Raw genomic sequence first — 57,671 nt, 5'->3', positions numbered from 1 at the left:
AGAAACAAATGTCCTGTTACTCCAACCTGAGACTAAATTAATAGCACCTCCTCTTGGGTTATTTAAATTAGGTGTTCCATTATTCCCATCACACCATACCCAGCCATTAGGTAAATCACCATCACTATAAAATGGCACAATTGTTCCTGGTGGGATAATTAGGTCTGAGAGTGCTGATACAATTGATTTAAGATCAACATTTACACCATTTTGGTCTACATTAATGCCATTACCGGCTTTAACACGAAATCTATAGCTTGGAGGATCACATTGCAGTCCATCGCCGAAATAAATACCCACTCCTTTTTCTTCCGTTACCATAATACCAGTAGTGGTATCTGGAGTTACATGTATACCCTTCCAATCAACGTGAATACCAGAGGCACCCTTAGCATTTAATCCATCACCTTTTTCTACTCCCCAACCAAGTCTTACGGATATCCCGGTAGGATCAACGTTAATTGTGTTATCTTTGGCTTTTACAGCGACACCATTACTATCAACGTTAATACCGTTACCTGCTTTAACTTTTACACCTTCGTCAACGATTTCAATACCATCACGATTATTCACTTCAAGTTTATCGTTATTAAGCCATAATCCCCTGCCGCTATTTACCGCTAATCCATTAGCATCAGTCAGTAAGCTTTTATCCTTAAGTTTTACACTTAATCCATCTTTATCTGCCTTTAAGCTGCCAGTAGGGTGAGTTTTTACTTTCAGCCCAGAGCTATTATCCAGTTCTAGCGCTGAATTTGGATTATCTGTTTGATCCGGTGCTTTTCCCATTGCCCGGCGACCGATATCAGCAATATCAATTAGATCAGAATAGTCAGTTTGTAGGGGAATACTTCCCGCTTTAAAACGATTCTTTAATTCATCTGATGAAGGCCCTATTGATTCAGGATGGGTATTTTCTGTATTAGATTGCGCAGTAGGCAGGTTATGTTCTTTTTCCATTTTAGTGACCTTATATATAATATTGAATTATTCTGTTTTAAATATCCTGTAAATATTTCCTGATCATAGGAGAGTAATCGGAGGATATTTTATTTAGATTGAATATTAGCTTAAATTTTCGGTACATATAATAACTGATTATCTTCTATTACCTTTTCGTTCCATTCGGTTCCTGATCCCCCAATGACTTCTATTCGTTGCTGTTCGGTGGCGATTCTCATATTACCTGTACCGGTTGCTGCTGAAGGTAAACGCCCTAGCGTTAGCGTTTCTAAAATATTATAGGCTTCATCACCTAGAGGCGCGCCATTATTTTGCCAACGCTTATAAGTATTAGCAAAATTCTTGAATTGCTCTGGTGATAGCCAGTGGAAAATCATGGAAAGATGGGCTGGAAATTCAGCTAGGATCTCCGTTTTTACCCACGCCTCCAGTTTATAAGGATCGACCTTATCATTCTCAATAAGCTGACGATTAATCACTACACTGACTATAAATGAAAAACGATCAGCCAACGCGTATTTTTCATTGGAAAAATACCAATGATAGCGCCATGCGTCTTCTGATTTCGGGAAGTTATATTGTTGACTTGATATTTTTTTAAGTAATATTCGGCCCTTAATGCGATCAAATTCTACGACTTGTGCTTTAAGTTCATAATTGGCGGGAGAATCACTATGAGCTAATATTGCTGTCGGCGGTCCATCGGGGGTAATAACATATTTCAGCGTGACTTCATCCTTTACTTCGATCATAGCAGGGAAGGGGCTTTGGGGGCTGGAGGTGATCCAACGTTCGTCTTCTGTTCCCGTTTGATATGTCTCACTGGCATAAACCAGTTGATAATCCATATCTTCCATCCATACAGGGCTATTACACCAGCGTAAATTACCTTGTTCAAACGCGGTTTTCACGCGGTCTAGATTACGCTCTAGATCAGTACTATTACGGGTGTTAAGAGAGAAGGCGTCTCCGGTAATATCGGTGATCATTTGGCCCCGTAATGTGAATTTTCTGTCGCCCTCAATAGTAATCAGATTAATGACCTGCCCGTGCAATAATTGGTCCGCTGCTCCTTTCTGGGTAATGATTAATTGATGATTTTTAGCATTGGGGTCACTTTTTATTTCCAGATTATCGGGCTTTTGCTCACTGTCGAATTTTTTGTCAGGTTTTACCGGTAATAGTTGACGATGTTCAATCAGATAGAAAGGCAAATTAGCCAAGTTGGGGTTGTCTTTAAAACACTCTCCACCTAAGCCAATACGGGCGGCAATCCGTTTTTGCAGCGCTGACACTTTATCAATACGAATATTATTACGCTGGTAGGTCAATTCAGGTTGTTGAGCCAAATAACCGCGCTGAGTAGAGAGAAAATCCAATGAATCCAGAGTGAGTGGTCTGGCCGCGCGATGAGTGCCAAAATATTCCAATAAGTCATTCAGGATTGATAATTCTTTTGCATAATTTTGCGGATGGATACCGTCATTATTATTAATTTGGGAATCATTGTTTAATTTTTCCATCAAATCAGATTTTATATTTTGATGGACTTGATTATTAACTGTATTGGCTTTAAAAGGCCATTGGGTGCCATATACTGCATTTCCCCGTTGTTTAAAGGCTAACAGTTTCGGCAAAATAGCGAGTTCGGCGCAGCCATTAGCCAGCATCTGTTCAAAAGGCAACATAAATTGGTGCAAGTGTATTTGTTGTTGAGTCTCGGCGTAGGTTTGTAATCCATAGCAAGCGGGTAATTTATTGCTGATCGGATAATAGTCCAGGACTTTACGATGTTTGCCCCAGTTTAATAATTCAGGCTGTGTCTGAATTAATGGTGCAAGAGTAATTTTGTTCTCTATGTCTTGTTTAGATACGGCAACTTTTACGCCGCCTTTGGCGGTAATAATGAGCGGGCTTGCTGGCGAGGAAATTAAGCTTAAGGGATCACTGCCCCATAGCCTGGGATAATATCTTTGAGCGATGGTCCAGGACCAATTATCGTCCGCCAGCGGAGAAATGTTTTCATCGTGTTTGCCTAATGCCAATCGGGTAATACTTTGTACTCCGGGAATAGCCAATAAACGATTAGCCAGATGGCTGAGCTTTAATTCTGTCGCCGTGGTGTAATCTTTGGCCGCAGGGAGTTCAGGTATCCAGCCGTGATGTAAATAAGGTCCCGCGAATATTTCTTCATTGCTGTAGCCTAATTCTTTCATGGCTTGAGTGGTATAACGTAATGGTGTTGTCAGTACCGTCTGTGCGGTTGTCATATAGACTTTGGCGAAGATGTCAGCAATATCTCTCACATCATCATCCAGTTCAATAGCAAGCTGCAACAGGAAATCCGTGGGTTGTAGCCAGATAATTTTACTGACGGATTCCCCCAGATTACGGTTGTTTTTTAAGAAAGTCGCCAGACTTTGCTGCGCCAGTACCTTATCGGCCTCAGTTTCCCGGCCAGGGAGTAGATAAAGCCAGTAATTGCCTCTCAGCGTTAACTGTTGGCTGTCTGGCGTCTGAATGAAACTGTATTCACGTTTCTGTTTGTTATACCAGTACTGATAACGTTCATTTTCAGGTTCACGAACTAGTTGTACATCGTTAAAGAAAAAATAACCTGTGCTTTTGTCGTTAATGTTATCGCTGCTATGTAAATCCAGTAAGGTGCGGCGATAATCTTCCGCAGTAATTGGGCCACAGGTCAGCATTTGTTGCGGGCCGAATTCCTGTGGAAAAATGCCATCGTCCGGTGTCTGTTCTTGTTTTTCGGGGGTCAGCAGATCACGCAGGGGGAGCGAATGGCGGTAGGCGAGATCAGAGGCACCGTAACAACCGGCTTCTAATAAAGTGATACCGGGATCATTTTCTGCTGTATTGCTCCAGCGTTGCCCAGACTGTTGCTCAACTACCGTCTTGGCTTGAGTGAGTAAGGTTTCAAAGGCGATATCGTCTTTAATGATGGGAAACAGGGCATCCTGATTATCCATGGTCTGCTCCTTTATTAGCGGAACTCTTTTCTGACCAAACCAAAATCAGTACTTCATTATCAGCGGCTTCTACACTGTCACCGATTGCTTCTGCGGTTTGGGGTGATTTTTTCAACGTTAAGTTAGTGACTCGTTCAACTAAAGGCGACTGTTGAATGGTGGCTAATAACGGGTAGTAATCAATGCGGTTGCCGGTTGTGACGCCGATAGCGCTATCTTCTGCCCACGGCATATATTTTCGGCTGAGTTCCTGCTGTAACTGATGGCGGCCATAGTCGGGATTAATCCCTGCGACAAATACCAGTTGATAGCTGATCAGCACATCAACGTAGGTGGGATTGTCGATTTTGAGGGTGGTCCAGGGACTGCTGAGTTGGCTTATCCAGTCGGCCATTTCCGCCAGTCGGGCCGGATTCAGGATTGGGCGTAGCGCATCGTCGTTATCTTTGTAACGGCTGTTAGGGATCACAATCAGTTGTTGCGTTTCAGGAGCCGGGATTTTGGTTAATTCATTGGCGGAAGGGTATTTGACATCAAATATGCTGATAAAATTCTCTTTCAGTAGCGTAACGATATTATCCCAACTTAAAGCACGGTTACGATGGGACAACCGGGGCGGAATTCGCGTAAGAAAAGCGGATTCTGTTTCTTTCGGACGACCATTCCAGGATGCCCAAGGTTGCGTCACACGGCGAATGGCGACGGACGCGCTGACGGTTTGCTTGATGCTATCGGCGGCTAATCCATCGATAAAGTGATCATTTTCAACAGTTTCTGGGTTGATTAATGTAGCGGTGGTGGCGTTATACAGTATGCCTTGCATTTTGGGGTAATTCTCAGGGGCGGTTTGTTGAGAGATCTCTGCTTTCAACCAGTATCGTCCTGACGGCATTAAGGTTGCCTGATTTGATGCGTCTTGTGGCAATAACGTACTCCATATCCCCCGGTCAAACAGGTTGTGAGTTTGATCGTGAACCAGTTGATTTAATGGCTGCCAGCTGTTTTGTTGATTCAGATAAGACCAAAATAGCGTAAGTTCTTGAACACCGACTAATTGCCAGTATAGGGATAAGGTTTGTCCCGGTGACACGTTAGTGAAGCCCAAATAGAGTGCGTCATTGGCGAATGAAGGCGTTTCAGCGTTCGCGTTTCCCCAACCAAAAGGAGTGAGAGGATAAACGGTATATTGCTCCGTTTTGACTTTAGCGCTGAATGCGATTTGCAACGCACTGATTTGTGGGGTGTAGGGTAAATTTTTACCAGTCGGATCTTGCCAGTATTGGGTGTGCATAAAATCTTGGTCAACCAATTCTATGCGCACTGATGCCGGCCAGTCATTAGGTGATGGGCTGTCAGTCACAGCGTAGTCCATTGCCGGTAAGGTAAAACTCAGGCTTTGCCCTTGAGGTACATCGGTTCCGCCAAATAATGACTGGGTTGCATTGAGCGCCTTTCTTCCCTGTGGAGTGACTAAATAACCCTGTACTTTAAACACGCCATTGTTGCCGGGTTTGGGATCATACTTTTCATACCATGTTGAAAAGTTCACTTTGGGCAAGCCAACCCATTGCGGAATCAGGGTAAGCGTCGCGTTTTCAGAACCATACCATTCAGGGGCAACCAGATTAAAGCCGGAACCCAACGAGGGAAATTGACCAAAGGGGAAACTGGTTTTATCTGTTTGTTCAGTTCCGCCATCGGAGGTATAGCGCACACTGCGGTTGCCGTTAATCTTGATTGCAATACCGGTAATTTTGGGCAACGTAGGTTGCTGAGTAGTGCCTAATTTTAATACCGGGACGTCGAATGTGATGCCATCAAGGTTATCTGGCGGGCTGATAGGATCAGCCGTGGATGATAATCCCAGTTCAATATTCTTTTTGTCGATAAGTTTTACCGACAACGATAACCAGTGATCTTCTGCACTGATTTTAGCGGTGAGGTGTTCAGCTTGACCTTCCCAATCGTTTTCCAGCGTCAAGGTGATATGACGTTCTCCTGTGGACATAGCAAATAGAGATGAGGTAATCAGATAACCGGATAGAACCGCCACATCATTGGCTGTCTGGCTAAAAAGTTGAATGCCGTTTTCGGGTAATGCCATGTTATCCGAAAGGCTAAAGGGGATTGCCGATTGCCAGCCATTGTTGCCATCTTTTCGGTGCCAACGCAGGTCGGTCAGTGCCCCTTGATTCGCCAATAAATCCGCGTCTGACGCATACTGTAACGAATTACCGGCGCCATCTTGCCCGGCATCAAACAGCGTGCCTTGTGCGACCAGAAATTCTGCGTTATCCGTATTCAGGGTAACGCTGATGGCAACGCTATCCGCTTGGGCGTTTTTGGGGTTTAGTCCCAGTAATTCTCGATAATAAAGATCACGGTGTCGTGCCGGGAAAGTGTTTAATAAGCGTTTGGTTGTTTCTAACAGTTTTAAAAAAGCCAATATAAACGCCTGATGTGGCGGTAAAAGGCCATTGGCTTGATTAACATTTTGGTAAATATCGGCTAATTGCTGAGGATTATTTTTCTGAATAAAGTAAAAATTGTCCCAAAACTGTTTTTTATCTTGATCGAAAGGGATGATTGCGGCGTATTTTTTAAGCCAGTTTAAAATATCCAGCGTACTTCTTTCATCAAGTTTAAAAGCAGTATTTGGCACGATAGCGGAGAGTTTATTATCTAACTCGGCCTGTCCCATATTGACACCACCTATTATTTGAATGTATTCCTGATCAATTGTCAGAATTTAAAAATAAGGTTGAAGGGAGGATTTATCCGGCACTGACGAAATATTGGCTGGCAATAAAGCGACCTTTTCCCATACTTGGCGTTGTCACATCCGGGCCACTCGATGGATTATTCGCCGGTTGTGTCGGGGTGAAGCGGGCGGTAAATTGCTGCCCGACCACGATCACCGTGGCGGTGCTGCGACAAAAGTTTGCCTGCTGGCTGGCATCCAATTGAGCAATGGTGATCATCCCCATACCGGGTATCGGGTGGCTAGGGGTAATATATTGCGCCTGAAACTGGACCTTTTTTTCGTCACCCACAATGGCGATCTTTTTGCCTTGGATCTGGGCGTGCCCGCTGCCTCTAATGGTTGCCGGTCCCAGCAGGGTGACTTGCCGGTTGCCGAATAGCGGTTCAAATAGCAGATTGTCACCATCCACCACCAGTTGTTTACTCATAGGTTCACCCACACTTGGCCTTCGCTGACTTCAAGGATGCCATCAATTTGTTGGTTGATTTCGCTGCCTCTCAGGGAGTAAGTCACTTGAACATGGAGGGTGTTTGGCAAGTCCGTTCTCTGATTGACCTGAATCACTGTGATTTCCGCGCGCGGTTCATAACGCAGTACGCGTTCTTCAATGCGAGTTTGGATTTCTGCTATCAATGCATCATTGATATTGGCAAACAGATAATCATTCAGGCCACAACCGTAATCTTCACGCATAATTCTTTCGCCGGGTTCAGTGAGAAACAGAATTTTCATGCTTTGGCGAACATTTTCCGCACCGGCTGCCATTTGGACCCCGGTGGGTATTTCTGACTGTATATTCTCTTGGATAAAAAACTGTGGCGGAAAAGCCCAACCCCGGCCATAAATATCGGCTAATATGTTGTCTGTCATTTTGCTGTCCTATTATTGTGTTAAGTTAATTTTCGCACCTTTAATATCGACGCCGGACTTTCCAGTGGCTGACAGGGATTTTTCAGCCTGTAGGTTAATTTCTTGGGCTTTGATGACGAGATTCTTCGTTGAATCTAGCGTGATATCTTTATCCTGTTGCAGTGATAATGCATGTTTTCCGCTATTAAGGGCGGCAATTTTATCTTGATGATTAAGCACTAATGCTTGTTGAATATCCCCTTGTTTAATAACCAGCATTTTTATCGGATTTTTTTCACTGGGTGCTATTGGCGCTTTATTTTTCGGGTTGTGCATAGCGCCTAATATCACAGGGAAGCGGGGATCGCATTCGAAGAAACCGATAATCACCTCATCCCCCGGTTCCGGGTAGAAACAGAACCCGCTTTCATGACTGGCATAAGGTTTACCCAGTCGGGCAAAAATCACGCTGTTGGTTAAACTTAACGCCGGTATCCTGACCGGAATTCGGTCCAGCGACTGCTTGTCCTGTTGGTATTTTTCCACAATCCCCACATGCAGCTCTCTAACCTGCGGGACCGCCGGTTCTGTCTCCGGCAACAAGCCCAGCGTTAGCCGGGTGCGCCAGCCTTGCCGCTGATTGATGGTTTGACTAACGCCGGTGATAACGCCTTTACCATCCATTCCCTGACCAAAGCCGCTTAACGCCAGAACATCCCCCGGTTGATAGCGGCTACTCCCTGCAACTTCAACATTGCCGGAGACATTATGACTACGTAGGTTATTCATCATGCCTTGAGCAAGGTATTTGGCTTGTTCATTATCTTGCGGATAGCTAAAAACCCATTGCCACGTCTGATCGGATAAAGTTGCCAGACTGTCTAACGCGAGTTGACCGCTGCCAAGTCGGCTGCTTTTTGCCTGAGTGGCCTGAGACAGTTTTTGTTGTGCGATATCCCAGGATTGTATGCTCACCATTTTGGGGCTGTGTCGGTTATCCCATTGCAGATCCGCCTCAAACAGCACAATGTCTTGATCGCTGGCACGTTGTTTAATTGTGTGCACGGTTGATTGATTAAGTGATTCTGGCGTTACCAGCGTGACCGTTTCGTTACCGGGTAATAACCAGATATTGGTCGCGGCCAGTCGGTTTTTTAAGAATTTCCAGTCATGGCAGCGAAACTGGACCATTTGCTCATGCTCAGTTTTAAGCTGAGGTGCCTGTTTTATCGTGACGGGTATTCCTGCCTGACTGAATAGTTTTCTGATAATGGCTTCATCACTTTGTTGACTGAATAGCTGTGAATGGAAATTATCAGTGAGTTTTTGCAGTGGATGTTTCGCCGTTAGGGTAACCAGACTGTCCTGACCTTTGAACTTAAGCGCTTGCCGAACAATGATCCCCTTAAACAACACGGTTTTTTGCAGTTGCACGATCAGTGCTTGATTAGGCCGACAGCTTGCCAGTTCAGCTTGCGCTTTAGCGGTAAAAATCGCGTTGGCGTCACCGGCTACGCTAAGGGTGATATTGGCTGTGGGGATACCGTTGATTTGATGGTTTACGGTCAGACTAATGACAGAAAACTGGCTGAGTGTTTTTCCCGCTATTTTAATCTCTATCGCCGGTATCTTCATGCGCCCCCCTGTGCTTGTAGCGTTTGTCCCGGGGTGAAATCATCAAGATTATCCAAATCGTTTTGCCAGGCGAGGGAGAGATAATCAATACCGCCGGCCAGAGAAGCCCCGGCGCCTAAGGCGATTAACGGCAGAGAGAGCATATCGGTCACGCTGACTGCGGTGATCGGCGGTGATTTTAATTGTTGCTCAGTGGCTTGAATGACAAAGCTTTCGTCCGCGACTAAGGATAAGGTGGCGTTAGCCCGCAATGGAGTCGCATCACGATCAAATAGGGTGTAATTAATGGCAAGACCGCTGGCTCGGCAGGCGAAATAACCTTTGTTTTCCCAACGCATTTTGCCCCATTTGATTTTGAGGAAGTGGGGAACGCTGGTGCTGGCATCCACTGTACACAGGGCTTTCAGCGTCGCTAATTGGGTTTCCACCGGGATATTGTTGCCCGGCATGGTCGCGTCAAATAGCAGAACTAACGTCAAACCAGCGGGTTGCGATAGCACATAGCGGCTGCTTTGGCTGGCATTGTTAATGCTTTCATCCTGTTGGTAGCGGGTTTGATAATCGAGCTGAATCCCATCGGGGTTATACATCGCCTGTAAGCTGCCTACGGAGATTTTCCCTTCCCGGTCTTTAAAAGCAGTAAGGGTGAGTTTGGACAGGCTGCGCTCAATTAAGCTCATAATAGCCTCCTGTTTCACGCAACGCCTCTAACACTTCCCGTTTGACGATCTCGATCAGACGGGCATTATCCAGCGTCTCCTGAGCTAATGTCTGTGGTGTGATGGGATTAAGTGTGACGGGATTACGTTCGGAATCAGTCACTTTGGCCTGAATAATCAGCTCTTTAATTTCGACGGTCATACTTTTACTCCTAACCAGCGCATATCCTGATAACGCAACTCCAGTGAGTTCACCAGAACGGTGTTGCTATTGGCGTCAAAGTCGCCGGTGGACCAGCGCACCGGTAGCGCGTTGCTTAATGTCCAACTTGCCACGGGTAACGAATGTTCATTCAGTAACATAATCACGACATCGGCATAGACCGCTTTTTCGCCACGCAGGACGCGATCAAACACCAGCGTCAGCGGCGTCACCGTCATCACGCCACGCTCCAACACCAGACTGCCATGTTGGATTTTTTCGGCCAGCCAGGTATTTCTGGCGTTTTCCCCGCCTTGGCTGTGTTGGCTAGTTTGTAACTCACGGCTCAGGCCCGATATCCGTTGAAAGGCGATATCGAGTGGACTGGGAATATTGTTAAAAAGAAAACTGGCGATAAAACGATGTGACACTGCCGGGGTGTAGAGGTTGTTCATGTTTTGCCTCTGTTTAACTTTTGCTTCTGTTTAACTTAGCGGGTGGTACCGGTACGGGTATCGAATGTCAGGCTGAGCTCAATAAATTCTGCTGGAATTAAGACCGCGAGGCTGATTTTCACGATCATTTTTCCGGCCTGTATATCCGCTTCACTCATTGATTCGCCCACACCCAATAACACCTTGAACGCTTGATCTTCTTGGGTTCCTCGTAGCCCGCCGTTTAACCATAACTGGCGCAGCCAGTTATAAGCTTGTCCTTTAAACTTCATCCAGGTGATGGCGTTATTGGGTTCAAAGACGAAGGCCCGGCCTAGTTGAGTCATATGAGCTTCGATATAAGAAACCAGACGGCGGATCTGGATATAACGCCAGAGGGAACCGGGGGTATTGTCCAAGGTTCGGCATCCCCAGATCCTAATGCCTTTACCGGGAAAGCTACGGACCAGATTCAGCGAGGCGCCATCTGGGTTAAACAGGGCATTCGCTTCAATATAAGCACGGACCGGGCTGATCACTTTGGCTAACGCAATGTTGGCCGGAGCAGTCCATACGCCTTGTTGGTTATCGTTACGCTGGATGACGGCAGCTACTGCGGCGGTCGGTGAAAGTACGATAGGGTTTTGCGTTTTATCCTGATAGGCGCTTTTTAGCAGCGGCCAGTATACGGCACCCCATTGTTGATCAGCGGAAGAAAACCGTTTTAAACACTCAGCGGCTAATGTGGGATTGTCTGGGGCATCCAATAATCCCATGATACCGCGTCGGCTCTTGCAAAGGTTGAGCACCGATTGCCAAAATTGTAACCAAAGATCTCTTTGGGTATAGGAAATATTTATCTGATTAAAGCGGATAGCATCCGGGGTGATAATCAGGGTAATGTCGTTCTCCTCGGCAATCGTTTGAGTCAGCCACGCTTGTTGCAGTGCGGTGATCAATGACGAAAAATCGCTTAATAGCTTCTCAGTACCCAATGACAGCACATAGGCTTGTTGGCCGCCATTTTCAAAGAAGTGGCGCACGGAATAGTACATTAATCCCGTCTGTTTAAATGACAGGGTAAAATCGGCCAAGCTATTGAGTTTGATAGCGGTTTTATTGACTGGTGATGAGGTATAACCAATAAAAACCGGTATACCGATAAACGTGTCATTCTGTTTTGGGGATATCATGTTTTCTGTGACGGTGACGCTCGGCTGTGTTATTTCCATTATCGTCTCCTTAACGACTGAATAGACGCGGTGTTTAACCGCGTCTCAGTACGATTACTGTGCTACATTTTGTGAAAACTGAAGGATAATAAATTCAGCCGGACGTACTGCGGCCATGCCCACTTTGACAATCATTTTCCCTTGTTTAATGTCGTCGTCAGACATGGTGATACCTTTACCAATTTGAACAAAATAGGCTTCTTGTGGTTTATTTCCGGCTAATGCCCCTTGTTGCCATAAGGAATAGAGATAGTTGTCAATGGCTGACTTCACCCGTTCCCAGGTGGGCTGGCTGTTGGGTTCAAAGACAACGGATTGCATAGCTTGTTTGATATCCCGCTCTGCGCTATTAAAGAGACGCCGTACCGGAATGTAGCGCCAGTTGTCATCATTTTGTAGAGTCCGTGCGCCCCATACCACAAATCCCCGATGGTTGAAGTAGCGAATGGCATTGATGCCCTGCTGATTCATGGTGCCTTGTTGATCGTCATTGAGTCGTTCAGTGACATCACTAATTCCGCTTAGCACGACATTCGCCGGTGCTTTCCAGACGCCACGGCTGCCATCAGTGGCACAATACACGCCCGCCATCACTGCGCTGGCAGGAATAGTGTTGCCGTTGGCGGCTATTTTGTCCTGTATTGCTTTAACCGCTTGTTGATAGACAGTGAGATTTTTCTGTTTGAGTTGCGCCAGATTTTTGATTGCATCGGGTTTTGTTGCTGCATCTTCATAACCTGAAACTGCAATCAGACTATCTTCCACTGAAATAAGTTGTGAGACTTTCACCGCCGGATAGTAAGTCGCGGTTTGCGATTGCACATTAACGCCCGGTATGCTGGTTTTAGTTTGGCTGTCAGCAATCAGAAAATAGCCGGTATTCAATAATGTGGGTGTTAAGCTGCTATATATTGCACTCTGGTAGGAAGAATCCTGTTCAGGGCAGACGATTAAGGTAATCTCCAGAGCTTGCTCAATTAACTCAGGGATTAATGCCAAAGTGGCAGTTTCTTGGGGATTAGCAACCGGCAGGATATAACAAGGTCCACCGCCATTTTGAAAATAAAGTTTTACCGCATCACTACTTGTTGTGTAGGTACCGACAGTTACAGCGTAAGTGTAACCGGAGCTTGTATCACCCGCGTTAACAGCGATATCGGTAGTGGCAACAACCGCTGTATCGTTTTCAACGTTCCCGGAAGGAGGAGAGGGAGGCGGTGGTGTTGGTTTAGTTGATGTGATGGCGATTGACGTAATACAACCGACATTAAATAGATTCGTAAAATCCAGCCAGCTACTCACACGTATCGCTTTTAGGGTTGCACGGGTTTCTTTAGGCTGGAAGCGGCCAATAAAAACCGGGATTGCGGTGTTCCCGTGGCTGATAGAGAGCGATAATGACGCATCTTCTTCAATATAGACGCCGGGATAGGTCGGTGTTGTTGGCATGCTGCCTCCCATTATTGCGCGATATTCTGCGTGAACTGCAAGATAATGAATTCGGCTGGACGGACAGCGGCCATACCGATTTTGACGATCATTTTGCCCTGCTTGATATCGTCATCGGTCATGGTGACGCCTTTACCGATTTGCACAAAGTAAGCCTGTTCAGCTTTGTCGCCGGTCAATCCGCCTTGCTGCCAGAGGGAATGGAGATAGTTATCAATGGCCCGGCGTACAGCTTGCCAGGTGGGTTGGCTGTTAGGCTCAAACACCGCGAAACTCATGGCATTTTTAATGTCCCGTTCCGCGCTGTTAAACAGGCGGCGAACCGGGATATAACGCCAGTTATCGCTGTCCTCAAGGGTTCTGGCTCCCCAGACCAACGTACCGCTCTTAGGAAAGGTGCGGATCATATTCAGTGCCTTACCCTGGTTATATTTTCCTTGTAGGTCGTCAGTCATCGGATATTTAGGTTGTAATCCTCCCTGAACAGGAACGTTGGCGGGAGCTTGCCAGACGCCCCGGCTATTATCGACACTGGCAAAAATACCGGCCATGACGGCACTGGGTGGAATATCAACCAAAGCTCTCTTTTCGCCCCATTCAGCGGTCAGCCAGGGGTAGTAAACCGCGCCATATTGGGTTGCTGGATAAGATTTAAGAATATCGTCTGGTGGTAGGCTTGAGGTTATTTGGGTTGTGGGGCCATCAAAAATGGCAAATAATCCTTTGCCTAATTGACAAAGTGTCCCGACGGCGGTTGTGATCTCTTCTCCGGCGGCAACCAATAGCGTGACATCATCAAGTACCGGAACTTGCTGTTCCAAATCTTGAGTTTTGACGAGATAAGCATATCCTCCGCCGTTAATAAAATAGGCACGCAGTGCGATATCAAGTTTATCGGTAGGATTAAATTGTCCACCTTTGAGTGTCAAATATTCCAGCCAGCTACTGACGCGAATATAGGGCTTACCTGATATTAATGAATGATTATTTGCGACGGCAAAAACAGGCACTGCCGTTGCACCCGCACGAACAGAGAGTGCGGGTGAAGCGTCCTCTTCAATATAAACGCCGGGATAAGTTGGGGTTACTGGCATATTGCCTCCAGGTTATTGTGGATCTATTAAGGTGCTTGAATGGTGACCCGATCCGCGACCAGTGCGATTTCTTGAATAGCGATATCATTGCTGGTGGCGTCAAAAGAGGGGGAAGTGAATGACGTTGGGAAGGCGTTTGTCACATTCCAGGTCATCAGAATTTCGGTGCCGGCTTCGTTGGTCAGGCTAATTGCGATATCTTTTTTCTCAACTTGATTAAGTTGAATAGAATTAATCCAGTCAAAAAGCTTAGTGTCGCCAGAGAAGACGCCTTTACGCAGGGTAATATTGATCGATTGACGTTGGCCGGGCATTTTATAGTAATTACCGGTACCATCTTTATATTCGATGACATCATGAGAGATATCGAGTCCGGAAACGTTGTTAAAAGGGATTTTCTCATCACCAATAGAGACAACAAACCGATAAGCAGGAATGGGATAGTCAACAGCAATTTGTTCTGGAGTTATAGCCATGATTTTTTCCTTGATTGTTTACATTTGAAATATAAGAAAAACGTCTATTACGTTGTTTTCCTTAGTATCTAACGATTGGGTATAGCTACCGCAATAACCTGATTTATAGAGGTTATTTTTTATATAGAATGATTTGGAACCTATTCAACTTCATGACAAAAAGGCCAAATAAAATAGCCTCAATGAGCCAGGTAGTTATTTGACGATTATTTAAATCATTTTTCGTGAAACAAAATGATTATAGATACGGAATTTCCAAGCGCGATTATCAATTAATAATAATAATGATTATTAATTGATATAGTAGATTTTGATAATTTTATGCATCAGCATATCTTGATTGATTTCTATAAATAGGGAAATAAAAACGCCCGTAACTTTAATCTGGATTAATACTTCAAATCCATGCTATCGCTTATTGCCAGATGGTTGTGTTTTGTTTTTCAAGTTATACCCGTTATCTTTCAAGTTGCCTCTTTGTTGGCTGCACTCGCTCACCCCGGTCACATCGTTAGCTATGCTCCCGGGGATTCACTCCCTTGCCGTCGCGATGCATCTTGAAATCCATAGGGTATATCACTATTTCATTTTGGTACAATTGACGCCATGTAACAAAGATGTCTGGAGGCAATTGTATTTGATTTATTCATTCAGAGTTTCCCTGCTATCATCAGCGCTGCGTGGATTGTTTTAAACGGCAGCAACAGTGATAAAGGAGCATCCAATAATGGAACAGCACTATATCCCGCATACCAGTTAGCGACACGCTCATTTTTAGCATCAATCAGCAACGCAATCCCACCTGCCTGAGCTGCAACTAGCAGGCTGCGTCGCCCTGCCGCAAGTAATAACTGCCCACCAAGTCCTTGCCCCTGTGCTGAAACATCTACAGCCAGACGCCCTAATCGAAAAACAGGCACTTCATGCCGTGCCAGACCGCGTTTAATCACTTCGGGTGTACGTTCATAGGCTACAGATGCAGGACTAAGACAATAGTAGCCAAGGATCTTTTGATTATAGTCACTTACTGCAAGGTAAGTTTTTGCACCACCTTTCTCATGATTCTGCCTTGCATGGCGATATAAAAACTGATTCAACAAATCATCGCCACAATCGAAGGCTGCACGATCATGATGCTTGCTGATGGGTTCTTCGTGCCAAGATAGTAACGTCATGGCAGTTCCGGCAAAGCAAAGGCAACAGCCATGAGCTTATTGTTGGGAGCCGGTGGATTATCCAAAAGGTCCAGGACATATAAACTGTCTTTCTCTGTCAGTTCAAGTCGTTCGTGCTCATCGATAATCTTCCGCGCTGCCGAGACGACGTTGCGGATCACAAATTCGGTCAGATTGGTGTGTTGTATGGCTGCTGCACGCATCAACAGTGATTTTTCTTCAGAGGCAATACGCAACGACATACGGTCATTGGTTTCTACTGGGATTTGAGGCATGATTGAAGTTCTCCATTTTGTACGCATTAAAATAGTACACTAGATGTGGGTATATAACAATCAGTACACTTTCAAAGTGTACATGATGAATGTCACATCTGGCAGACTATAACAACCGTTTTTTGAGTGAATTGATAACTTTAATACTATTACCTTCTTTGCCTGGTGAAACGATAGCGTCCTCCGATAATACTTTGACGCTTATCTTGCCGTTATCATTAGCCAGCAGCGCATAGCTATAGCCGGCTCTGATAGCGGGTCTTCCGGGTTTGATTTCATCATAGTTAAAAACGCTGACATTTTCTGCGGTATTATCAATCACAACCGCCTGTTTTCCCATATAGGTAATAACGCTCTGATCATACTCTGCAAAAATATTCACCAAATCGTTATTCTGTTGGTTGATCGCAATCGGTCTGCTATCCGATAAAAGGGCTTTATGACTCTGACCGGTAGTAACAACGCCATCGTTGCCGGTTTTCCATTCATCATCACCCGGTTTCTGGCCTGTATGATAGGCAAAGAAATGATTATCCTTCACGGCATAGACCATAGTACAACCGCTTAGCGTCCCGGATGTGACAATAACCGGATACCCAGGCCGAATATCTCGCAAGGCAATTTTTATTCCCACTGTTCCCGATGCGCCATTAACCACATTAATACCGGTAATATTGCGGCCTAATCTATTTTTTCCCCAATGTCTTCCTATTGTTCCAGAACCCGATTCTGATGAGGTCACCTGGTCACCACTAAATCCCATAATAACATCATGAAAAGGGTCCTCCAGATCAATGTCATTATTCCCCAAAGGTCTCGCCTGAGCAAGCTGCTGATTGCTGTCATAACGATGCGCTATCACCGGTATGTCGATTTGGGCATTATTGCTACCCACTAATAATCCTTTTTTCTTCAGCGGGGAAATATGCCCTTTATTAAGTTCTTTATCCGCGGTAGAGTGTTTGAACATTGATAAATTCTCTAAATAATTAAATTTTTTACGTTTAAGATTTATCTGAAAATAATTATTCAGATGATCTGATACTACGAGTATAAATATTTAAATAATGCATCTGTTTTAGATTGAGAAACAAACTCTCATAGATGTTTCTCTAATGCAATAGTTTTAGACTACAACATAATGTTATCCGTTTTTATTTTTTTATTTAACTATATGTATTTAATAATAAAGTTGAATAATAGATATTTAATTGAGATTTATTTTCAGATTTGTCTGGTTTTTACTATTAATATATTGATGTAATAATTATCTGATTAATCAGAAAAATAATAAAATAGATTGATTTGAAAATTAATTATTGTGGGAAACAACGGGGGCTATGTTATCAAATACAGCTCCCGGTTTTTCCATGTAAGTTATTAGAATCTAGAATGCTTGTTTCAAGTTTACTATTTTCTATTTTTACGACTTTAGAATATTGGGGGGGCTATCTGTTAATTTTATAATGATAAATATATTAGGAATAAATAATATATATACCTAATAGATTTCGAGTTGCAGCGCGGCGGCAAGTGAACGAATCCCCAGGAGCATAGATAACGATGTGACTGGGGTGAGTGAAAGTAGCCAACAAAGCAGCAGCTTGAAAGATGAAGGGTATAAATTAATTATCATTGATATTCTTCCTATTATACCCAGAAACTTTCATCTCTTTAGAGATAAAGGTGTCGGCTTCAATTGAAGGCTTACTGAATGACCACCGATTAGATTTAGGTTTTATATTTATGATATTAGGGGCTGCGGCTATTTTCTGATAGTGAAGTTGCCATTGTTTTTCCCCTGGGTTAAATTTTAAGAATGCAAAACCATAGGTATTTTCCATAACTTTGCCATCAGCCTCGTGGTATCCATAATCGCGGAATTCCATTGCTGCAATCATACCCATTCCGTGATCAATATTCTGGTTATTATATTCAGCGTCTTCTTGACCACCTTGTACGTGCCGAACCCGGAGAATATCTTTATGCATTTTATCGACAACAAATGAACATCCACTGAAGCCTGGAGTAAAGACATACTGTGGATGGCGACTGAGATTGGGTTGTGCCGGGATATCAACATATCCTCCTTGTGGTGCCCAATAAGCTAAAATGGACATGTCTTTATCCGGTATTTCATTTTGCCAAGTATCGACAATTTTTAATGCGTTGAATGGCAGGGTTTCATCTGATGGTTTAATTTGTAGTGCCTTGAACACCAGATCTCCGCCTCCTTCTTTGTTATTTAAAATATCTTTTACTCCTTCCGACATTTTTATCTTTTGCGGATTAATTAAATCAGTAATAATCGGTTGTGAAGTCACGGCGCTTTCACTTAATATATCAGACATTGCTATGGGGCTGGTGTTATATTGTTTTTGCTCCGGGAGGGATGTAATAAAAGGTTGTGCACCTTTTATATTTCGTTCATCTCCTGTTCTTAATTTTTTCTCTAATTGTAAATCTAATCCTAATCCCAATGAACAGCTATTTATAGTATTATATTCGTTAGAATATATCGAGCGTTTTCCCGTTCTATTTCCTGAATGTTTAACTTCTTCACTGTATTTGTTGTTTGGCATATTATTACCTGTTAGTTTTTGGTTGGCGATTTACATGGGAATAAAATTAAACTCCAATTAATTTGTCAGAATTTTCTTCAACAATCAGAATACCTATGCCGTTTATCTTCACAACAGCTACCTGACTATTTTTCCACTCTGAGAGAATATTCTTTATTTTAGGTAAATAATCTGCATGGGTAACACCAGAAGCTTCAAGAATCACACTTCTGTTTTCCTGACTTTCATTATTGACTGTAGCGAATTCAGTAATCAGATTGACTTTAGCCAGTGCAAGACGAATATCTTCTGTGCCGCCTAAATTGGCGCATAATTTATTTGCCAGAGCTTGATTGATTTGTGAATTATCCAGATTGGGTTTTTGATCTACGGAAGTCGAGATTTGGCTAATCGGTGTCATATTGTCCTTAATATTTTGCAGTTTCATGGGTACGGTAATTGAATACATTAAGGAGAGGCGAGGGCGATTACCGAGCGCTTGCCAAAAGTTACCCAGACTGTTTAAGTTTTCCTGTTGTGGAATAATTCGGGTATAGGCACCGGGAATGCCGGTTAATTGACGGTTGTTAATTAATGTATTTAAAACTCGCGTCATTACTTGCGTGGCTTGGTTATTGGGCTGACTGTTTGGGTTGGAGCTGTCACTTGAGGGGTTATTAGCCTCCCAGTAAGTGATTAAATAATTACAATTGATATTGACCCATCCCGGTAATAATATGTTGGTTGCCGGGTTATAACGTCTTGGTTCGGCGGAACGTAATTGCAGATCTTCATGTATATCGTAAAGAAATACGCTTATTGTGGGTTCCGATTGAATGGCATTAATTTCGGGGAGATCAAAGCGGATATCAATCTTATTGCCGTTACTGTTTAAATATCGGGATAAAATAGTATTTAATGCGTTATTTACTTCAATAATCGCATTGTCAGAAGCAATTAGGATTGTCATGTTTATTCCAATTTTGTTAAATGTTTAGAAAACCAATCGGCCTGTTTTATTTAATTCAAGTGTGACGGCTCGATTTACATGTTTATTTTCGATTTGTTCACAGTGATCATTTTTTGCTAACATTGATGCTAATAAAGCAATATTTCTGATATTAGCACCGGTTAAATCAGCCCGTTTAGCCAAATGTTCAAGATCAAGTTCATCAGACAATGTAAATTGTTCCGGCCAAATGGCCTGCCACATTTTTTTACGTAATGTTTCATCAGGATAAGTAAAACGCGTAATAAAGGTGAAGCGACGATTAAACGCACTGTCTAAATGACTACGATTATTGGTGGCTAAAATCACCAATCCCGGATAATTTTCTAGTCGTTGCAATAAATAAGAAACTTCAATATTAGCGTGTCTGTCTTGGGCGTCTTTGGTTTCGCTGCGTTTGCCAAATAGGGCATCCGCTTCATCGAAAAATAGCACTCCGGAATCTGCTTCGGCTAAATCGAAAATGCGAGAGATATTTTTTTCCGTTTCACCAATATATTTATTCACCACGGTAGAGAGATCGACTTTAATCAGATCAACACTAAGATGCCCGGCAATCACTTCTGCGGCCATGGTTTTGCCGGTACCGGATTCTCCGTAAAATAGTGCGCTAATGCCGGTGCCATAACCCATTTTTTCCTGAAAGCCGGTAGCCAGAATTTGGTCACGATAATGAATAGCAGCAATAATTTCTTTTAATTGTTGCGCTAATGCGCCTGAAATGACTAAATCATTAAAGCTACGTTTGGGGGTTATTCGTTGAGCTAATTTGCCGAAATTTTGTTGAGCGCGGAAACTCAATGCTTTACGCAGATCGATTTCTGTTAATTGGCCTGCCGGTTGCCGTAAGATTTGGTATTGGTTCGCTTCTTGAAGAATTAGCGGTAATGTTTCGGCGGTAAATGAAAAACGTTGGCATAGCTGAGTAATATTGATTTCCTGAGCGATATTATCCGGTAAGCTTGCTTCCAACATGGTTTTCTTATCTGCCAGAGTAAGTGCGGGCATATCAATTTGCACCATTGGCAGATGTTTAATCCATATTAATGCGTCACTCGGTTCTACCAGACAAATTACCCTTAATGTTGGTTGGTTCAATAATGTAGATAACTCGTTGTGCCATATTCTCTTTTCCTCTGTCAGTAAAGAGAAGTTGCGGATTAATAAGCAGGCATCGTGTAACCTGACTTCCCGGACTGCATCCATCAGCAAGTTAGATATTGCTGCGGTGTTCTCTTCGTCCGGCAGACGAGCTAAATCCAGGGTTAAGGTATTAGTATCATGAGACGCCATAATATGACTGACAGCTAATTCTCTGGCGCTATCCGGTTTTCCTCTGAGTATGACCAGCGGGTGTATTTCATCGATTTCATTGAATAATATCTTTTCAAGTGAATGACAAAGAGTTTGTGGATACCAAAGATGTGAGGCCGGAGCATGCCAATAAGCACAGGTTGTCAACGGCGGTAAAATAACTTGTTGGCCTGATAAGCAATGCCAGACAGCGCTATGAGTTAGAAATTGGGTTTGTAGCCAAATAGACTCTTCGTGATTATTGAGCCGCAATAGTTGGTTATTGATTAACGGTGTTTGTGGTAAAAAGCTGTTTTGTAGTAATTGTCGGTCACTTTGGCATTGGCTAAATAATTCAATAGCTAAAGCAAAACTCGGCCACTGTTTTTTACTGTTACCGTGCAGAGCAGAAAATAATGCATGATAACGGTTATCGAAATGGGGTAATAGACCTAATAATAAAACATCTCGTTCAAATTCAGTGAGTTCAAAACGTTCGACTAATCGTGATAATGCATTGGGATTTCCTTCGATTTCAGGGACATTAATAATATCATCCTGTTTGGTTATCCAATGAGGAGTACCTTGTGGCTTTACCAAATGCTGCTCTAATTCATCTTCGGTAAGTAGAAAGCTTTCTGGTAAATAATTGTATTTTTCTCTGTTTTGGTAATAGTAATGCTGTAACCGCAGATCAATACGTTCCAGATGGGGATAAATCCAGCGTAATTCTGTCACCATATGGTGGTTATTTTTAAGTAAAGAGTTCATATAAACCTGTTAAATGTTTTGCCAGTCGATTAATAAAGCGCGATCCAGCCAGGGAAATTTTGCGATATTTAATGGCCACGGCCATTCAGTCAGCAATGCATCAAAGGGTTGTTGCTGAATGATGATTTTAATTTCCTGATCATTGATCCGTAATTCCCCCGGCCGTTGTAAGAACAGTTGGAGGACGTCATTACGGCTTAATTTTTTCCAGCCGGGAAGTTGAGTAATAACGGTATCCAGCCATTGCGCGGAGGAGACAAGCTCCTCCTGATGCAGTGGTTTATTTACTCTTGCGGATAATCTGCGGTTGATGGCATTCAATAAAGTGGGTTGCTTGATCGCCAAAAGTCGTTGTATACCGTGTTCAGATAGGCAGCTTTTTGCCAATAGCAATATCCATTGGTTCTCTATCTGTGCTAATTGATGAATAAGTCTATTAATCTCTTTATTATTGCTTATTGCCTCCAGTGTATTTAATTGGGGATCTTGTTGATATAAAGAGTGAATGAAATTCTCTGCATTAATGAAATTATTATCGCCAGATAAAGATAGCTTATTGATAAAATGACTGGATATTGATTTATTCAGTAGAATTTCTTCTTTATGATCGTTTATCTGATATTGGCTGAGTGCTTTATTTAGCTCCTCCTTAAGGCGAGCAGGAAACAATGAATTAAAATCATGGGAATTTATTTCACCAAGATTTAGCGCTAATGCCTCTAAAGAGATATCCTGATGAATGTTATATTCATCAAAGTATGAATTAAGTATTTTATGTATATTGGTCTGATTAAGCACGGAGCCATGCAATACTTTTTTAGCTACCTGTTGATTATTAGCCTCAATAGTAATGGTAATCCGATTTAACAGATTTGGCTCCGAAGTCATATTGATATTTCCTTGGTAATGAGTAAATAATAGGTAATTTAAAATTGTATTTGCGAAATAGAATTAAAGTTTCATAATAAAGGCTAATATGTAATAAGGAACTGTTATTTCATTTTTGTGATTATGTTCACCTATACTTCTCAAATTAATTTCATGATTGTGTTTTTCGGGACTATTTTCTCCTATCTCTCCATTGGAATTCAGAATTCCGCTTGAATAATAAATATATCGTTTATCGTTATGTTGTGCAGTGGGTACAGCCCAATCTCTCCAATCGGTAGTTATGTTGCCGTATTGACTAGCGTAATCTATATCCATAACTATTCCACTAAAGTGGTTATGGTTAGGTATTTGATTAATAGATAATGAGCACCCACTTGTGTAACCTTGAATATTTAATGAGGCTATTTCAGAATAGAAATTAAATGATTTTTCATTTTTATAACCTGAGACTGTGTTATTACTTTTTCCATTAATACCAGAGAAATTCCCACCTAGAATAAACCGATCAATTAAATTTGGTGTACCACTATTACCATCACACAGTGCCCATCCTGTAGGAACACTACTACCAGAGAACATCACAATCATTCCTTTGGGAAGTACTTTATTGAGATCAATGCTGACCCCACTTTTGTCTACCTTAATGCCATCACCAGCTTTGACTGATACTGTTTGGTTACCTACAATAATGCCATCACCCTGACCAACGGTTATTCCACCAGATTTGTCAACCAGTCCATCATTAAGTTCTACAGAGAAAATATTATTTTTTAGTCTTAATGAAGAATAACGGGAATCTTTAGTTTCCCCAATATTTAAACTGACACCGCTATCGTCTACTTTAATACCATTACCGGCTTTAACTTTTACACCTTCGTTAACTATTTCAATGCCGTGATGATTATCGACTTCAAGTCTATCGTTATTAATTCTCAATCCTCTGCCGTTATTGACTGCTAATCCGCTATTATCAGCTAATAAGCTTTTATTTCTGATTTTTACACTCACGCCATTTTTATCCGCCTGTAAGCCGCCGCTAGAGTTAACTTTTACCGCTAATCCACTACCATTATTCAGCACTAAGGCTGAATTTGGATTATCCGTCTGACCGGGAGCTTTACCAACAGCTCTGCGACCAATGTCAGCAATATTAATCAGGTCGGCATAATCGGTTTGTAATGGAATACTGCCTTCCTTAAAGCGTCTTTTTAAATCATCTGCTGATGGGCTATTTGATTTGGTATTTTCCACATTGGATAGATTAGGCTTTTTTTCCATTTTCATCACCTTATATATGATATTAGATTATTCTGATTTAAATATTTTGTAGATGTTTCTGTATAATTAAACAGGAAAAGATATTTAATATTAAAATAAATTTTTTGTGATGCTATATTAATTTGTTTTTATATGGGGTAAATTAATTTCTATTTTTTCTGTTATTTTTATTAATCATTGCATTTAGTTTTGCTATTCCTCCAGTATAAGGCACATATAATAATTGATCACTTTTTATGACTTCCTCGTTCCATTGATCTCCAGACTTACCAATTACCTCAATACGTTGCTGTTTAGTGGCAATTCGCATATTACCAATACCGGTTGCATCAGAAGGTAGGCGTCCCAAGGTTAAGGTTTCTAAAATATGGTATGCTTCGTCTCCTAAAGGGGCGTCATTGTTTTGCCAGCGTTTATAGCTGCTGGCAAAATCTTTAAAATGTTCCGGCGATAGCCAGTGAATAATCATTGAAATATGTGCAGGAAATTCAGCTAATATTTCTGTTTTCACCCAAGATTCCAATTTGTAAGGGTCAACTTTATCATTCTCAATTAACTGACGATTCACTATTACGCTGACCACAAATGAAAAGCGGTCGGCCAAAGCATATTTTTCACTGGAGAAGTACCAGCGATAGCGCCATGCTTCGGCCTCTTTTGGAAAGTTTTTATTCGGTGAGTCTTGGTTGCGTTTAATTAATATCTTGCCTTGAATACGATCAAATTTAACCACCCGTGCTTTGAGTTCATATTCAGGTGGTTCAGCGAGCACTGTACGAGGTGATATTTTTAGGGCTGGCTCAGAGGGGGTAATCACATATTTCAGGGTGATTTCGTCATTTTCTTCAATCATGGCCGGGAAGGGGCTTTGAGCATTGGAAGTAATCCAACGTTCATTTTCGGTAGTATTTTGATATGTGGCATCGGCATAAACCAATTGATAATCCATATCTTCCAACCACACCGGGCTATTTTGCCAACGCAGATTACCATCATTAAATTTCAGTCTTATTCTGTCTAGATTGCGTTCCAAATCGCTACTGTTACGGGTGTTAAGAGAGAATGAATCTCCTGACACTTCGGTGATCATTTGGCTCCGTAATATAAACTCTCTATCACCTTCAATAATAATCAGATTAATTACCTGACCTTGTAATAACCGACCCGCAATACCTTGCTGGGTGATGATGAGTTGATGATTGTTAGAGCCTGAATTCTCTTCAATTATCTTTAGATCGTCAGGTTTATGTTTATCATCGAATTTCGCATCGGGTTTTATCGGTAAAAGCTGACGATGCTCAATTAAATAGAAAGGCAGATGAGCCAGATCGGGTGTGTCGCTGAAACATTCTCCTCCCAAACCTAACCGGGCAGCGATTCGTTTCTGGAGTGCCGACACTTTATCAATCCGAATATTATTACGTTGATAGATGAGTTCCGGTTGTTGAGCCAGATAACCTTGCTGAGTAGACAGAAAGTCTTGGAAACCCAATAGTGAGTTTGATGTGAGTGGTCTGGCGGCAAGTTGAGCACCAAAATAGCCCAACAGATGATTCAGAATTGTCGCCTCTTTTATATAGTTTGATTTCTGAATTTGGTCATTAATATAGATTTGTGAATCGTGGCTTAGTTTGGCGGTTAATTTAGGAATGATCTGTTGATGAACACTATGGCTGACTGTACCCGTTTTAAAAGGCCACTGCACACCATGTACTGTTTCTCCCCGTTGTTTAAAGGCCAGTAATTTCGGTAATAGGGCCAGTTCAGCGCAGCCGTTAGCCAACATTTGTTCAAATGGTAGCATAAATTGGTGTAACTGCATTTGCTGTGGCGTAGGTTTACTGGTCTGCAATCCATAGCAAGCCGGTAATTTATTGCTTACCGGGTAATAATCCAGGACTTTACGATATTTCCCCCAGTGCAGTAATTCTGGCTGTGTATTAATCAGGGGTTCTGTAATAAGCTGTTTCTCTACATCTTGTTTAGCAACAGCAATTTTAACGCCCCCTTTGGCAATAATGGTAAGCGGGCTGTTTGCTGAGGTAATTAATGCCAGTGGATCGTTACCCCATAATCTGGGGTAATATCCCTGAGTGATTTTCCAGGACCAATTATCGTCCGACAATTGAGTAATAGTTTTGTCGTGATGAGCTAATGCCAGCCGGGTTACACGCTGAATACCTTTAATCGCTAATAATCGGTTAACCAGATGGCTGAGATTTAATACCGTAGCGCCGGTGTAATTTTTGGCTTGAGGTAATGTCGGTATCCAACCGTGATGTAAATAAGGGCCGGAAAATATCTCTTCATGATGGTAACCCTGATCTTTCATGACTTGAGTGGTATAACGTTCGGGTTTTGCCAGCACCATCTGTTCCGCCGTCATATAAACTTGGGCGAAAATATCGGCAAAATCGATGACGTTCTCTTCAAGTTCAATATCAATCTGTAAGGGGAGATCAGTAGGTTGCAGCCAGATAATATGACTGACGGATTCTCCTAGATTTCGATTGTCTTTGAGGAAAGTTTTCAGCCTCTTCTTAGCCAGTGTTTTATTAGTTTCAGTTTCCCGGTTAGGGAGTAAATAAAGCCAGTAATTTCCTCTCAGAGCTAATTGGCTATCTGATCCGGAGTTTTTAAAGCGATATTCACGTTTCTGTTTGTTATACCAATATTCATAGCGTTCGTTTTCAGGTTCACAAATCAGTTGGACATCATTAAAGAAAAAATAACCTTCATTGGTGTCATTAATTGTGTCACTGCTGTGCAGGTCTAGCAAAGCCCGGCGATAATCTTCCGCAGTGATGGGGCCACAGGTCAGTGTTTGTTGTGGACCGAATTCTTGAGGAAAAATGCCGTCGCCGAGTGTTTGGTCCTCTGGTCTTGGCGTAAGCAGATCTCTCAATGGTAATGTGTGGCGGTAGGCCAGATCGGAGGCGCCATAACAACAGGCTTCCAATAAGGTGATGCCGGGATCACTTTCACTGGTATTGCTCCAGCATTGGCCGGATTGTTGTTCAATAACCGTTTTGGCCTGAGTGAGTAAGGCATCGAAGGTAATATCGTCTTTGACGATGGGAAACAGGGCATCCTGATGACTCATTGGTTAACTCCTTGGTTTGAGGGACGCTGCTCTGGCCAGACTAAAATCAGCACTTCATTATCGGCGGCCTCGATACTTTTACCCACGGCGCCTGTGATTCGGTTAGCGATGGTTATGCTTAAGTCGGTGACGCGTTCTACCAGAGGCGATTGTTGGATCGTGGCTAACAACTGGTAGTAATCAATGCGATTACCGACTGTCACGCTGATAGCGCCATTTTCGCCCCACGGCATATATTTTCGGCTTAATTCTTGTTGTAGCTGATGATATCCGTAGTCGGGGTTAATACCTGCGATAAAGGTCACTTGGTAGTTCACATTAACGTCAATGTAAGTGGGATTGCTGATCTCAATGATTGCCCAAGGGCTGCTGAGTTGTTTGATCCATTCGACCATCTCTGCCAGCCGAGCGGGGTTTAACGTTGGACGCAGCGCATCATCGTTATCTTTGTAACGGCTGTCAGGGATCACAATCAGTTGCTGTTTTTCCGGTGCCGGAATTTTGGTTAATTCACTGGCAGAAGGGTATTTGACATCAAACAGGCTGATAAATTGCTCTTTTAATAAGGTGACAATGTTGCCCCAACTCAGCGCCCGATTACGGTGAGACAACCGAGCCGGGAGCCGTGTCAGGAAGGCTGGTTCGGTTTCTGGCGGGCGACCGTTCCAGGATACCCAGGGTTGAGTTATTTCATTGATTGCAACGGATGAGTTCACCGGCTGTTTAATGCTGCCGGCAGCTAATCCATTTAGCAAGTGATCCGACTCAATGGTTTCCGCGTTAATGAGAGTAGCGGTTATAGCGTTATACAACAGTCCTTTAATTCTTGGATAATTAGGCGGTTTTTCACCAGATACCGTTGGTACCATCTCAGCTTTTAGCCAGTATTTATCTGTTGGCATTAGAGAGGTTTGATTTGAAGCGTTTTGTGGTAACAACGTTCGCAAAGTTCCCCGATCAAATAGGTTGCGAGTTTGGTCGTGAACCCGTTGAGTTAATGACTGCCATGTATTGTCTTTATTAAGATAAAACCAGGATATGGAGAATTGCTCAAAGCCGTCTAACTGCCAGTACAGAGATAAAGTTTGCCCCGGTAATACATCGGTAAAGCCTAAATAGAATGTATTATTGGCGAGTGACGATATATTTGCTTCTCCCCAATTTATGGCGGTAGATTGAACTTTGACATCATGGGATGTTTCGCTAAAAAGTTTAATACCGTTTTCAGGTAATTTAATATTATCCGAGTGGCTTAATATTATTGCCGATTTCCAGTCGGTGTTATCTTTCCGATGCCAACGCAGATCGGTCAATTTTCCTTGATTCGCTAATAGATCGGTATCTGATGCATATTGTAACGGATTTCCGGCGCTATTCTGTCCGGCATCAAACAGGGTCCCTTTTGGGATAAGATATTCTGCATTATCTGTATTTAAGGTAATGCTTAAAGCAACGCTATCCGCTTGAGCGCTTTTTGGTTTTAGACCTAATAATTCCCGGTAATAAAGATTACGGTGCCGGGCCGGAAAGGTATTTAATAATCGATTAGTTGTTTCTAATAACGTTAAAAAAGCCAAAATAAAAGCTTGATGGGCAGGTAATAGGCCATCGGCTTTATTAGCGTTTTGGTAAATATCCGCTAATTGTTGAGGATGATTTTCCTGAATAAAATAGAAATTGTCCCAGAACTGATTTTTGTCTTGATCGAAAGGGATGTTTTCAGCGTAGGCTTTAAGCCAGTTTAAAATATCCAGCGTACTTCTTTCATCAAGTTTAAACGCCGTATCCGGCACAATAGCAGAGAGTTTATTATCTAACTCGGCCTGTCCCATATTTATACCACCTGTTTTTAAAGGTTAAGATTAAAGGCGTTATTTATCCGGCAGTGACCGCATATTGACTGGCGATAAAACGGCCTTTGCCCATGCTGGGTGCTGTCACATCCGGGCCACTCGATGGATTATTGGCTGGCTGTGTCGGGGTGAAACGGGCGATAAATTGTTGCCCGACGACAATCACCGTGACTGGGCTACGGCAGAAGTTTACCTGCTGGCTAGCATCCCATTGAGCAATGGTGACCATCCCCATGCCGGGTACCGGGTGGCTCGGAGTAATATATTGCGCTTGAAGTTGCACCTTTTTTTCATCACCTACGATGACGATCTTTTTGCCCTGAATTTGGGCGTGTCCGCTGCCCCGGATGGTTGCTGGCCCCAGAATGGTGACTTGCCGGTTGCCAAATAACGGCTCGAACAGCAAAGTGTCGCCATCCACCACCAGTTGTTTGCTCATAGGCTCACCTGTACCCGGCCTTCATTAACTTCAAGGGCGCCTTCAATTTGCTGGTTGATTTCGCTGCCTCTCAGGATATAAGTGACCTGAATATGCAGGGTATTGGGCACGTCCGTTCTCTGGTTCACTTGGATCTCGCCGATATCGGCGCGGGGTTCATAACGTAATACCCGTTCTTCAATCCGAGTGTGAATTTCGGCCATCATTTCGTCACGGATATTGGCAAACAGATAATCGCTCAGGCCGCAACCATAATTCTCACGCATAATTCGTTCACCGGGTTCAGTAAGAAAAAGAATTTTCATATTTTGGCGCACGTTTTCGGCCCCTTCCGCCATGGTGATGCCGGTGGGTATTTCAGGATGCGCACTATCTTTAATAGAAAATTGTGGTGGAAAGGCCCAACCCCGACCGTAAATATTGGTTAATACTTTGTTGGTTAATACTTTGTTTGTCATCTCATTACCTTATTATTGGGTTAAGTTAATCTTCGCACCTTTAATATCAACCCCGGATTTCCCTGAGGCGGATAGAGATTTATTGGCCTCTATTTTAATTTCCTGAGCGTTGGTAATAAGATTCTTGTCGGAATTAAGCGTGATATCTTTATCCTGTTGCAGAGATAAGGTATGTTTTCCGCTATTCAATGCGAGGGTTTTATCTTTATTATTAAAGATTAATGCCTGCTGATTTTCCCCTTGTTTAATCACTAAGGTTTTCACCGGATTTTTTTCACTCGGTTCTAACGGTGCTTTGTTTTTAGGATTGTGCATGGAACCTAATATCACTGGGAAGCGGGGATCACATTCAAAGAAGCCAATAATCACCTCATCCCCCGGTTCAGGGTAGAAGCAGAAGCCGCTTTCATGACTAGCGTAAGGTTTACCCAAGCGGGCAAAAAGGGTGCCATTGGTTAAGTTTAAAGCCGGTATTTTGACCGGAATGCGTCCCAGTGACTGGCTATCTCGCTGATATTTTTCCACGATCCCGACATGCAACTCTTTCGCCTGCGGTACAACTTGCTCTGTTTCCGGTAATAGCCCCAGCGTTAGCCGAGTACGCCAGCCTTGCCGTTGATTGATGGTCTGACTGACACCGGTGATAATCGCCTGACCATCCATCCCTTGACCAAAGCCGTTTAACGCCAGCACATCCCCCGGTTGATAACGGTTATCGCCTTCGACCTCGAAATTACCGGATACGTTATGACTTCGGCGGTTATTCAGGATGCCTTGAGCCAGTTGTTTGGCCTGTTCATTGTCCAACGGATGGCTGAAAACCCATTGCCATTGTTGGTTGGTCAATAATGTCAGGCTGTCTGTGGCGAGTTGATTGCGACCAAGGCCGCTGCTTGTTACCTGATGGGTTGGAGATAGCTTTTGTTGGGCGATATCCCAGGATTGTACATTCACTGTTTTGGGGCTGCGTTGGTTATCCCATTGCAAATTCGCCTCAAATAACACTGCATCCTGATGGCGAGCTCGTTGGTGGAGGGTATGTACGGTTGACCGATTCAGTGATTCCGGGGTGACCAGTGTCACGCTATCGTTGCCGGGCAATAACCAAGTATGGGTTGCGAACAGCCGGTTTTTTAGCAAAGCCCAGTCATTACAGCGAAACTGCACCATTTGCTCATGCACCGTTTTAAGCTGAGGGGCTTGTTTTATCGTGACAGGGATACCCGCTTGGCTAAACAACTTCTTGATAATCGCCTCATCACTCTGTTTGTTGAACAGTTGCGAGTGGAAGTTGTGAGTTAATTTTTGCAACGCATGCTTGGCGGTCAAAGTAATGATGCTGTCCTGACCTTTAAGCCCCAATGTTTGCCGAACGATGATCCCTTTAAACACCACGGTTTTTTCGATTTGCACAATCAGTTCATGACTGGGGCGGCAACTTGTCAGTTCAGCTTGTGCCTTGGCATCAAAAATATGGCTGGTATCACCGGCGATCCCCAAAGTGATATTAGCCGAGGGAATGCCATTAATGTGATGGTTAACGGTCAGACTGATAACCGCAAATTGATTGAGGGCTTTGCCACCGATTTTGAGCGTTATCGTCGGTATCTTCATGCTTCCCCCTGTGCTTGCAGCGTTTGTCCGGGGATAAAGTCATCAAGATTATCCAGACCGTTTTGCCAGGCCAGCGAGAGATAATCAATCCCACCCGCCAAAGACGCTCCGGCGCCTAAGGCGATCAATGGCAGGGAGAGCATATCCGTTACGTTAACCGCAGTCGCCGGGGGCGATTTTAATTGCTGCTCGGTGGCTTGAATAACCAAGCTTTCGTCCGCCACCAGAGATAGGGTTGCGCTGGCCCGCAACGGTGTGGCATCCCGGTCGAACAGGGTGTAATGAATGCTGAGGCCACTGGCGCGGCAGGCAAAATAGCCTTTGTTTTCCCAACGCATTTTGCCCCATTTGATGTTAAGAAAGTGGGGAACGTGAGTACTGGCATCCACGGCACATAAGGCTTTTAGCGTTGCCAGTTGGGTTTCTACCGGGGTGTGATTGCCGGGCATGGTGGCATCAAATAACAGGACTAATGACAGACCCGCCGGTTGGGATAACACATAGCGGCTGCTTTGGTTGGTACTGTTAATGCTTTCATCTTGCTGATAACGGGTTTGATAATCGAGCTGGATGGCATCAGGGTTATACATTGCCTGTAAGCTGCCGACGGAGATTTTCCCCTCGCGGTCCTTGAAGGCAGTGAGGGTGAGTCTGGATAGGCTGCGTTCAATTAAGCTCATAATGGCCTCCTGTTTCACGCAATGCGTCTAACACTGCTTGTTTCACTTTCTCAATCAGGCGGGCGTCATCCAGCGCTTGCTGCGCTAATGTTGGTGGCGCGACCGGGTGACTCGCTGAATCGGTGACTTTAGCCTGAATAATCAACTCCTTAATTTCGACGGTCATGCTTTCACTCCTAACCAGCGCATATCCTGATAACGTAATTCCAGCGCATTCACCAGCACCGTATTGCTATTGGCATCAAGGTCGCCGGTGGACCAGCGAACCGGCAGAGCGTTACTTAATGTCCAACTGGCTACGGGAACTGAATGTTCATTCAGTAGCATGATGACCACATCGGCATACACTGCTTTCTCGCCGCGCAGGACGCGATCAAACACCCAAGTCAGCGGCGTGACGGTCATAACACCGCGTTCCAGTACCAAGCTACCGTGCTGGATCTTCTCGGCTAGCCAAACGTTTCTGGCATTTTCTCCGCCCTGGCTGTGTTGGGTGGTTTGCAGTTCACGGCTGAGTCCCGATATCCGTTGGAAAGCAATGTCGAGAGGGCTAGGAATATTGTTAAACAGAAAACTGGCGATAAAACGGTGTGACACCGACGGGGTGTATAAATTGTTCATATTTTGCCCCTGTTTAATGAGTGATCCCGGTACGGGTATCAAATGTCAGATTCAACTCGATAAATTCCGCCGGCATTAACAGCGCCAACCTGATCTTCATGATCATTTTCCCTGCCCGCAGATCCGCTTCGCTCATCGATTCGTCAACCCCCAGTAACACCTCAAATGCCTGATCTTCCTGAGTACCGCGCAGTCCGCCATTTAGCCATAACTGACGCAGCCAGTTGTAAGCCTGACCTTTAAACTTCATCCAGGTGATGGCGTTATTAGGTTCAAACACAAAGGCCCGGCCCAGTTGAGTCATATGGGCTTCGATATAGGAAACCAGACGGCGCGTCTGGATATAGCGCCAGGGGGAACCGGGAGTGTTGTCCAGCGTGCGGCATCCCCAGATCCTTGTCCCTTTGCCGGGGAAGCTGCGAACCAGATTCAACGAGGCGCTATCCCGATTAAACAGGGTATCGGCTTCAATGTGAGAGCGTATTGGGCTGATCACCTTGGCTAACGCGACGTTGGCGGGGGCCTGCCAGACCGCCATTTGGTTATCGTTACGCTGGATGATGGCGGCCACCGCCGCAGTCGGCGAAAGGACAACAGGCTGATTTTGTTCCTGATAGGCACTGTTCACTCTTGGCCAATATACCGCTCCCCACTGCCGATCGTTGGAAGAGAACTGCGTTAAACATTCAGCGGCCAGTGCGGGATCATCGGGGGCATCCAGCAATCCCATGATACCGCGTCGGCACTGGCAGAGGTTAAGTACGGATTGCCAAAACTGTAGCCAGACTTGAACTTTATCGCTTTGATTGATTTCTGAATTAGGATTGTTCATCTGATTCAGATAGACAATATCGGGGACCACAATCAGCGTGATAGCACTCTGTGCGGAGATCGCTTGTTCAACCCAATCTTGTTGTAGGGTAGTGGTCAATGATTGAAAATCGTCTCGTGGTTTATCAGATCCTAGCGACAGTACATAGGCTTGCTGACCGCCGTTGTCAAAAAAGTGACGCACGGAATAGTATGTTAATCCTGATTCACCAAATGACAGGGTAAAATCGGCCAGGCTATTGAGTTTGATGGCGGTTTTATCATTGGCATGGTTATTTTCAGCAGGTTGGGTATAGCCGATAAAAACGGGTATACCGACAAATGCCTCATCTGGTTTCTGAGATATCAGGTTCTCCGTGATGGTGACGCCGGGCTGTGTTATTTCCATTCTTGTTTCCTCAATAGAACAGGCGCGGCGAACCACGCCTCAGTAGGGTTACTGTGTTACATTTTGCGAAAATTGCAGGATAATAAATTCAGCCGGACGGACCGCCGCCATGCCAACCTTGACCACCATTTTGCCTTGTTTAATGTCAGTGTCGGACATGGTGAGACCTTGACCAATTTGCACAAAGTAGGCTTCCTGTGGGCTATTACCGGCCAGTGCACCTTGTTGCCAGAGTTGATGGAGATAGTTGTCAATCGCTGACCGGACTCGTTGCCAGGTAGGTTGGCTGTTGGGTTCAAAAACGGCAATTCGCATTGCCTGTTTGATATCCCGTTCTGCCGCATTAAATAAACGCCGAACCGGAATGTAGCGCCAGTTGTCATCATCTTGCAGAGTGCGAGTGCCCCAGACGACAAAACCTTTGTTGGTGAAATAGCGAATAGCATTGATACCTTTTTGATTCATGGTGCCTTGCTGATCTTCGCTGAGTCGATCCGCTACATCACTGATTCCGCTCAGCACCACGTTAGCGGGCGCTTTCCAGACGCCACGGCTGGCATCGGTGGCACAATAGACCCCTGCCATAACTGCGCTGGCGGGAATGATGTTTTTGTTATCAGTAATTTTTTGTTTTATTTCCTCGATAACTTGCTCATAGAGTTTTAAGTTTTGCTTTTTGAGTTCCGCCAGATTGGTAACTTTTGCATCCTGATAACCTGACACCGTGATGCTACTCTCTTCCACCTGAATAAGTTGTGAGACTTTAACCGCGGGATAATAAGTCGCGGTTTGTGATTGGGGGCTAATGTTGAGTTTGGTTTCTTTATCCTGATTGTCAGCGATAAGAAAATATCCTGCTGTTAATAAAGGGGTCAGGCTGCCATATATTGTGCTCTGATAAGAAGAATCCTGTTCAGGGCAGACGATCAAGGTAATTTCTAACGCCTGCTCAATTAACTCAGGGATTAATGCCAGAGTTTTAGCATCTTCCGGGTTAGCAATTGGCAGGATATAACAAGGTCCGCCACCATTTTGGAAATAAAGTTTTAAAGCATCACTACTGGTTGTATAGGTGACGGCAGTTATATTGTAAGAATGACTGTTATTTTTATCGTCTGTATCAAGCGTAATCTTTTGGGCAGCAAAAGTTTCTACATTATCTTTATCTTTGGTTTTTACGTTGTTCTCGGTTTCTACATTGTTTTTGGCTTTTGTATTATTTTTGGTTTCTGTATCGCCTTCGCCTTTTTTGGAAACGGGAGGGGAAGGTGGTGGATTAGGTGTAGTGGCAGTTGATTTAACTGCTACCGACGTAATACAACCCACATGAAACTGGTTAGTGAAATCCAACCAGCTACTCATGCGTGTTATTTGTGGTGTTGTGCTGGTTTTTTTCGGTGAGAAACGGCCAATAAAAACCGGGATTGCGGTGTTCCCTTGGCTAACGGAAAGCGCCAGTGATGCATCTTCTTCAATATAGACGCCAGGATAAGTTGGTGTTGTTGGCATGCTGCCTCCCATTATTGAGCAATATTTTGCGTAAACTGCAAGATAATAAATTCGGCGGGACGAACCGCCGCCAGACCCACTTTGACGATCATTTTGCCCTGATTGATATCGTCATCGGTCATGGTGGTGCCTTTACCGATTTGAACGAAGTAAGCCTGTTCAGCTTTATTGCCCATCAGTCCGCCTTGTTGCCAGAGGGTATGAAGATAGTTATCGATAGTGCGGTGGACGGCTTTCCAGGTCGGTTGGCTATTGGGTTCAAATACCATCGCTCTCATGGCATTTTTAATATTTTGCTCTGCGCTGTTAAACAGGCGGCGGACCGGGATATAGCGCCAGTTATCGCTGTCCTCAAGTGTTCGAGCACCCCAAACCAGCGTACCGCTCTTAGGAAAGGTACGGATCATATTTAGCGCTTTACCTTGGTTGTATTGCGTTTGCAGATCATCGGTGACCGGATATTTAGGTTGCAATCCCCCTTGAATAGCCACATTAGCGGGTGCTTGCCAGACACCCCGATTGTTATCGACACTGGCATAAATACCGGCCATCACGGCACTGGGTGGAATATCAATGGCGGCTTTATTTTCTCCCCATTTAGCGGTCAGCCAGGGGTAATAAACTGCGCCGTAAGGAGTAGAGGAATAAGATTTGAGAACTTTTTCTGGTTCTTTTATATCGGTATCATTTTGCGGGCCATCAAAAATAGCAAATAATCCTTTGCCCGGCTGACAAAGTGTACTTACTGCATCTTTAATTTCTTCGCCGGCGGCAACCAGTAATGTCACATCATCAAGTTTTGGCACTTGTGTTTCTAAGTCTTGAGTTTTGACGAGATAGCAATATCCACCGCCGTTAATAAAATAAGCACGCAGTGAAACGTCAAGGATATTCTTGGGATTAAACAGCTCGCCTTTTTTTAGTGTCAAATAGTTCATCCAATTACTAACACGAATATAGGATTTATCTGATATTAATGCATTGTCGTTTGCAACAGCAAAGACAGGCACTGCCGTTGCACTGGCGCGGACAGAGAGGGCGGGTGAAGCGTCTTCTTCAATATAAACGCCGGGATAGGTTGGTACTGTTGGCATGTTGCCTCCAATTATTATGCAATATGTTGAGTAAACAGCTTTATAAATGAGTTTTAAGCCGCTTGAATGGTGACTCGATCTGCTGTCAGGCTAATTTCCTGAACAGCAACTTCATTGCTGGTGGCATCAAAAGCAGGAGCGGTTAATGAGGTTGGGAAGGCATTTGCCACGTTCCAGGTCATTAAAATTTCAGTGCCGGCTTCGTTAGTCAGGCTAATTGAAATATCTTTTTTCTCGACCCGATTAAGTTGGATGGAATTAAGCCAATCAAAAAGTTTAGTATCACCGGAGAAGACACCTTTACGCAGGGTAATATTGATCGCCTGACGTTGGCCGGGCATTTTATAATAATTGCCTGTACCGTCTTTATATTCGATAACGTCATGAGAAATATCGAGCCCGGAAACGCTATTAAAGGGGACTTTTTCATCACCGATTGAGACAACGAAGCGGTAAGTAGGGATAGGATATTCAACAGCGATTTGTTCTGGAGTTGTAGACATAATTTTTCCTTTGTGAATTATTGATATTTAAGAGACAAGAAAGCAGCTATCACCTTGTTTTTACTAGCATTGATCTATGGGTATAGCTACCGCAGCAACCTGACAAAGAGGTTATTATTCATACTGGTAAAATTTGCCTGATAACTATTTAGTTCATTTTTAATAAAGCGGCATGATTATAAGTAATGAATCTTTAGAGGGAATATTAATTAATAATGAAGGGTAATTATTAGTTGGTATGGCAGAGGTTAACCATTTTAGGTATTGGCGCGATTTTATTTGGTTTTAGGGGTAGGGAAATTATGAATGGAGAATTATTTTCTGTTTCATCGATTGATTTATGATCAAAAAATATATTAGGTATAAATAAGAACAAAAATGCCGATTTTGAATATCGGCATTTTACTGTAAAAGAGAAGATTAATTTAATGCTTTAACGCTTCAATTTTATCCCGGCTCAGTCCAGTACTGGTGACAATAATATCCAGGCTGACGCCATGCCGTAATAAGGCTTGAGCCGTTTCCACTTTACCTTTCTCTCGGCCTAGTTCAATACCTTCCTCTCGGCCTTGCTCAATACCTTCCTCTCGGCCTTGCTCAATGCCTTCCTCTCGGCCTTGCTCAATACCTTCCTCTCTACCTTCTGTTCGGCCTCGCTTAAGCCCTTTTTGTTCAAGCTGTTCTGCAATAGTCATCAACATCGTTTCATGCTCCGGAGATCGTCGCTTCAGTCTGACCGGTTTCAGCTTCGCCGGGTAAACGTAAAAGTCCCCTGTGTAGCCATCACCTTGAATAAGAAAAAAAATGCCGATTTTGAATATCGGCATTTTGCTGTATGAAGAGAAGATTAATTTAATGCTTTAACGCTTCAATTTTATCCCGGCTCAGTCCAGTACTGGTGACAATAATATCCAGGCTGACGCCATGCCGTAATAAGGCTTGAGCCGTTTCCACTTTACCTTTCTCTCGGCCTAGTTCAATACCTTCCTCTCGGCCTTGCTCAAGCCCTTTTTGTTCAAGCTGTTCTGCAATAGTCATCAACATCGTTTCATGCTCCGGAGATTGTTCAATCAGTTGATGGACAAATTGGGAGAGATCCAGCGTATGTCCATTCAGTAAAATATAGCGTAACACCACATTGCGCTGCTCGGCTGTATTATACCCTGCATTCAAGAGTTCCACCAATTGGGGGACCCATTCCAGCATATCCCGGCAGCGGATGTGTTTTTGCACCAACTCCATCAAGGCAACCCCTTTATGTGTCAGGATTTCTTCATCGCTGAGCATACTGACGTCTACCAACGGAAACGCCTGACGGTATAAGCGAGCAGCCTGTTCAGGGAGCGTAAAGCAATCCAGCCACTGGTTTGAGTAAGGATAAGGACGAACCTCACCATGATAAAACAGCAGAGGCGCTACCAAAGGGAGTTCAATATGGCCTTTTTTCAGGTGAGCCGCCATGGCTGACATGGCATAATACATCAGCCGCCAGGCCATCAATGGGTCAGGAGTGGACTGATGTTCAATCAGACAATAGATATAGCCTTGTCCTCGAACTGTTTCAACCGAGTACAGCACATCACTGTGCAGTTGACGTAAATGCCGGTCCACAAAACTGCCAGGCTCCAGTTTCAATGTGGCTAAATCACACAACGACTGGATCTCTTCGGGCAGATAAAGGGATAAAAACTCCCTAGCCGTTTCGGGCTGCGTTAAAAAATGCTTGAATAACGCGTCATGGTGAGGCTGTTTTTCTTTCTTTGCCACAATTCGTTTCTCTATCTTATCAGTTAGTCATCGCCACTCATTGTCAACGCTATAATATCTCTAGAAAACCCGCAACCAAGTTACAAAAAACATTGTTTCAGATTTTCTCAGGAAAATCTTTACCGAATGCATTAATATAAGAGCCTAAAGAATCAAATACCAGAAAAGAAAAAACGAGGAAACATTATATTTACAACAACTACTCAATGAAAGTTATTTATTTAAGTAAGTTTTTAACTTACATTCGCATAATAATAACCATTTTATCAAAACATCGATTACTTATATTTACGTTAATATTGGATGTTCAGAACGCAAAAATTTAACTGAATTCCCTTCAGATGATCTATTATTTTGAAATGTTACTTAGGAAGCAACAAAACCTTTGCTTCATTGAGCTTTCATTTTATCAATTTACTTCTGTACATTTTGCTGTTGCTGACTGGAATGATAACGTACTACAGTATTTGGTTTATTTGGACTGCTAATTCGTTTTGGGGGCCTGGTAATGAATACCGAGATTCCTTGTTTTTAAATAATATTATTATTGCGCGTTTTCCTATTGGTATCTTTAATGGCAGGTTCGGTTTTATTTTTAAGATGATGATTCCTCTGGCATTAATTGCGAATCCTGCTGCTATGGTGTTAATTGGAAATATTTGATGGGAATTAGGGATAATGTCGGTTTTCATTTCGCTTTTTTTCTTAACCCTATCATAAGCCAGAACGTATCGAGATTACGTCACAATCTCTTGTAAAACAGACCACGCGGTGGTTTGAAAGGTAAAACGCTTTAATGGGATTCTTCTTGAAAAAATGAGAGCGTAAAAATGCTCTATCTTCTGTCAGTGAGTCTGTACACTATTATGCTATTCCTCAATAATAGGATTATTTGCTTTTTTTATTTCTTCTTTTATTGCCGGAAGCAATACGAGTTTGTATCTCCTGCTGGGATAACGGTGTTGTCATGGGTGATATTCGTGATGTAATATCAAAAATATTTCTATCATCGAATTCAGGATTGTTAATAAATGGAAAATACCCGACAGGAACAGTCAGTCTCCCTCGGTAATCACATGACTACATCTTATTCTTTACTTGATATTGAAACTAATGTAAAACCAGACATTAATGGTTAAGTTGTTTGCACATAATACCATTTAATGGCTGATTTTAAGTTGATAATAAAACCAGACTAGCCGGATTTTATTTTTACATTCTACTTTTTCCTCTTTTTCATATGTTTTTGATAGCATTGCTGATGTATCTAGATATAAATCCATAACATTCTCAATGCCATATATTCCCCAAAAACTGGCGAATGATGTAATGAAGCTAGTCGGCGTTATCATATCTATTATTTTCATCGTTATAATGAAAATCACAGAAGCCGCTATGATGTATTTTATAAAAGATAAAGTTTTCTTCATCAGTTCACTTTGATTGTTCCATATGCTTTGAGTGATGAGCTAGGAATAGGTATCATTGTACTTAATTCAGCGATAAGCTGGTATTGCCATAATTTTTTCTTCCTCTAATTGAATATTAATAACGAAGCTTCATGTCTACCAATCAAGTGAAACTTATAGCGTCAATCACAATCAGTAAGACAATAACAGATTCGAATAGTTATCGAGACTTACTACATTGTTTAGTAACCAATAGCGACACAATTATCCCTTATATAGTTGTTGTTCGCCATCTTCCATCCTTTCCTGTAACTCTCTCTGGTTGATGTTCCACACCAAATCCTTTGGCATTAGGACTCGAACGTCTAAAGGCAATGTTCACTAATTTTCCCATATTCCCGGCAATTAAACTGGCATCTCCAGCCAATTTCTTACCATTAATTTTCTGGTTACTCAGTACTGTACTTTTGCTAGTTTCACAGTTTCCGATAATTCAAGGCTCTAAGAATTTCATCTGACAATGATTTCGATTCTACTGCTTGATGGAAGCCTTCTTCTGGATGAATCATAGAAACAAGTCTGGTTTTTATGACTGGCTTACCGTCAAAGTAAATAAACAACTCTTTCCCTAAGTTTCTTGCTAAAAAAAGTTTGAACCGGTCACTACAATTCAGTCCTTTCTTAACCTTAATAAAAATGTTATTGGCATTCACAGCTAAATCATCACCGACTTCTCCTACAGGAAGAGCTTGTTCTATACAAGGTTTGGATAAATGAAATGTTTCATTACCTGCGATGTAATCAAGAGAAAGTGGTTGTTTCTGTAAAACGCATCCTGTAAGACTAAGAACAGTAGACAGTATAAGAATTAATTTAGTCATTCAGTTTGCCCTCATTGTTGACATTAGTATTCTCAATTATAGCTACCAAAATAAGTTATTTTATGCAAGTTATTTCTGTCCTTCTTCGGTTTGATTAATTAAGAGCGGGTAAATTTATTAAAGAGGTATGGTTATGAGGATTTCGGGACATTGCTACCTTAAAAACCAGATTGAGTTCCTTCAATGTGATTGACTATTTTGTAAAGCTATTTCGAGGAGACAAGCTCCTCTCTGGTTATTAATTAATAGATAATTTAAATCTATATTCGTGGAATGGAGTTAAAGTTTCATAATAAAGGCTAATAAATAATAAGGCGGAATTACATCAACGACTTTCTGGTAGGCATTTTTATTTTTCTCTTTGAGTTGCGTCAGATTTTTGACTGCATCTGGTTTTGTTGTTGCATCTTCATAACCTGAAATGGTTGTCGCACTCTTTTCTGCTTGAATTTTTACTGCGGGATAATAGGTTGCAGTTTGTGAAGGTACGTTAGCGCTGATAGCGGATGTTTTATCCTGATTGTCAGCGATAAGGAAATAGCCATCATTCAATAATGAAGGTGTCAGATTGTTATATATTTTGCTCTGGTAATCAGAATCTTGTTCAGGGCAGACGATTAAATGTGTGTGGCTTGTGGCGTTGCGCTGGTTTTTTTCGGTGAGAAACGACCAATAAAAACTGGGATTGCCGTATTTCCCTGGCTAACTATTTTTATTAGTCATGAATTATGGGTATAGCTACCGCAACAACCTGAACTTAAAAGGTTATTATCCATGACAAATATTTGTTTAGTGATTTATTTAAATCACTTGTAGTTAAATAGTGAAATTATAGATGATAAGGTATACATATAATTTTTTTATGATTATCATTAATTAATAGGGAGCGCAAGATGAATTTATTAATGATGTTACATATCTACATATTTATATTGTTTTTGTAATTCATGCAGGGTAATTAATAGAGTTATTTTCTATTTAGCTGGATTAACGACTTAATTATATATCTTTATCTGATCAACTTATGATCATTATGTGTATTTCCTTCTGTTATTTAAAAGATGAGGTTGGTATTATTTTGCTTTAATTGAGTATTTAATTCCCTATTCCTTTCTCAATAGATAGCGAGCAAGAATTCGCTGTCGGCATTTAAAAAAACCTTGGTTAATGAAAGGTGTTTTTCCTTAGTAAAAAGCAGTTTTGCATACCCCATTTTTACAAAAATGTGATCTGTGACAGGCTCGGTACAACAGTAAGTCTTAACAACAAGTTAATTTTATATATAAGAAATATTTATTTATTATTATTTTCAGCTAATTGACAGAATAAAATTCATTGATTTTTTAATAGGCTATATCATCAGTTTTAATCGATATTCACGATGGAAATTAAAATTTTTGATAGTTTTTAACGATCATTTGTATGATTTTTGAACGTTTTAAACAATTTTATTTTTCAAATTGTAACCTATAGCATTGGTTTCAGTTTGAAATATTAAAGTATTTTAAATATTTTTATGTATGTTATTATTGCGTTAATATTTTATTTCATTTGGTGAGTATGTGAGTGGTAATGCGTCTCTTATTTTGATTTTGGAGTGATTAGCATGAATAAGAAAGTCAATGTACTGCGTGGCGCCAGGCGTCAATCAGGTTTTACGCTGATTGAAGCATTGGTTGTGATGATTGTTGGTATTGTGATATTGGCAGCCGCCGCAGCCGGGATTGGTAAGTTATTTCGGGCTTCGGAAATCTCAACCGAATCGTCGAATATTACTCAGATGGCCGCAAATTTGAAGTCAATTAAAAATGGCGCCAAAGGCTATGACAGTTTGGATAACAAGATTGCCATTAATTACAAAGTCGTTCCCGCCAATATGACTCAGGATGGTAAGGCCGGGATTATTTTTAATAGTTGGAATGGCAAAGTCATCATTTCTCCGGGAGATGCCACTGCTCAGACCTTTAAGATTGAGTATCAAAATGTGCCTGATGAGGCTTGCCAGCAACTTTCGCTGAAATTGCGGGTTGCGGGTTGGTCGAAAATGACCGTGGGTGGTGGAAGTGGGAAAGGGCAGCAATCTGGTATAGAAATTAAACCAGATTCGACTTTGGCACAAATTGAATCGGCATGTAATGCCAATGATGCAAATACCGTGACGTTTGTTTCCGCCAGTTAGGACATTGATTTTAGAACATGGATTGTTTTGATGTGGTATGTGGCTTGGCAGGCTTGGTGAAGGCTTCTCAAGCTGCATTTTCTTGGTGAGGGAAGTCGCCGGTTTCTCTGGTTTTGTTGTTGTTTCCCTCATTTAATGTGGTTCGCTGTGTGCTGAATCTGCCGGGAGATCATCATGATGATAGGGTGGCTGCAATCTTCTACCGGGTGTTTGGTCCTGGCGTCAGGGTTGCTAGGGCTGTGTGTCGGAAGTTTTCTTAATGTGGTGATCTGCCGCTTGCCGATGATGCTTTTCTCTGAAATCAATGACTCTGAAATCAATAGCGAGGCTGCCGACTTTAATCTCTATTTTCCCCGTTCCCATTGTCCACGTTGCAGCCACGTGTTAGCGGCTCGCGATAACATTCCCCTGTTGAGTTATTGGTACCAGAAAGGGCTCTGTCGATACTGTAACGGCACGATTTCTATACGCTATCCACTGGTTGAAGGCGCGGTAGCGGTACTCTTTTCTTTACTGGCTTTGGATCTGGGTTGGAGTTACTCGTTGTTAGGGTTATTGGTGCTGAGTTCGATGTTGATCGCACTGGCCGTCATTGATTTCGAACATATGCTGCTACCTGATCAACTGACACTTTCTTTGCTGTGGCTAGGGTTGCTGTTCAATCTGTATTCCGCCGGATTTGTGGCATTACCTTTGGCCGTCAGTGGCGCGGTTTGTGGATATCTGTTTTTCAGGCTGGTGGCGTGGATTGCCCGGCAATGGGTCCAGCGTGACGCATTGGGAATGGGAGATGCTAAATTTCTGGCAGCGCTTGGCGCCTGGTTGGGAGTGGAAGCGCTCCCATTAATGATTTTGCTTGCAGCAAGTTTCACACTAATAAGTTATCTGACGATTTGGCGACTATGCAGAATGAAAACGGCGCCACAGATACCTTTCGGCCCAGGTCTGGCAGTCGCTGGATTGATTATGGCGCTTTTCAATAGGTAGCCAGGCATGAGTAGGCCGCGGTGAAGTCCCCTTGGGCGGGATCGCTTTTGGGGTAAATAGTTTATCGGATGGAATAGATTTTCTTACTTATTATTAAGAAGGACTATTTATGCATGATGATGAGTCTGTATCTATATTGATGATAAGCCGCCATGATGCAGGTTTCACTTTGCTGGAAGTGACTGTTGCACTGATAGTACTGGCATCAATGATGGTGGTTGGTGTGGTTTATCTAAACAGACAGAGTGACATGCTGGTGAATCAAGTAGTCGCCGGGCAGATCCAACATCTTGGTGATGCGGTGGTGGATTATGTTAATGACAATTATGTCGCTTTAAGTCATGGGCCCACTCCAGCACCAATTAATTGGGCAGAGATAACCCCCTATTTACCGCCGGGGCTTGACCAGAATACGGTCAATCCGCTGGGTCAGAAATATGATGGCGTATTACGTGTTGTCATGCTGCCTAATGGCAAAAAACGGATTGATCCGTTGATTTATACCGTTCCGGTAGTGGCTAATGGAAAACAGCCAAATGTTGCTAAACATTCGATGAGGATTGCGCAATTGATTGGGGTTGGTGGCCTGTATCTGGATTACGGAAATCGGGATCATCGTAATCCGGCCACTTATTGGAATAGTTATGGTCAGGTCAATGCGCCTGGATCTTTTGCTGGTTTTTTCAATGAACAACCCAAGGAAATTGGCCGTATTTTTTATGCTCCGTTCATGCGGGATGCGTCAATCTATGGCCCAGGGACATTGGCGGGTGACTTGCTTCATCGACAAAAAATAGGCGGGCATCCAGAGTGGAATAGGATGGAAACTAGCATCAACATGGGCGGTCATGGTCTCGATCAGGTGGATACGCTGTCGATGCAAGGCCCTGGCATGGTTAATGGTGTGAATAAGATCGCCTTCTCTTCCCGCTCTCAGGGAAAATCCTCCTATATTGAACAAAATAGCGATGGTGAAGTGGTTGTCAATCCAGAGCATGGCACGTTGTTTATCCTTGATGGTAATGCCAATCCCGATAATAAAGGGACTTTGGCTGCCGGTGATATTCATGCGGATAATGATGTCGTTGTTGGTCATAACTTAGTAATAAACACTCAAACTGGAAATCTTGTCGGCGGCAAGTGCCCAGCGTTAGGTAACCTGTCCATGAGCAAGCAGGGGGAACTGCTGGTGTGTCAGGGAATTAATGTTGATAAGTCAGATTTGGAATGGAGAGATGCGAGTGGAAGCAGGCGGTTATTGGCAAATCAAACGGTAATTAGCAATGGCTATCGGCTTGCATCGGGGATGTCGTCAGGGATAACAAGTGAGAGAGAGACCTATTATGTTAACGGTGGCGGTAAAGCAAACAGTCGGAGTCAGCCTTTTTTTAATAATTCAAATGCCCCTGTGTTAGTCACCGTTTCTACACCTCCGATTGCTAATAACTATCGTATGCGTTGCGTGTTGGCGGTGTATGAAGCGGATAAACATGGTAACAACCAGGAATCTGATGTACCGCTTGTTTTTCAACGATCTGGAGTGGTGGATTATCCAGAAGCCAGTTCCAATGTAAATCGACGGAATACGAGAACTTGCATAGTGACATTCATTGCTGGACCACATCGCAAATATAATATTGCCAGTGTGTTCCATTCTTCTAACAACAGGTCCCATATTTTGAGAAGTCATCACTGATGAGCAGCATCTTGTGCATCTGATGATTTGGCATTAACCAATCTAGAGTAATAGGAGAACATAAATGTGGCCATTAGCGATTGTTGGGATTGCCGTCGTATTTATCATGCAACTGATTTTTGGTGAGTTGTTGTATGAAGTGCGTGTGCAGTCAGTGCGCGCCAAGACTGATGTAGCCGCACTGTTTCGTAGCTATGCTTCAGCCGGTGTGCAATTGCTTAATAAGCATTCCGTTGGCGTGATCAGGAGTCGCAAGATGCAGCAGGCACTGACCACTCTACATATGACGTGGGTGAACACCGATGCCTGGTGTGACAACGTTGCCAGCCAGTGTCTCTGGGGGGGATTTATTTCAGGGGCGCATGTCTATATTTTCCGCAAAAATAGCCTCTCCGGCGACAATGGGTTGTTGCATGGCGCTTTTGGAGAATTGCTTAAATGGAGTGCTGAACCCGATCAGATTGGTTTTAAGCAGGGTTCCAGACTTATCGACGGTAGAGGAAAACGGGTAGAGAGTCTGCTTGCCAGACAATTACCGAATGATGTGCGGAAGTTTGTATCTGACGGAGCGCTGGTGGAAATATTGTAGTTGTTGTTTCGCAAGCGGGCTTTCTTCGGGTCATTGGGCTTTGTTAATTTGTTAATGGTTTGTTTGGCTTACTTTTTTTCTTTTTGGAAAGATCGATGAACAAAATAATCACATATGTTTTTACGGTACTTGTCTGTATGTCAAGTGTTGCCGTTTATGCAACATCGATGCGTACATCCGTTCCTGTGGCGGCGGTGTGGACAGCAACTCCAGGGCAAACTCTGCGTGATGTTACACAAGAATGGGCCAGTAGGTCTGGCTACCAAGTGGTATGGGATGCTTCCTATGATTTCCCTATCCGAGCTAGTCTGCGTTTTAATGGCACGTTTATCCATGCGGTAAGCGAGCTGTTCGAAGCCTACGAGATGGCGAATCGTCCTTTCGTTGTCGATATTTATCAGGAACAGCGGCTTGTTCATGTACAGGCTCAGGGGTAATAACATGCATATCCAGTTTTTGACGTTTTCCAGATTGATATTGCTGCCCTGTATAGCGACTGGCCTGGCAGGTTGTGCGGCAATCTCTAATGTTGATCGGCAGGCAGATACTGAGATGGCAAATGCTGCCAGTATTATTAAGGAGTTACGCAATACTGCCGCCATGACGGCAGTGCATGTTCACGAGCATGGTTATTGGGTATCAACTAAGGAGATTCCATCAAAGAAGGAGGGTGAAACGGTTTCCTGCATGTTGACTCTGGAGGAAGCCGAGCCGATGACGCTGAGTCAGTTTGCAGAAAAGATCAAGCGCATCTGTGGCGTGCCGGTGCAGATCAGTGCTGATGCGCGGTTTGCCGTGTCTTCCAGTTCGGCGCCGGCATCGGAGGAGAAAGAAAATGGTCAGGAGGAGGTTGTTGTCAATTCAAACGCGCAGTCAGTGTCTGAAGGTGGTGCGCCAGAAGAGATGAGAATAAATGTGAATTGGCATGGTTCCTTGGCAGGTTTGCTTGATTCGGTCATTTTGTCGTCAGGATTGCATTGGAAAGTACACAATGGAGCAGTGCATATTTTCAAAACAGAGACGCGAGTGTTTCAAATATATGCATTGCCGGGTACGGATGCATTGTCTTCCAGCGTGACAGCGACAACCAGTGCAACGTTCGGCGGTGGCTTAAATGGAAGCGACAGCGGTAATAGCGGTAGTTCCCAAACTCTCGCGACTTCTTTGACCCGTTCGGTTATGGATGAGATCCAAAAAACGGTGTCGAATATGCTAACGTCTGGCGAAGGTAAGTTAACTTTATCTATGGCGACGGCATCATTGGTGGTAACCGACTCACCTGAAGTACTCGATAGAATTAAGGATTATATTGATCAGCAGAACAAATTATTGACAACGCAGGTGGTGCTTAATGTCAAGATCCTTAACCTGACGTTCGATAGGGCTGATCAGTATGGCGTTGATTGGTCATTGGCCTATAAAAGCGCTCATATCGGAGTGGGTGGTGCGGGCAGTGGTGTCACTGATGGGCGTGATATCAGTACCAATATTCATATTCTTAAGGGGCCATTTAGTGACAGTAATTTACTGATCAAGGCGTTATCGACCCAAGGTAAAGTCTCTATAGTGACTCAACCTTCTGTGACTACCCTGAATTTGCAAGCGGTACCGATGCAGGTTGCCACGCAGACGGGTTATGTTTCATCGGTTTCTAGTACCTCAACACCACAAGTGGGCATTTCACAAGGGATCGAGCCAGCGACAGTGACGACGGGTTTTAATATGTTGATGCTGCCTTATGCAATGGCCGACAAGCAAATCTTGTTGCAGTACAACATTAGCTTGAGTGATTTAAAGAGGCTGGAGAAATTTGGCAAGGAAGAGACCGGTCAGGTGCAGTTGCCGACAATAGATTTACGCGCATTCAGTCAGAAGGTGAGACTACATTCAGGTGAAACGCTGGTGCTATCAGGGTTCGAGCAACAGTCGGATACCAGTGAACGGAGTGGTTTGGGTAGCCCGGATAATCAATTCTTGGGGGGGAGCCGTCAGGGCAGCAGAAACCATAATGTGATCGTAGTCATGATTACTCCTATAGTGGTAGATTGAAAAATGGCCCAGACTGAAACAGGCGCGGAGCGCGCTATGCAAATCAAACTATATGGTAAGACTTTGGTCGCAGGCATCATCTGGCGACCGCCTGTCACTGTGTTAACACGTTCTCACATCCGTAGGAATGGGATTGCCGCAGGGTTTACCTTGGTTGTCCGGCATCGTGTTGGACGAAGTATACAGGTCGGGTATGTACCAAAGGAGGCAGGAGTACCGGGTTGTTATTCATTGGCGGCTGTTCTTGCTAAAGCGGTGGATAAACCTAACTGGATAGGTGCGTTTCATTTGCCTGATGGACATTATGCATTGGTCGCGGTACATCAGGGCGCGATAATGGCTGGACGTGATTTGATCGGCACTCGTGAAGAAATCGAAGCGAAATTGCGTGATACGGTGCAGTTGGTAGAGGGCGCCAATGGGGTGTGGAATGCGATTTATGCGCCGAAGGAGTTTGAATCGCCGTGGTTGGAGGTACCATTGGTGCAACTGTTACCGCAGTCCGCATTGAGAAAATCTATTGGTCAGCTTGAGAGTTTGACTGGCGAAATGTCGAAGTACCAGATTAAGGTCTTTGCCATGACTGCGGGTACTGCGTTCTTGTTAGCTGGCGGTTGGTGGATGTGGCACATCTATAAGCAGAATACAGAAATAAAGGTACCGAATTTATCCAATGAGGTGGTGGAAGTTCCACCTCCGCATCCGTGGCTGGCGCAGCCAACAATGGAATGGCAGTTTTCTGCATGGAATAAAGCTTTAGCCAAGGTTCCCTTATCGCTCGCGGGTTGGCGGATTGAATTCGTTATGCTGGATGCTAATGCGGTTTCTGTGAGTTATCAGCGTCATGATGGGATGCCGATCAATATTTTCCAGGTTGCTGCTATCAATATTTTCCGGGCGGGTCCGGTGATTTCCAATGGTGGGGAACAGGCACAAGTATTGATACCGTTTGAGCAGTTGCAGAGTGAGGATCAGGCGGATAATGATGATGTATTGCAGTCGTCCGATCAGGCGTTGGTTGAATTGATCTCTTATTTTCAGGCGCTAGGTTTGCCACCTCCAACTTTGACTGAGGGCGCTTCCGTTTTGCCGCCGCCTCCGCCCCCTTTGCCGGAAGGCGAAACTCGCGTGTGGGCCAATCCTGATTGGCAGACTTATAACTGGACGCTGACTTCTCAATTATCTCCAGATGCACTGTTTTCAGGTAAGCCACTCCCCGGATTGAGAGTGACCAGTGCCAGAATTGTGCTATCTGATGGTTTTCCTGAATGGAAGCTGAGTGGGGTTTTCTATGCAAAAAATTAGCCAGCTTATAATCAGTCTATTTGTGGTGTCGGTATTTTCCCTGACATATGCGCAAACATCATCTACTGAGTTACCGGCAACTCAGGCGAAGCACCATATTGCACGGAAGCCTGCATCGCCAACGGTAACGACTGACAGCGTTGCCGCGCAACTGGAAAAGTTACAGACGGATTTGATGTTACTTAAAGCTGAAACCGCAAGGGCAAATGCTCAGGCTGAATTCGATAAAATTTCCAGAATGGTGAATAAAAGAGGAGCCGTTAATAATGGCCTGCCTCTGGTTAAGTCAATCTTCGGGCGCAATGGGGTTCTGACCGCTACGCTTCGGCTTCGTTCAGGTGGCATCATGGATGTGAAAGCAGGTGAACAGTTGCCGAATGGTTATACAGTGGTCCGCATTGATACCGGGGGAGTGACTTTCTCTAAACAGGGGCGATTCTATGAGGTAGGTCTTACTGCTACTAATGATGCATCGTTGCTGGATAGCCTTGACTTGATGGTTGCACCGCCGCTGCCGTTAAGCCGTTAATGACTGATGGGGGGAGATATTTATGGGAATAACATGCTCCGATCTGTTGTGTATGGTCAGGCAGGGTGCGAAAGTTTTATCTGCCTTGAGCGGTGTACTTGAAATAGAGTTAGCTAACCGCAGTTTGATATGTCTTGTTGAGTTACCTCGGCAGAAGGGGCAATGCGTACTTGCCGTGTCTGCCTCCCATCGGCTTGATCCCCATGTGCTGGCCTATGAAGAGACGGTTAAAAGACATGGCTTTGTCTATCAGACTGTCACTTGTGGCATGGGGAGCATATTGGAATTGTACCGTCTCAGTAAGAGTGAGAGTCATGGACTGGGAGGGACTGAATCGGATGTTCAGCGTTATATCATTCGCTTAATCGGCGAAGCGACTGAGGAACGTGCGTCGGATTTGCATATTGTTGCTCGCCGTAATTATTGTGAAATCCGTTGCCGTATCGATGGTTATCTGCGGTCAATAGGACAACTGCGGCCGGAAGAAGGGTTGCGATTATGCGCGACTATCTATCAAAGTATGTGTGACGTGGCAGAGCCGACTTTTAAACCGATGCAGGCACAACGTGCGCGAATGAAGGATGAGTTTCTGGCCGAGTGTGGACTTTCCGGGGCGCGTATTAATACCCGTCCGCTCGATCGTGGCATGTTGATGGTGCTGCGATTGTTGTATGCGGATAGCCCTGGCACGGTGTGCACCTTAAGCGATCTCGGCTATTTGCCGGAACAGTGCCAGATACTGGAAGAACTTATGGACCATCGGGCCGGGGTGGTCCTCTTGTCTGGTGCGACCGGTAGCGGCAAGAGCACGACCTTGAAGATCGTGATGCAGAAGATGATAGCCGAGCAAGCTGGCATCCATCTGCTCACGCTTGAAGATCCCCCCGAATATGAAATTGAAGGCGCCAATCAATCTCCCATAACCGGAGATCGAAGTGATAGCATTGTTGTCGAACAAGAATGGGCGATGGCAATTGCTGATGCAATGCGACTTGATCCCGATGTGATTATGGTCGGTGAGATACGCGACGCGGTGACGGCAAAGATGGCATTTCGTGCAGCAATGACGGGTCATCTTATTTGGACCACGATACATGCAAACGATGCTTTAGCGATCTTGCCCCGTTTGCAGGATGAGGCGGTGATGGAGTCGTTATTGATGGATTCGCGGCTGGTGATTGGTTTGGTCAGTCAATCGCTGATTCAGGTGTTATGTCCTCATTGTAAAGTTCCCCTGCAAGGGCATGAGCAAGAAGTCTCCGAGCGTCTGTTGAAACGACTAAATCTGTATTGTCAGCCGGAGTCGGTTTGTCTACAGGGGGAAGGTTGTGACTATTGCAAACAGTGTGGCACCTTGGGCCGAACAGTCGTCGCTGAAGTGATACGCACTTCTCCTGGCTTAATGCAAGCTTATCGAATGGGTCACCATCATGAAGCGACTCGATATTGGATCTCGGAGATGGCGGGATTAAGCAAGATCGACGCACTTATTTGCAAAATAAATGACGGAATAATCGATCCCCGTGCTGCGGAACGTGTGATGGGGCCGATTATTCCCGCGATCCATCAAATAGAGTGAAACGCTATGTCCATGACCGATTTTGTTGAAAGACTGAGCTATCGATTAGCGAAGATCCAGTTTGGTAAGAAAGCGCGGATTCGTTTTTACGGGCATCTGATCATGATGCTGGAAAATCGTATCATGCTGATTGATGCATTACGCGAAATGTATAATATTGCCAGCAACGAAGGCCATAAACCCAACAATGGTTGTGCATTGGTGTTAAGGAGTTGCTATGAATCTGTCAGTCAGGGCAGTACTTTGGCAGAGAGTTTACGGCGATGGATTGGCCCAAATGAAGTCGCGGTGATTGCCGCGGGTGAACGTTCCGGCGACATACGTAGCGCTTTTATGGATGCGATCGCTATGATCGAAGCGGGTAGCAAGATCCGTAGTGCTGTCATTGGTACATCTATTTATCCACTCATACTCATCGGGATGATATGTGTATTGCTGCATATCGTGGCAGGTAGTTTGGTACCTAAACTGGCTGCTGTTTCTAAGCCGGAAACATGGGATGGTGCGGCTTATACCCTTTATTTGATGGGAACATTTGTCAACGATTATGGATTTTATTCGCTGATATTGCTGGCGATATTGATCATTTTACTGTTGTTATCGCTATCTTTTTTGGGAGGTCGGCTACGAACGGTGCTTGACCGGTTTCCGCCGTGGTCACTGTACAGAACTATTCATGGCAGTATGTTCATACTGAATGTGTCGTTGCTGATCCGTTCAGGGATGATGTTGCAATCGGCGCTGGAACTGCTGCTGGAACAGGCGGGTTCCCGCTGGCTGTATGTGCGTATCGCGGCTACGCTCGAACATATTTCAATGGGGGCTGGCTTTGGTGAGGCATTGCGCGATACCGGTTACCGTTTCCCAGATGACGAAGCGATCAGTTATCTGAGGTTATTGTCACGATTGCAGGGTTTTGATCAATCAATGGCGAAGTTTGCCCGGCACTGGTTGGATGAAACGATCGTTAAGGTTCAGATAGTGACGCGTGGATTCCTGTTGGCTTCAATCCTGATGATTGGTGGCATGTTGATGCTGGTGGTTACGGCGGTATCGGGCATTGAAAACGCTATTGAACAGTCGTTATCTATGCCATCTGTTTAGCGGTGAAATCCAATAGGCAATACTTAATGTTGGGATTAACGATGAAAATCAGGCAGAACATTGAAGCTGGAACGAGTGAAATTCAAGGAACAGGCGGCGTATGTCGTGAGAACGTGTTGAATGAGCTGAGAACAGCTTGCGGGCCGATTATCCTCCGAGCGCTTGATGACAAAGACGTGGTGGAAATCATGATTAATCCTGATGGAAAACTGTGGATTGAATTGCATAACCAAGGAATGAATGAAGCACAATCTGATTTTCCGGCAGATGTGGCAGAGCGAATTTTACTGATTTCGGCTGCATTGCAAAAGTCAGATGTTGGCGTTGATGTGGGTCTGATTGAAGGTGAATTTCCGTTGGGTAGTGCTCGAATAGCCGGTGTCCTGCCTCCGCTGGCAAATGCGCCCATTCTTGCTATTCGTAAACATTCTCCCGTTATCTTATCGCTGTCTGATTACCGCAAAAGCGGCATTATTAAGCCGATAGGCGCTACCGCTATGCGGTTGGCATCTGGAATAGCGAGCTATAAACGCAGTTTTGAACACCCAATTGAAGCAATTCGTGAAGCCGTGGTTATGCGTAAGAATATTCTAATCGTTGGGGGTACCGGCAGTGGGAAAACGACGCTGGCTAATACTATTTTGTACGAGATTAGCCAGCAATGCCCGCGTGACCGTATCGTGGCGATTGAGGATACGATGGAATTACAGCTTAACAATGCTAATCGGGCGCTGTTACGCACGAGTAAGGATGTGGATATGCGTCGTTTACTGCGAACGACCATGCGTTTGCGTCCAGACCGGATTGTGGTGGGGGAGATTCGCGGTGGTGAAGCTTATACTTTGCTCAAGAGCTGGAATTCTGGCCATCCTGGAGGAGTAGCAACCATGCATGCTAACTCATCCGAAGAGGGGCTGCAAAAACTGGCGCATTACATTTATGAAGATGGGGCGGCACAGGGCTTTACTCCCGATACTCTCGGTTGGATGATTGCCAAAAGTGTGAATCTGGTGGTGGTAATAGAAAAGATCGCAATGGAACCGGGAAGAAGGGTGACAGAAATTTGTGAAGTTTCCGGGTTTATGAGTGATCGTTATAACATGAATGTTTTGTGCTTACAAAGTAATGGGTATTGTGAATTCAAACCACGTATTTGAAGGTGGTGTTACAAATGATCCTGATATACCCGTCATCTTTCAAGTTGCCTCTTTGTTGGCTGCACTCACTCACCCCGGTCACATAGTTATCTATGCTCCCGGGGATTCGCTCTCTTGCCGTCGCGATGCATCTTGAAATCCATAGGGTATAGTTATTATGAGAAGAAAGCTGAGTCTGCTACGGTGTCTTGGGTGTTCTATCTGGGAAATATTTTTAAGTTGGTCAACCTTTGGCTGGTGAGTTCATCACAAAGTATCTGCGATAAATAAGCGGGTATCTCCATACCTTTGTGGTAAACCGATTAAATCATCGTCCCCGAAAAACTCAGGGAGGGAAAACACTGAATGAATTATTTAAGGGAATACGAACATGTTTATTGATATTAGGGGCAATATGAGTTTCTTTGGCACTGAGATTAAAATCCGTTTTGGCTTTGGCATTTCCCAGTTCAATTTTGCCATTAATATCTCTCGGTTTTCACGTGATGGTCTCTGGCAATTGGGTTAGGACGAACTCCCACGATGAAAAGGCCAGTAAAAATTTAATCATTAAAGGTAAAAGGCCCTGATTAAAGATTGTTTAAAGCGGGTAAAAAACGCAATGCTATATTGATATTGGAAGAGAAAATGTCAGGAAAAACGAGTTTTAAGCTGATAAATGAAGTGACGAAATGACAGCGTTAATCTAATAACAAGAATATGAGATTATATTAAAACCTTTTACAGGATTAACTATACCCTTCATCTTTCAAGCTGCTGCTTTGTTGGCGACTTTCACTCACCTCTGTCACATAGTTATCTATGCTCCTGGGGATTCGTTCACTTGCCGCCGCGCTGCAACTCGAAATCTATTAGGTATATTACAATGACATATAATATTTTTTTATATTGGCAATTATTTCTTTAACTTCATATTTATAAAGTTTTGTTTCATAGAAATCGGGTTTAGGAATATCTTCCCAGTAGCCACAACCATTATTATCATATCTCAAGATACGTCGTTTTGCTCCGATGATTCTAACAATATCATCGTAAGATACAGCAAATACAGAACTACCAAAATCATCAATACTCTCTGTTGAAGCTTTATAAATATATGATGATTCAAAATCTTCTGGCACATCTCGGTTACTAATTTCTTGTCTGTCTAATGGATTTTTTTGATCTCCAGTACTACCAGACCAATGCCATGTACCATTATTACTGTAAGAAAAGCGATGAACATTTTTTTCAGAATCAACGGAATATCTTTGCTTTTCTTTAGAAATAGAAAAAATAGAGTGACTAAACAAATTTACCGAGTCCTTAGGCTCAATTCCTGCATTGGGTCGATTACCTTGCTGACCAAGAGTGTGTTTAGGGTTTGATTTATAAGTTAGCCCATTAGAAGCGACTATTGGCTTCCGTACTGGTATTGCGCTTCCTCGGTGTTTCCCAACAATCGAAGCCACCGAAGTTTTACCGCCGATAGCGCCATCAGTTACTTAAGAGAGCTCCTTTCTGGAGGAAGAATTTGGATGGCTTTAACATGCTGGCAAACTTTTATTGGAGCAAAATACCGACTAAAAATCAGCACCTTGTTAATAAGTTGAACCCCAGCCTTTTAGCTGGGGTGGTTATTATTTCTGATTTTCAGGGTAATTATAATGGTCTGGGATCTCGTAGTCTTTGGGAGTTTTCGGCCAATTATACCGATCTGTCCAGCCGATCATTTCTATATCTTCACATATATTCTCGAAAAAATTGCTTAGATCCATTGAGTTAGCTCGTGCTCGATTTAAAGCAGCTTGGACAGCGATCATATCTTCCTGATCAAGTGCTTTTTGTAATAAAGAAAAATCATCCAATAATCGATTGATACTGAGATTCAGTTCCTCATCCAGATTGAGTGTGTAATCTGTATTTCCTTCATCATATAATTCACGTTTGGGAATATTACAGATTCGAGCCAGTCTAACTAACGCTTCTTTTAATTCGTTCAATGAACTGATTCTAGTCAACTTTCAGCCTCCTTCCCTTTCCTGCACGAGTTTTATCATCGTTTATAGTCCCATCCAAGTTAAGAGCGAACTTGAACTTATCTTCACTATCAAATACTTCTAAATGGTTCTTATGCTTACCATCTAAGTAAAATTGATCCCCTTTCCGGCTTAGGCTAAAGCCGTCGCGTCATAAGCCACGGAACTAATGGTAGCGGCGGTGCTGGCGGTAATTTATTCCGTCCCCCGCTATCACTGTAGCCACCGCAATGACTGTAAAAACAACTGGATTCAAAGAGGGGAAAGAGCCCGACTTTCTGGTCGGGATCTAATCTATTATACAGTCCGTTTAACTGCCGCTAGCCAATCTTCCCACATAGCTGGATCTGCTGGGCCAGTTGAATCATCCCAGATCGTCCAATCCATTGATCCTAATAAACAACCAATATCATCAGACTTTGTCAATTGGTATTCATGCTCCAAAAAATAAAACATAGCTTTGTAAGCTTGTTCTATTGTAATCATCTTATTGTCCATTTTTACTACCTCTTGGCTTCAGTGAAGATAATCCTGTCTGAGGGTCATATGATTTAGGTGGATTATTTATCCCTGCATTTATCACTGTATCTCCACGAGTTTGAACCCAAGCTTGAGTGCCATCCGGCAACATGCGTGCAGACCAACTGTTACCATAACGATCACCACCTAAAATAGCCGTTTTATCATTTGCAACATCCAATATTAATTTTCTATTTTCAGGTGTATCGGCAATGTGTCCTTCTGCTTTGCGGAAAATATGCCCAACTCGTGAATTAGGAATAGTTACCTGACTATTTGATCTTACAGATGATTCACTATTAGTACGTACATTACTTCCCTTCCCTATGTGAGTTGATTTATTTCCTTCAATAATCGAAGCAACCGAAGCTTTACTGCCGATAGCACCACCAATACCGGCAGATTCTACCGCCTCTTTGGCTATCAGCGCACCTTTTTCCCAGGCGGGCAGCGAGTTATATAACAGCCCTAAATCGTTCTGGTTTTCTGTCGTCACAAACTGGCTGATACGATGGGCATCCTCAGCCGATAAGTCAAACATCCATCTTAAGCCACTAATAGCATCCGCTGTTTTTATCCCACCGTCCATTTCGGCCTGATAGGTCAGTGTGCATAATCCACCGTTCCCGGCACAGTCAGATAACATGTCTGCCCGTTGCGCAGCGCTCAGTTTGGTGTATTTGTTCCAGATTGCTTCGGTAGGCGTTCCCTGCTTATTGGCTTCCTGGAGCTCTCTGACCAGATTGTAGGCATTCATGGAGTTCAGGTGGTTAAAGAGAATAACAATTTCTCCGGCATTAGCTCCACTGTTAG

Annotated in this window: 53 protein-coding genes and 2 pseudogenes (1 of these 55 running past the window's edge); 13 read left to right on the top strand and 42 right to left on the bottom strand. The window is 43.6% G+C overall.

Annotated elements, in window-relative coordinates; translation table 11 throughout:
* The 35 genes and pseudogenes from D3222_RS08720 to D3222_RS08550 form a co-directional block, all read right to left on the bottom strand.
* Positions 1 to 960, bottom strand: partial view of a hypothetical protein gene (locus D3222_RS08720; protein ID WP_118985807.1) — the 5' portion only. 69 nt of this gene lie to the left of the window's left edge; the window shows 960 of its 1,029 coding nt (coding positions 1-960); it begins with the start codon at positions 958 to 960; its stop codon lies off the left edge, out of view.
* Between the two features lie 110 nt (positions 961 to 1,070).
* Positions 1,071 to 3,950 carry a hypothetical protein gene (locus tag D3222_RS08715; protein WP_118985806.1) on the bottom strand — a complete coding sequence of 960 codons (2,880 nt, stop codon included), beginning with the start codon at positions 3,948 to 3,950 and terminating at the stop codon, positions 1,071 to 1,073.
* On the bottom strand, positions 3,943 to 6,651 hold the full coding sequence (locus D3222_RS08710; protein ID WP_118985805.1) for a hypothetical protein: 2,709 nt from the start codon (positions 6,649 to 6,651) through the stop codon (positions 3,943 to 3,945). The genes D3222_RS08715 and D3222_RS08710 overlap by 8 nt, the downstream gene beginning before the upstream one ends.
* A 73-nt stretch (positions 6,652 to 6,724) precedes the next feature.
* Positions 6,725 to 7,141: a hypothetical protein gene (locus D3222_RS08705; RefSeq protein WP_118985804.1), complete on the bottom strand. Its 417-nt coding sequence runs from the start codon at positions 7,139 to 7,141 to the stop codon at positions 6,725 to 6,727.
* Positions 7,138 to 7,584: a GPW/gp25 family protein gene (locus tag D3222_RS08700; protein WP_036848622.1), complete on the bottom strand. Its 447-nt coding sequence runs from the start codon at positions 7,582 to 7,584 to the stop codon at positions 7,138 to 7,140. Before D3222_RS08700 ends, D3222_RS08705 begins: the two co-directional genes overlap by 4 nt.
* Positions 7,585 to 7,596: 12 nt before the next feature.
* Complete coding sequence (locus tag D3222_RS08695) at positions 7,597 to 9,198, bottom strand: phage baseplate assembly protein V (RefSeq protein WP_118985803.1); 1,602 nt, start codon at positions 9,196 to 9,198, stop codon at positions 7,597 to 7,599.
* Complete coding sequence (locus D3222_RS08690; protein WP_118985802.1) at positions 9,195 to 9,878, bottom strand: CIS tube protein; 684 nt, start codon at positions 9,876 to 9,878, stop codon at positions 9,195 to 9,197. Before D3222_RS08690 ends, D3222_RS08695 begins: the two co-directional genes overlap by 4 nt.
* Positions 9,865 to 10,059 carry a DUF5908 family protein gene (locus tag D3222_RS08685; RefSeq protein ID WP_118985801.1) on the bottom strand — a complete coding sequence of 65 codons (195 nt, stop codon included), beginning with the start codon at positions 10,057 to 10,059 and terminating at the stop codon, positions 9,865 to 9,867. Before D3222_RS08685 ends, D3222_RS08690 begins: the two co-directional genes overlap by 14 nt.
* Positions 10,056 to 10,514 carry a phage tail protein gene (locus D3222_RS08680; RefSeq protein ID WP_118985800.1) on the bottom strand — a complete coding sequence of 153 codons (459 nt, stop codon included), beginning with the start codon at positions 10,512 to 10,514 and terminating at the stop codon, positions 10,056 to 10,058. Before D3222_RS08680 ends, D3222_RS08685 begins: the two co-directional genes overlap by 4 nt.
* A gap of 35 nt (positions 10,515 to 10,549) precedes the next feature.
* Complete coding sequence (locus D3222_RS08675; protein ID WP_118985799.1) at positions 10,550 to 11,725, bottom strand: phage tail sheath family protein; 1,176 nt, start codon at positions 11,723 to 11,725, stop codon at positions 10,550 to 10,552.
* A 54-nt stretch (positions 11,726 to 11,779) separates the two neighbouring features.
* Complete coding sequence (locus D3222_RS08670; RefSeq protein WP_118985798.1) at positions 11,780 to 13,174, bottom strand: phage tail sheath family protein; 1,395 nt, start codon at positions 13,172 to 13,174, stop codon at positions 11,780 to 11,782.
* 11 nt (positions 13,175 to 13,185) lie between these two features.
* Complete coding sequence (locus D3222_RS08665) at positions 13,186 to 14,268, bottom strand: phage tail sheath family protein (RefSeq protein WP_118985797.1); 1,083 nt, start codon at positions 14,266 to 14,268, stop codon at positions 13,186 to 13,188.
* 26 nt (positions 14,269 to 14,294) lie between these two features.
* Positions 14,295 to 14,744 (bottom strand): phage tail protein, encoded by a 450-nt coding sequence (locus tag D3222_RS08660; protein WP_088372255.1) that lies wholly within the window; start codon positions 14,742 to 14,744, stop codon positions 14,295 to 14,297.
* Positions 14,745 to 15,394: 650 nt separating this feature from the next.
* Positions 15,395 to 15,919, bottom strand: coding sequence for a GNAT family N-acetyltransferase (locus D3222_RS08655; protein WP_118985796.1), 525 nt, complete (start codon positions 15,917 to 15,919; stop codon positions 15,395 to 15,397).
* Positions 15,916 to 16,194 (bottom strand): type II toxin-antitoxin system TacA family antitoxin, encoded by a 279-nt coding sequence (locus D3222_RS08650; RefSeq protein WP_118985795.1) that lies wholly within the window; start codon positions 16,192 to 16,194, stop codon positions 15,916 to 15,918. The genes D3222_RS08655 and D3222_RS08650 overlap by 4 nt, the downstream gene beginning before the upstream one ends.
* 106 nt (positions 16,195 to 16,300) lie before the next feature.
* Positions 16,301 to 17,164: a cytotoxic necrotizing factor Rho-activating domain-containing protein gene (locus tag D3222_RS08645; RefSeq protein ID WP_118985794.1), complete on the bottom strand. Its 864-nt coding sequence runs from the start codon at positions 17,162 to 17,164 to the stop codon at positions 16,301 to 16,303.
* A 655-nt stretch (positions 17,165 to 17,819) separates the two neighbouring features.
* A complete protein-coding gene (locus D3222_RS08640; protein ID WP_118985793.1) occupies positions 17,820 to 18,776 on the bottom strand; it encodes a hypothetical protein in 957 nt (318 codons plus the stop codon).
* A gap of 46 nt (positions 18,777 to 18,822) precedes the next feature.
* On the bottom strand, positions 18,823 to 19,725 hold the full coding sequence (locus tag D3222_RS08635) for a DUF4255 domain-containing protein (RefSeq protein ID WP_118985792.1): 903 nt from the start codon (positions 19,723 to 19,725) through the stop codon (positions 18,823 to 18,825).
* A gap of 24 nt (positions 19,726 to 19,749) precedes the next feature.
* Positions 19,750 to 21,828, bottom strand: a complete 2,079-nt coding sequence (locus D3222_RS08630; protein ID WP_118985791.1) for an ATP-binding protein — start codon at positions 21,826 to 21,828, stop codon at positions 19,750 to 19,752.
* A gap of 9 nt (positions 21,829 to 21,837) precedes the next feature.
* Positions 21,838 to 22,716, bottom strand: coding sequence for a contractile injection system tape measure protein (locus D3222_RS08625; RefSeq protein ID WP_118985790.1), 879 nt, complete (start codon positions 22,714 to 22,716; stop codon positions 21,838 to 21,840).
* 63 nt (positions 22,717 to 22,779) lie between these two features.
* The gene (locus D3222_RS08620) at positions 22,780 to 23,997 is read right to left on the bottom strand and encodes a tail fiber protein (protein ID WP_118985789.1); all 1,218 of its coding nucleotides are present in this window, start codon (positions 23,995 to 23,997) and stop codon (positions 22,780 to 22,782) included.
* A gap of 142 nt (positions 23,998 to 24,139) precedes the next feature.
* Positions 24,140 to 27,100, bottom strand: a complete 2,961-nt coding sequence (locus D3222_RS08615; RefSeq protein ID WP_118985788.1) for a hypothetical protein — start codon at positions 27,098 to 27,100, stop codon at positions 24,140 to 24,142.
* Entirely contained in the window at positions 27,097 to 28,932 is a 1,836-nt protein-coding gene (locus D3222_RS08610) for a hypothetical protein (RefSeq protein WP_118985787.1), read from the bottom strand. Before D3222_RS08610 ends, D3222_RS08615 begins: the two co-directional genes overlap by 4 nt.
* Positions 28,933 to 28,975: 43 nt before the next feature.
* Positions 28,976 to 29,392 (bottom strand): hypothetical protein, encoded by a 417-nt coding sequence (locus D3222_RS08605; protein WP_118985786.1) that lies wholly within the window; start codon positions 29,390 to 29,392, stop codon positions 28,976 to 28,978.
* The gene (locus D3222_RS08600) at positions 29,389 to 29,850 is read right to left on the bottom strand and encodes a GPW/gp25 family protein (RefSeq protein ID WP_118985785.1); all 462 of its coding nucleotides are present in this window, start codon (positions 29,848 to 29,850) and stop codon (positions 29,389 to 29,391) included. The genes D3222_RS08605 and D3222_RS08600 overlap by 4 nt, the downstream gene beginning before the upstream one ends.
* A gap of 12 nt (positions 29,851 to 29,862) precedes the next feature.
* Positions 29,863 to 31,464 carry a phage baseplate assembly protein V gene (locus tag D3222_RS08595; protein ID WP_118985784.1) on the bottom strand — a complete coding sequence of 534 codons (1,602 nt, stop codon included), beginning with the start codon at positions 31,462 to 31,464 and terminating at the stop codon, positions 29,863 to 29,865.
* Complete coding sequence (locus tag D3222_RS08590; protein WP_118985783.1) at positions 31,461 to 32,144, bottom strand: CIS tube protein; 684 nt, start codon at positions 32,142 to 32,144, stop codon at positions 31,461 to 31,463. The genes D3222_RS08595 and D3222_RS08590 overlap by 4 nt, the downstream gene beginning before the upstream one ends.
* Positions 32,131 to 32,310, bottom strand: a complete 180-nt coding sequence (locus D3222_RS08585; protein ID WP_118985782.1) for a DUF5908 family protein — start codon at positions 32,308 to 32,310, stop codon at positions 32,131 to 32,133. The genes D3222_RS08590 and D3222_RS08585 overlap by 14 nt, the downstream gene beginning before the upstream one ends.
* Positions 32,307 to 32,765, bottom strand: coding sequence for a phage tail protein (locus D3222_RS08580; protein WP_112876577.1), 459 nt, complete (start codon positions 32,763 to 32,765; stop codon positions 32,307 to 32,309). Before D3222_RS08580 ends, D3222_RS08585 begins: the two co-directional genes overlap by 4 nt.
* 13 nt (positions 32,766 to 32,778) lie before the next feature.
* Positions 32,779 to 33,984, bottom strand: coding sequence for a phage tail sheath C-terminal domain-containing protein (locus D3222_RS08575; protein WP_118985781.1), 1,206 nt, complete (start codon positions 33,982 to 33,984; stop codon positions 32,779 to 32,781).
* Positions 33,985 to 34,032: 48 nt separating this feature from the next.
* Positions 34,033 to 35,493, bottom strand: a complete 1,461-nt coding sequence (locus D3222_RS08570) for a phage tail sheath family protein (RefSeq protein WP_118985780.1) — start codon at positions 35,491 to 35,493, stop codon at positions 34,033 to 34,035.
* 11 nt (positions 35,494 to 35,504) lie between these two features.
* On the bottom strand, positions 35,505 to 36,587 hold the full coding sequence (locus D3222_RS08565) for a phage tail sheath family protein (protein ID WP_118985779.1): 1,083 nt from the start codon (positions 36,585 to 36,587) through the stop codon (positions 35,505 to 35,507).
* A 53-nt stretch (positions 36,588 to 36,640) separates the two neighbouring features.
* Positions 36,641 to 37,090: a phage tail protein gene (locus D3222_RS08560; RefSeq protein WP_118985778.1), complete on the bottom strand. Its 450-nt coding sequence runs from the start codon at positions 37,088 to 37,090 to the stop codon at positions 36,641 to 36,643.
* A 425-nt stretch (positions 37,091 to 37,515) separates the two neighbouring features.
* Positions 37,516 to 37,824 (bottom strand): annotated as a pseudogene (locus D3222_RS08555) (ISNCY family transposase); the annotation flags it as partial.
* Between the two features lie 118 nt (positions 37,825 to 37,942).
* Positions 37,943 to 38,857 (bottom strand): Rpn family recombination-promoting nuclease/putative transposase, encoded by a 915-nt coding sequence (locus D3222_RS08550; protein ID WP_118985777.1) that lies wholly within the window; start codon positions 38,855 to 38,857, stop codon positions 37,943 to 37,945.
* 354 nt (positions 38,858 to 39,211) lie between these two features.
* Between D3222_RS08550 and D3222_RS08545 the strand changes: the two genes are divergently transcribed.
* Entirely contained in the window at positions 39,212 to 39,520 is a 309-nt protein-coding gene (locus D3222_RS08545) for an ABC-2 family transporter protein (protein WP_339367456.1), read from the top strand.
* Between the two features lie 497 nt (positions 39,521 to 40,017).
* On the opposite strand, the gene D3222_RS08540 is transcribed toward D3222_RS08545, so the two are convergent.
* The 3 genes from D3222_RS08540 to D3222_RS08530 all read right to left on the bottom strand — a co-directional run bounded on the left by D3222_RS08540 (position 40,018) and on the right by D3222_RS08530 (position 41,699).
* Positions 40,018 to 40,287 carry a hypothetical protein gene (locus D3222_RS08540; RefSeq protein WP_118985776.1) on the bottom strand — a complete coding sequence of 90 codons (270 nt, stop codon included), beginning with the start codon at positions 40,285 to 40,287 and terminating at the stop codon, positions 40,018 to 40,020.
* 455 nt (positions 40,288 to 40,742) lie between these two features.
* Positions 40,743 to 41,147 carry a hypothetical protein gene (locus D3222_RS08535; RefSeq protein ID WP_118985775.1) on the bottom strand — a complete coding sequence of 135 codons (405 nt, stop codon included), beginning with the start codon at positions 41,145 to 41,147 and terminating at the stop codon, positions 40,743 to 40,745.
* Positions 41,148 to 41,426: 279 nt separating this feature from the next.
* On the bottom strand, positions 41,427 to 41,699 hold the full coding sequence (locus tag D3222_RS08530; RefSeq protein ID WP_232832452.1) for a hypothetical protein: 273 nt from the start codon (positions 41,697 to 41,699) through the stop codon (positions 41,427 to 41,429).
* Between the two features lie 1,054 nt (positions 41,700 to 42,753).
* Here D3222_RS08530 and D3222_RS08525 point away from each other — a divergent pair.
* The 12 genes from D3222_RS08525 (at position 42,754) to D3222_RS25020 (ending at position 54,829) form a co-directional block, all read left to right on the top strand.
* Positions 42,754 to 43,326, top strand: coding sequence for a type 4 pilus major pilin (locus D3222_RS08525; RefSeq protein WP_118985774.1), 573 nt, complete (start codon positions 42,754 to 42,756; stop codon positions 43,324 to 43,326).
* 174 nt (positions 43,327 to 43,500) lie between these two features.
* Positions 43,501 to 44,313, top strand: a complete 813-nt coding sequence (locus tag D3222_RS08520; protein WP_118985773.1) for a prepilin peptidase — start codon at positions 43,501 to 43,503, stop codon at positions 44,311 to 44,313.
* A 109-nt stretch (positions 44,314 to 44,422) separates the two neighbouring features.
* A complete protein-coding gene (gene pilV, locus D3222_RS08515; RefSeq protein ID WP_118985772.1) occupies positions 44,423 to 46,009 on the top strand; it encodes a shufflon system plasmid conjugative transfer pilus tip adhesin PilV in 1,587 nt (528 codons plus the stop codon).
* A 64-nt stretch (positions 46,010 to 46,073) separates the two neighbouring features.
* The gene (locus D3222_RS08510; protein WP_118985771.1) at positions 46,074 to 46,598 is read left to right on the top strand and encodes a hypothetical protein; all 525 of its coding nucleotides are present in this window, start codon (positions 46,074 to 46,076) and stop codon (positions 46,596 to 46,598) included.
* 95 nt (positions 46,599 to 46,693) lie between these two features.
* Positions 46,694 to 47,035, top strand: a complete 342-nt coding sequence (locus D3222_RS08505) for a toxin co-regulated pilus biosynthesis Q family protein (protein ID WP_118985770.1) — start codon at positions 46,694 to 46,696, stop codon at positions 47,033 to 47,035.
* Positions 47,036 to 47,039: 4 nt separating this feature from the next.
* A complete protein-coding gene (gene pilN / locus D3222_RS08500) occupies positions 47,040 to 48,647 on the top strand; it encodes a PilN family type IVB pilus formation outer membrane protein (RefSeq protein WP_118985769.1) in 1,608 nt (535 codons plus the stop codon).
* 36 nt (positions 48,648 to 48,683) lie between these two features.
* Positions 48,684 to 49,952 carry a type 4b pilus protein PilO2 gene (gene pilO2 / locus D3222_RS08495; protein WP_232832451.1) on the top strand — a complete coding sequence of 423 codons (1,269 nt, stop codon included), beginning with the start codon at positions 48,684 to 48,686 and terminating at the stop codon, positions 49,950 to 49,952.
* Entirely contained in the window at positions 49,939 to 50,481 is a 543-nt protein-coding gene (gene pilP / locus D3222_RS08490) for a type IV pilus biogenesis protein PilP (protein WP_118985767.1), read from the top strand. The genes pilO2 and pilP overlap by 14 nt, the downstream gene beginning before the upstream one ends.
* Before the next feature lie 22 nt (positions 50,482 to 50,503).
* Positions 50,504 to 52,060: a GspE/PulE family protein gene (locus D3222_RS08485; RefSeq protein WP_118985766.1), complete on the top strand. Its 1,557-nt coding sequence runs from the start codon at positions 50,504 to 50,506 to the stop codon at positions 52,058 to 52,060.
* Between the two features lie 6 nt (positions 52,061 to 52,066).
* Positions 52,067 to 53,164 (top strand): type II secretion system F family protein, encoded by a 1,098-nt coding sequence (locus tag D3222_RS08480; RefSeq protein WP_118985765.1) that lies wholly within the window; start codon positions 52,067 to 52,069, stop codon positions 53,162 to 53,164.
* Between the two features lie 41 nt (positions 53,165 to 53,205).
* On the top strand, positions 53,206 to 54,321 hold the full coding sequence (trbB, locus tag D3222_RS08475; RefSeq protein WP_118985844.1) for a P-type conjugative transfer ATPase TrbB: 1,116 nt from the start codon (positions 53,206 to 53,208) through the stop codon (positions 54,319 to 54,321).
* A 370-nt stretch (positions 54,322 to 54,691) separates the two neighbouring features.
* Positions 54,692 to 54,829 (top strand): hypothetical protein, encoded by a 138-nt coding sequence (locus tag D3222_RS25020; protein WP_157975306.1) that lies wholly within the window; start codon positions 54,692 to 54,694, stop codon positions 54,827 to 54,829.
* Between the two features lie 352 nt (positions 54,830 to 55,181).
* On the opposite strand, the gene D3222_RS25900 is transcribed toward D3222_RS25020, so the two are convergent.
* The 4 genes and pseudogenes from D3222_RS25900 to D3222_RS25895 all read right to left on the bottom strand — a co-directional run.
* Entirely contained in the window at positions 55,182 to 55,772 is a 591-nt protein-coding gene (locus D3222_RS25900; RefSeq protein WP_232832450.1) for an Imm42 family immunity protein, read from the bottom strand.
* 168 nt (positions 55,773 to 55,940) lie between these two features.
* The gene (locus D3222_RS08465; protein ID WP_118985764.1) at positions 55,941 to 56,321 is read right to left on the bottom strand and encodes a hypothetical protein; all 381 of its coding nucleotides are present in this window, start codon (positions 56,319 to 56,321) and stop codon (positions 55,941 to 55,943) included.
* A gap of 315 nt (positions 56,322 to 56,636) precedes the next feature.
* Complete coding sequence (locus D3222_RS08460; RefSeq protein ID WP_036846462.1) at positions 56,637 to 56,837, bottom strand: hypothetical protein; 201 nt, start codon at positions 56,835 to 56,837, stop codon at positions 56,637 to 56,639.
* A pseudogene (locus D3222_RS25895) lies at positions 56,827 to 57,671 on the bottom strand (hypothetical protein); the annotation flags it as partial. The gene D3222_RS08460 and the pseudogene D3222_RS25895, both read right to left, overlap by 11 nt.

Origin of the sequence: Photorhabdus sp. CRCIA-P01 (assembly GCF_003545805.1) — a bacterium.
Taxonomy (GTDB): Bacteria; Pseudomonadota; Gammaproteobacteria; order Enterobacterales; family Enterobacteriaceae; genus Photorhabdus; species Photorhabdus antumapuensis.
This window is presented reverse-complemented; position numbering and strand designations above follow the sequence as displayed.

Coding starts and splice junctions, on each gene's coding strand:
- D3222_RS08520 (WP_118985773.1), top strand. CDS start 43,501: ATGATGATAGGGTGGCTGCAATCTTCTACCGGGTGTTTGGTCCTGGCG.
- D3222_RS08535 (WP_118985775.1), bottom strand. CDS start 41,147: ATGACTAAATTAATTCTTATACTGTCTACTGTTCTTAGTCTTACAGGA.
- D3222_RS08710 (WP_118985805.1), bottom strand. CDS start 6,651: ATGGGACAGGCCGAGTTAGATAATAAACTCTCCGCTATCGTGCCAAAT.
- D3222_RS08705 (WP_118985804.1), bottom strand. CDS start 7,141: ATGAGTAAACAACTGGTGGTGGATGGTGACAATCTGCTATTTGAACCG.
- D3222_RS08460 (WP_036846462.1), bottom strand. CDS start 56,837: ATGGACAATAAGATGATTACAATAGAACAAGCTTACAAAGCTATGTTT.
- D3222_RS08580 (WP_112876577.1), bottom strand. CDS start 32,765: ATGAACAATTTATACACCCCGTCGGTGTCACACCGTTTTATCGCCAGT.
- D3222_RS08630 (WP_118985791.1), bottom strand. CDS start 21,828: ATGAACTCTTTACTTAAAAATAACCACCATATGGTGACAGAATTACGC.
- D3222_RS08715 (WP_118985806.1), bottom strand. CDS start 3,950: ATGGATAATCAGGATGCCCTGTTTCCCATCATTAAAGACGATATCGCC.
- D3222_RS08595 (WP_118985784.1), bottom strand. CDS start 31,464: ATGAAGATACCGACGATAACGCTCAAAATCGGTGGCAAAGCCCTCAAT.
- D3222_RS08700 (WP_036848622.1), bottom strand. CDS start 7,584: ATGACAGACAACATATTAGCCGATATTTATGGCCGGGGTTGGGCTTTT.
- D3222_RS08525 (WP_118985774.1), top strand. CDS start 42,754: ATGAATAAGAAAGTCAATGTACTGCGTGGCGCCAGGCGTCAATCAGGT.
- D3222_RS08590 (WP_118985783.1), bottom strand. CDS start 32,144: ATGAGCTTAATTGAACGCAGCCTATCCAGACTCACCCTCACTGCCTTC.
- D3222_RS08610 (WP_118985787.1), bottom strand. CDS start 28,932: ATGGGACAGGCCGAGTTAGATAATAAACTCTCTGCTATTGTGCCGGAT.
- pilN (WP_118985769.1), top strand. CDS start 47,040: ATGCATATCCAGTTTTTGACGTTTTCCAGATTGATATTGCTGCCCTGT.
- D3222_RS08600 (WP_118985785.1), bottom strand. CDS start 29,850: ATGACAAACAAAGTATTAACCAACAAAGTATTAACCAATATTTACGGT.
- D3222_RS08665 (WP_118985797.1), bottom strand. CDS start 14,268: ATGCCAGTAACCCCAACTTATCCCGGCGTTTATATTGAAGAGGACGCT.
- D3222_RS08640 (WP_118985793.1), bottom strand. CDS start 18,776: ATGCCAAACAACAAATACAGTGAAGAAGTTAAACATTCAGGAAATAGA.
- D3222_RS08570 (WP_118985780.1), bottom strand. CDS start 35,493: ATGCCAACAACACCAACTTATCCTGGCGTCTATATTGAAGAAGATGCA.
- D3222_RS08505 (WP_118985770.1), top strand. CDS start 46,694: ATGAACAAAATAATCACATATGTTTTTACGGTACTTGTCTGTATGTCA.
- D3222_RS08635 (WP_118985792.1), bottom strand. CDS start 19,725: ATGACAATCCTAATTGCTTCTGACAATGCGATTATTGAAGTAAATAAC.
- pilV (WP_118985772.1), top strand. CDS start 44,423: ATGCATGATGATGAGTCTGTATCTATATTGATGATAAGCCGCCATGAT.
- D3222_RS08540 (WP_118985776.1), bottom strand. CDS start 40,287: ATGAAGAAAACTTTATCTTTTATAAAATACATCATAGCGGCTTCTGTG.
- D3222_RS08655 (WP_118985796.1), bottom strand. CDS start 15,919: ATGACGTTACTATCTTGGCACGAAGAACCCATCAGCAAGCATCATGAT.
- D3222_RS08585 (WP_118985782.1), bottom strand. CDS start 32,310: ATGACCGTCGAAATTAAGGAGTTGATTATTCAGGCTAAAGTCACCGAT.
- D3222_RS08625 (WP_118985790.1), bottom strand. CDS start 22,716: ATGACTTCGGAGCCAAATCTGTTAAATCGGATTACCATTACTATTGAG.
- D3222_RS08565 (WP_118985779.1), bottom strand. CDS start 36,587: ATGCCAACAGTACCAACCTATCCCGGCGTTTATATTGAAGAAGACGCT.
- D3222_RS08685 (WP_118985801.1), bottom strand. CDS start 10,059: ATGACCGTCGAAATTAAAGAGCTGATTATTCAGGCCAAAGTGACTGAT.
- pilP (WP_118985767.1), top strand. CDS start 49,939: ATGCAAAAAATTAGCCAGCTTATAATCAGTCTATTTGTGGTGTCGGTA.
- D3222_RS08650 (WP_118985795.1), bottom strand. CDS start 16,194: ATGCCTCAAATCCCAGTAGAAACCAATGACCGTATGTCGTTGCGTATT.
- D3222_RS08560 (WP_118985778.1), bottom strand. CDS start 37,090: ATGTCTACAACTCCAGAACAAATCGCTGTTGAATATCCTATCCCTACT.
- D3222_RS08670 (WP_118985798.1), bottom strand. CDS start 13,174: ATGCCAACAACACCGACCTATCCCGGCGTCTATATTGAAGAAGATGCG.
- D3222_RS08675 (WP_118985799.1), bottom strand. CDS start 11,725: ATGGAAATAACACAGCCGAGCGTCACCGTCACAGAAAACATGATATCC.
- D3222_RS25020 (WP_157975306.1), top strand. CDS start 54,692: ATGTTTATTGATATTAGGGGCAATATGAGTTTCTTTGGCACTGAGATT.
- trbB (WP_118985844.1), top strand. CDS start 53,206: ATGAAAATCAGGCAGAACATTGAAGCTGGAACGAGTGAAATTCAAGGA.
- D3222_RS08480 (WP_118985765.1), top strand. CDS start 52,067: ATGTCCATGACCGATTTTGTTGAAAGACTGAGCTATCGATTAGCGAAG.
- D3222_RS08485 (WP_118985766.1), top strand. CDS start 50,504: ATGGGAATAACATGCTCCGATCTGTTGTGTATGGTCAGGCAGGGTGCG.
- D3222_RS08680 (WP_118985800.1), bottom strand. CDS start 10,514: ATGAACAACCTCTACACCCCGGCAGTGTCACATCGTTTTATCGCCAGT.
- D3222_RS08605 (WP_118985786.1), bottom strand. CDS start 29,392: ATGAGCAAACAACTGGTGGTGGATGGCGACACTTTGCTGTTCGAGCCG.
- D3222_RS08575 (WP_118985781.1), bottom strand. CDS start 33,984: ATGGAAATAACACAGCCCGGCGTCACCATCACGGAGAACCTGATATCT.
- D3222_RS08645 (WP_118985794.1), bottom strand. CDS start 17,164: ATGTTCAAACACTCTACCGCGGATAAAGAACTTAATAAAGGGCATATT.
- D3222_RS08695 (WP_118985803.1), bottom strand. CDS start 9,198: ATGAAGATACCGGCGATAGAGATTAAAATAGCGGGAAAAACACTCAGC.
- D3222_RS08620 (WP_118985789.1), bottom strand. CDS start 23,997: ATGGAAAAAAAGCCTAATCTATCCAATGTGGAAAATACCAAATCAAAT.
- D3222_RS08660 (WP_088372255.1), bottom strand. CDS start 14,744: ATGGCTATAACTCCAGAACAAATTGCTGTTGACTATCCCATTCCTGCT.
- D3222_RS08690 (WP_118985802.1), bottom strand. CDS start 9,878: ATGAGCTTAATTGAGCGCAGCCTGTCCAAACTCACCCTTACTGCTTTT.
- D3222_RS08615 (WP_118985788.1), bottom strand. CDS start 27,100: ATGAGTCATCAGGATGCCCTGTTTCCCATCGTCAAAGACGATATTACC.
- pilO2 (WP_232832451.1), top strand. CDS start 48,684: ATGCAAATCAAACTATATGGTAAGACTTTGGTCGCAGGCATCATCTGG.
- D3222_RS08510 (WP_118985771.1), top strand. CDS start 46,074: ATGTGGCCATTAGCGATTGTTGGGATTGCCGTCGTATTTATCATGCAA.